This is a genomic window from Clostridium oryzae, assembly GCF_002029235.1.
Taxonomy (GTDB): domain Bacteria; phylum Bacillota; class Clostridia; order Clostridiales; family Clostridiaceae; genus Clostridium_AE; species Clostridium_AE oryzae.
In genome coordinates, this window is the sequence record NZ_MZGV01000024.1 from 1 (window position 1) to 57,671 (window position 57,671).

Annotated in this window: 48 protein-coding genes and 1 pseudogene (1 of these 49 running past the window's edge); 17 read left to right on the plus strand and 32 right to left on the minus strand. The window is 33.6% G+C overall.

Annotation, left to right across the window (positions count from 1 at the left end):
- The 8 genes and pseudogenes from CLORY_RS24225 to CLORY_RS11905 all read left to right on the plus strand — a co-directional run.
- A pseudogene (locus CLORY_RS24225) lies at positions 1 to 154 on the plus strand (transposase); the annotation flags it as partial.
- Positions 155 to 537: 383 nt separating this feature from the next.
- The gene (locus CLORY_RS11875; RefSeq protein ID WP_079424646.1) at positions 538 to 1,041 is read left to right on the plus strand and encodes a GNAT family N-acetyltransferase; all 504 of its coding nucleotides are present in this window, start codon (positions 538 to 540) and stop codon (positions 1,039 to 1,041) included.
- Between the two features lie 36 nt (positions 1,042 to 1,077).
- Positions 1,078 to 1,953, plus strand: a complete 876-nt coding sequence (locus tag CLORY_RS11880) for an NAD-dependent epimerase/dehydratase family protein (RefSeq protein WP_079424648.1) — start codon at positions 1,078 to 1,080, stop codon at positions 1,951 to 1,953.
- Positions 1,954 to 2,087: 134 nt separating this feature from the next.
- Positions 2,088 to 2,876 carry a class I SAM-dependent methyltransferase gene (locus CLORY_RS11885; RefSeq protein ID WP_079424650.1) on the plus strand — a complete coding sequence of 263 codons (789 nt, stop codon included), beginning with the start codon at positions 2,088 to 2,090 and terminating at the stop codon, positions 2,874 to 2,876.
- Positions 2,877 to 2,905: 29 nt separating this feature from the next.
- On the plus strand, positions 2,906 to 3,196 hold the full coding sequence (locus CLORY_RS11890; protein ID WP_079424652.1) for a helix-turn-helix domain-containing protein: 291 nt from the start codon (positions 2,906 to 2,908) through the stop codon (positions 3,194 to 3,196).
- A 75-nt stretch (positions 3,197 to 3,271) separates the two neighbouring features.
- A complete protein-coding gene (locus tag CLORY_RS11895; RefSeq protein WP_079424654.1) occupies positions 3,272 to 4,114 on the plus strand; it encodes an alpha/beta hydrolase in 843 nt (280 codons plus the stop codon).
- A 165-nt stretch (positions 4,115 to 4,279) separates the two neighbouring features.
- On the plus strand, positions 4,280 to 5,284 hold the full coding sequence (locus CLORY_RS11900) for a helix-turn-helix domain-containing protein (protein ID WP_079424656.1): 1,005 nt from the start codon (positions 4,280 to 4,282) through the stop codon (positions 5,282 to 5,284).
- Positions 5,285 to 5,792: 508 nt separating this feature from the next.
- Complete coding sequence (locus tag CLORY_RS11905; protein ID WP_079424658.1) at positions 5,793 to 7,274, plus strand: nicotinate phosphoribosyltransferase; 1,482 nt, start codon at positions 5,793 to 5,795, stop codon at positions 7,272 to 7,274.
- A gap of 149 nt (positions 7,275 to 7,423) precedes the next feature.
- On the opposite strand, the gene ndk is transcribed toward CLORY_RS11905, so the two are convergent.
- From ndk to CLORY_RS11920, 3 genes are all read right to left on the minus strand, one after another.
- Positions 7,424 to 7,837 carry a nucleoside-diphosphate kinase gene (gene ndk / locus CLORY_RS11910; RefSeq protein ID WP_079424660.1) on the minus strand — a complete coding sequence of 138 codons (414 nt, stop codon included), beginning with the start codon at positions 7,835 to 7,837 and terminating at the stop codon, positions 7,424 to 7,426.
- An 87-nt stretch (positions 7,838 to 7,924) separates the two neighbouring features.
- Entirely contained in the window at positions 7,925 to 8,146 is a 222-nt protein-coding gene (locus tag CLORY_RS11915; protein WP_079424662.1) for a hypothetical protein, read from the minus strand.
- 354 nt (positions 8,147 to 8,500) lie between these two features.
- On the minus strand, positions 8,501 to 9,955 hold the full coding sequence (locus CLORY_RS11920; RefSeq protein WP_079424665.1) for an aminoacyl-histidine dipeptidase: 1,455 nt from the start codon (positions 9,953 to 9,955) through the stop codon (positions 8,501 to 8,503).
- 284 nt (positions 9,956 to 10,239) lie between these two features.
- Here CLORY_RS11920 and CLORY_RS11925 point away from each other — a divergent pair, with 284 nt between their 5' ends.
- On the plus strand, positions 10,240 to 11,526 hold the full coding sequence (locus CLORY_RS11925) for a glycoside hydrolase family 18 protein (protein ID WP_079424667.1): 1,287 nt from the start codon (positions 10,240 to 10,242) through the stop codon (positions 11,524 to 11,526).
- Between the two features lie 487 nt (positions 11,527 to 12,013).
- On the opposite strand, the gene CLORY_RS11930 is transcribed toward CLORY_RS11925, so the two are convergent.
- The 8 genes from CLORY_RS11930 to CLORY_RS11960 all read right to left on the minus strand — a co-directional run bounded on the left by CLORY_RS11930 (position 12,014) and on the right by CLORY_RS11960 (position 21,159).
- Positions 12,014 to 12,820, minus strand: a complete 807-nt coding sequence (locus CLORY_RS11930; protein WP_079424669.1) for a C1 family peptidase — start codon at positions 12,818 to 12,820, stop codon at positions 12,014 to 12,016.
- 13 nt (positions 12,821 to 12,833) lie between these two features.
- Positions 12,834 to 13,580, minus strand: a complete 747-nt coding sequence (locus CLORY_RS11935) for an N-acetylmuramoyl-L-alanine amidase (RefSeq protein WP_079424671.1) — start codon at positions 13,578 to 13,580, stop codon at positions 12,834 to 12,836.
- A gap of 303 nt (positions 13,581 to 13,883) precedes the next feature.
- Positions 13,884 to 14,561, minus strand: coding sequence for a manganese catalase family protein (locus CLORY_RS11940; RefSeq protein ID WP_079424673.1), 678 nt, complete (start codon positions 14,559 to 14,561; stop codon positions 13,884 to 13,886).
- A gap of 59 nt (positions 14,562 to 14,620) precedes the next feature.
- On the minus strand, positions 14,621 to 14,764 hold the full coding sequence (locus CLORY_RS23285) for a hypothetical protein (RefSeq protein WP_169911608.1): 144 nt from the start codon (positions 14,762 to 14,764) through the stop codon (positions 14,621 to 14,623).
- A gap of 84 nt (positions 14,765 to 14,848) precedes the next feature.
- Positions 14,849 to 17,239: a glycoside hydrolase family 31 protein gene (locus CLORY_RS11945; RefSeq protein WP_079424675.1), complete on the minus strand. Its 2,391-nt coding sequence runs from the start codon at positions 17,237 to 17,239 to the stop codon at positions 14,849 to 14,851.
- 255 nt (positions 17,240 to 17,494) lie between these two features.
- A complete protein-coding gene (locus CLORY_RS11950; RefSeq protein WP_207652205.1) occupies positions 17,495 to 19,102 on the minus strand; it encodes a type 2 periplasmic-binding domain-containing protein in 1,608 nt (535 codons plus the stop codon).
- Positions 19,103 to 19,290: 188 nt separating this feature from the next.
- Entirely contained in the window at positions 19,291 to 20,199 is a 909-nt protein-coding gene (locus tag CLORY_RS11955; RefSeq protein WP_079424679.1) for a carbohydrate ABC transporter permease, read from the minus strand.
- Positions 20,200 to 20,217: 18 nt separating this feature from the next.
- Positions 20,218 to 21,159: an ABC transporter permease gene (locus CLORY_RS11960; RefSeq protein ID WP_079424683.1), complete on the minus strand. Its 942-nt coding sequence runs from the start codon at positions 21,157 to 21,159 to the stop codon at positions 20,218 to 20,220.
- A 469-nt stretch (positions 21,160 to 21,628) separates the two neighbouring features.
- On the opposite strand from CLORY_RS11960, the gene CLORY_RS11965 reads away from it, so the two are divergent.
- Entirely contained in the window at positions 21,629 to 22,618 is a 990-nt protein-coding gene (locus CLORY_RS11965; RefSeq protein ID WP_079424685.1) for a LacI family DNA-binding transcriptional regulator, read from the plus strand.
- A gap of 104 nt (positions 22,619 to 22,722) precedes the next feature.
- On the opposite strand, the gene CLORY_RS11970 is transcribed toward CLORY_RS11965, so the two are convergent.
- The 13 genes from CLORY_RS11970 to CLORY_RS12030 all read right to left on the minus strand — a co-directional run bounded on the left by CLORY_RS11970 (position 22,723) and on the right by CLORY_RS12030 (position 42,950).
- Positions 22,723 to 24,648 (minus strand): ABC transporter ATP-binding protein, encoded by a 1,926-nt coding sequence (locus CLORY_RS11970; RefSeq protein WP_079424688.1) that lies wholly within the window; start codon positions 24,646 to 24,648, stop codon positions 22,723 to 22,725.
- Positions 24,635 to 26,374 (minus strand): ABC transporter ATP-binding protein, encoded by a 1,740-nt coding sequence (locus CLORY_RS11975; RefSeq protein ID WP_079424689.1) that lies wholly within the window; start codon positions 26,372 to 26,374, stop codon positions 24,635 to 24,637. Before CLORY_RS11975 ends, CLORY_RS11970 begins: the two co-directional genes overlap by 14 nt.
- Before the next feature lie 52 nt (positions 26,375 to 26,426).
- Positions 26,427 to 26,858: a MarR family winged helix-turn-helix transcriptional regulator gene (locus CLORY_RS11980; protein ID WP_079424691.1), complete on the minus strand. Its 432-nt coding sequence runs from the start codon at positions 26,856 to 26,858 to the stop codon at positions 26,427 to 26,429.
- An 823-nt stretch (positions 26,859 to 27,681) separates the two neighbouring features.
- Positions 27,682 to 29,724, minus strand: coding sequence for a hypothetical protein (locus CLORY_RS11985; RefSeq protein WP_079424693.1), 2,043 nt, complete (start codon positions 29,722 to 29,724; stop codon positions 27,682 to 27,684).
- 126 nt (positions 29,725 to 29,850) lie between these two features.
- Positions 29,851 to 31,503 carry a type 2 periplasmic-binding domain-containing protein gene (locus CLORY_RS11990; protein ID WP_079424695.1) on the minus strand — a complete coding sequence of 551 codons (1,653 nt, stop codon included), beginning with the start codon at positions 31,501 to 31,503 and terminating at the stop codon, positions 29,851 to 29,853.
- Between the two features lie 55 nt (positions 31,504 to 31,558).
- Positions 31,559 to 32,428: a carbohydrate ABC transporter permease gene (locus tag CLORY_RS11995; RefSeq protein WP_079424697.1), complete on the minus strand. Its 870-nt coding sequence runs from the start codon at positions 32,426 to 32,428 to the stop codon at positions 31,559 to 31,561.
- A 21-nt stretch (positions 32,429 to 32,449) separates the two neighbouring features.
- Positions 32,450 to 33,400: an ABC transporter permease gene (locus tag CLORY_RS12000; protein WP_079424699.1), complete on the minus strand. Its 951-nt coding sequence runs from the start codon at positions 33,398 to 33,400 to the stop codon at positions 32,450 to 32,452.
- 299 nt (positions 33,401 to 33,699) lie between these two features.
- Positions 33,700 to 34,440, minus strand: coding sequence for a response regulator transcription factor (locus CLORY_RS12005; RefSeq protein ID WP_079424701.1), 741 nt, complete (start codon positions 34,438 to 34,440; stop codon positions 33,700 to 33,702).
- Entirely contained in the window at positions 34,433 to 36,148 is a 1,716-nt protein-coding gene (locus CLORY_RS12010; protein WP_079424703.1) for a sensor histidine kinase, read from the minus strand. The genes CLORY_RS12005 and CLORY_RS12010 overlap by 8 nt, the downstream gene beginning before the upstream one ends.
- 262 nt (positions 36,149 to 36,410) lie before the next feature.
- Positions 36,411 to 37,856, minus strand: a complete 1,446-nt coding sequence (locus CLORY_RS12015) for an MDR family MFS transporter (protein WP_079424705.1) — start codon at positions 37,854 to 37,856, stop codon at positions 36,411 to 36,413.
- Between the two features lie 119 nt (positions 37,857 to 37,975).
- Positions 37,976 to 38,557, minus strand: a complete 582-nt coding sequence (locus CLORY_RS12020) for a TetR/AcrR family transcriptional regulator (protein ID WP_079424707.1) — start codon at positions 38,555 to 38,557, stop codon at positions 37,976 to 37,978.
- 174 nt (positions 38,558 to 38,731) lie between these two features.
- Positions 38,732 to 41,872: an alpha-mannosidase gene (locus CLORY_RS12025; protein ID WP_079424710.1), complete on the minus strand. Its 3,141-nt coding sequence runs from the start codon at positions 41,870 to 41,872 to the stop codon at positions 38,732 to 38,734.
- Between the two features lie 181 nt (positions 41,873 to 42,053).
- Entirely contained in the window at positions 42,054 to 42,950 is an 897-nt protein-coding gene (locus CLORY_RS12030; RefSeq protein WP_079424713.1) for a helix-turn-helix domain-containing protein, read from the minus strand.
- A 323-nt stretch (positions 42,951 to 43,273) separates the two neighbouring features.
- Between CLORY_RS12030 and CLORY_RS12035 the strand changes: the two genes are divergently transcribed.
- From CLORY_RS12035 to CLORY_RS12045, 3 genes are read left to right on the plus strand one after another with little or no spacing between them, the layout of a single operon-like run.
- Positions 43,274 to 44,272, plus strand: a complete 999-nt coding sequence (locus CLORY_RS12035) for an ABC transporter ATP-binding protein (RefSeq protein ID WP_139376026.1) — start codon at positions 43,274 to 43,276, stop codon at positions 44,270 to 44,272.
- A complete protein-coding gene (locus CLORY_RS12040) occupies positions 44,256 to 45,065 on the plus strand; it encodes an ABC transporter permease (protein WP_079424715.1) in 810 nt (269 codons plus the stop codon). The genes CLORY_RS12035 and CLORY_RS12040 overlap by 17 nt, the downstream gene beginning before the upstream one ends.
- Positions 45,066 to 45,069: 4 nt before the next feature.
- Positions 45,070 to 45,882 (plus strand): ABC transporter permease, encoded by an 813-nt coding sequence (locus CLORY_RS12045; protein ID WP_079424717.1) that lies wholly within the window; start codon positions 45,070 to 45,072, stop codon positions 45,880 to 45,882.
- Between the two features lie 102 nt (positions 45,883 to 45,984).
- Here CLORY_RS12045 and CLORY_RS12050 read toward each other — a convergent pair whose 3' ends face one another.
- The 4 genes from CLORY_RS12050 to CLORY_RS12065 all read right to left on the minus strand — a co-directional run bounded on the left by CLORY_RS12050 (position 45,985) and on the right by CLORY_RS12065 (position 50,543).
- The gene (locus CLORY_RS12050) at positions 45,985 to 46,668 is read right to left on the minus strand and encodes a class II aldolase/adducin family protein (RefSeq protein ID WP_079424720.1); all 684 of its coding nucleotides are present in this window, start codon (positions 46,666 to 46,668) and stop codon (positions 45,985 to 45,987) included.
- A gap of 27 nt (positions 46,669 to 46,695) precedes the next feature.
- On the minus strand, positions 46,696 to 47,139 hold the full coding sequence (locus tag CLORY_RS12055; RefSeq protein ID WP_079424722.1) for an RbsD/FucU family protein: 444 nt from the start codon (positions 47,137 to 47,139) through the stop codon (positions 46,696 to 46,698).
- A complete protein-coding gene (locus CLORY_RS12060; protein ID WP_079424724.1) occupies positions 47,133 to 48,608 on the minus strand; it encodes a rhamnulokinase in 1,476 nt (491 codons plus the stop codon). The genes CLORY_RS12055 and CLORY_RS12060 overlap by 7 nt, the downstream gene beginning before the upstream one ends.
- 141 nt (positions 48,609 to 48,749) lie before the next feature.
- Positions 48,750 to 50,543: an L-fucose isomerase gene (locus CLORY_RS12065; RefSeq protein ID WP_079424727.1), complete on the minus strand. Its 1,794-nt coding sequence runs from the start codon at positions 50,541 to 50,543 to the stop codon at positions 48,750 to 48,752.
- Positions 50,544 to 50,708: 165 nt separating this feature from the next.
- Here CLORY_RS12065 and CLORY_RS12070 point away from each other — a divergent pair, with 165 nt between their 5' ends.
- Entirely contained in the window at positions 50,709 to 51,593 is an 885-nt protein-coding gene (locus CLORY_RS12070) for an AraC family transcriptional regulator (protein ID WP_079424730.1), read from the plus strand.
- Positions 51,594 to 51,841: 248 nt separating this feature from the next.
- On the opposite strand, the gene CLORY_RS23290 is transcribed toward CLORY_RS12070, so the two are convergent.
- Positions 51,842 to 51,991: a putative holin-like toxin gene (locus CLORY_RS23290; RefSeq protein ID WP_169911609.1), complete on the minus strand. Its 150-nt coding sequence runs from the start codon at positions 51,989 to 51,991 to the stop codon at positions 51,842 to 51,844.
- Positions 51,992 to 52,410: 419 nt separating this feature from the next.
- Between CLORY_RS23290 and CLORY_RS12075 the strand changes: the two genes are divergently transcribed.
- A complete protein-coding gene (locus CLORY_RS12075; RefSeq protein WP_079424733.1) occupies positions 52,411 to 53,193 on the plus strand; it encodes a helix-turn-helix domain-containing protein in 783 nt (260 codons plus the stop codon).
- 78 nt (positions 53,194 to 53,271) lie between these two features.
- Here the strand turns inward: CLORY_RS12075 and CLORY_RS12080 are convergent, their stop codons facing one another.
- Positions 53,272 to 53,466 carry a helix-turn-helix transcriptional regulator gene (locus CLORY_RS12080; RefSeq protein WP_079424736.1) on the minus strand — a complete coding sequence of 65 codons (195 nt, stop codon included), beginning with the start codon at positions 53,464 to 53,466 and terminating at the stop codon, positions 53,272 to 53,274.
- Between the two features lie 369 nt (positions 53,467 to 53,835).
- Between CLORY_RS12080 and CLORY_RS12085 the strand changes: the two genes are divergently transcribed.
- Positions 53,836 to 54,288, plus strand: a complete 453-nt coding sequence (locus tag CLORY_RS12085; RefSeq protein WP_079424738.1) for a hypothetical protein — start codon at positions 53,836 to 53,838, stop codon at positions 54,286 to 54,288.
- A gap of 11 nt (positions 54,289 to 54,299) precedes the next feature.
- Positions 54,300 to 55,007: a DUF5131 family protein gene (locus CLORY_RS12090; protein WP_079424740.1), complete on the plus strand. Its 708-nt coding sequence runs from the start codon at positions 54,300 to 54,302 to the stop codon at positions 55,005 to 55,007.
- A 140-nt stretch (positions 55,008 to 55,147) separates the two neighbouring features.
- On the opposite strand, the gene CLORY_RS12095 is transcribed toward CLORY_RS12090, so the two are convergent.
- Positions 55,148 to 56,461, minus strand: a complete 1,314-nt coding sequence (locus CLORY_RS12095; protein WP_079424742.1) for a sugar porter family MFS transporter — start codon at positions 56,459 to 56,461, stop codon at positions 55,148 to 55,150.
- A 273-nt stretch (positions 56,462 to 56,734) separates the two neighbouring features.
- Positions 56,735 to 57,671 carry the 3' portion of an LTA synthase family protein gene (locus CLORY_RS12100; RefSeq protein ID WP_079424744.1) on the minus strand. The gene runs 929 nt beyond the window's last position, so only the last 937 of its 1,866 coding nucleotides appear in the window; its start codon lies off the right edge, out of view; the stop codon is at positions 56,735 to 56,737.

The window sequence follows — 57,671 nt, forward strand, 5'->3', positions numbered from 1 at the left end:
GTTTTTGCTACGAATCTTTTTCATTTATCAACTGAAGAAATAGCTTGGCTTTATAAACAAAGATGGAATATCGAAATTTTCTTTAAATGGATAAAGCAAAACCTTAAGATTAAAAAATTTATAGGATATAGTCATAATGCCGTTATGCAACAAATAATCTCAACAATAATTTCGTTTCTATTACTAAAATTAATACAACAAGAAAAACCAGAATATTCACTTACTAATATACATCGAAAAATAAAGCATTGTATAAGCAAGCAAATTGACGACAAATTGTTCTCGTGGAGAACATACTTAGGTAGTTAATGAAAAAATATCCAATATACATTAAAGTGTTTTATTGAACAACTATACTCTTTTCTTATGGCAATATATTGATAAATATATCTAATATTCATGTTTATATAATTTGTGGTTACTGCATTACTTTTTTTAAACAATGTTTTCCATTCTCTGAACACCAGTGTATTAAATTAAAAACTCAAAAAAATACTTGCTCTCTATATGATAAATTGATATTTGTGGAGGAAATTTATGTTAGTTGAAACAGAAAGATTAGTAATTACGGATTTAACGAAAGATATGTGCAATGCATTCCAAAAAAATTCTGTAGACGAAGATAATCGACGTTTTGTACCAGATGAAGTATTTGAAACATTAGAAGATGCACATAGAACTATTGAATGGCTAATCAAGTCATATCAATATGAAAAAGGTCCTTTTCTATATCCAGTACTTTTAAAAGATAAAACTAATATTGGATATGTTCAGGCATGTTCAATCGAAGAAGGATGGGAACTAGGATACCACATAGCAAAAGAATATACTGGTCATGGGTATGCAACAGAAGCAGTTAGCACTTTTTTACCAGTTATTATGCAACAATTGAAAATTAATATTATCTATGGAATCGTGTTAGAAGAAAACATAGCTTCTCATAAAGTATTGGAAAAGTGCAATTTTAAATTGGACTATATCGGGATTGGCAAATACCAAGGAGTGGATAAAGCATTGCGTCGTTATATTCTTAATTCATAACTTGCAAAATTAATTACAAACAATTTGGAGGTAAATATGGACATACTTGTTATTGGCGGAACAAGATACTTTGGAATACACATGGTTAATGACCTACTTAAACAAGGTCATAATGTTACTATTGCTACAAGAGGTAATGCAAAAGATTCATTTGGAGATAAGGTTTCAAGAATAATATTAGAAAGAACAAATCCAGAAAGCATGAAAATGGCTCTAGCTGATAAGAAATATGATATTATAATAGATAAAATTGCTTACTGCTCTAATGATATAAAATATGTGCTAGATGTTGCTGATTGTGATAAATATATTTATATGTCAAGCACATCTGTTTACGAACCAAAACACTGGAATACTATAGAAGATGATTTTAATGCGCTTGACAAGAAATTGGTATGGTGCTCTAGAATGGATTTTCCATATGAAGAAATAAAAAGACAGGCTGAATGTGCTTTATGGCAGGCATATAAAAATGTAAATGCGATAGCGGTAAGATATCCTTTTGCCATCGGAAAAGACGACTATACAAAGCGTTTGCTGTTTTATATTGAACATACTATTAAAGAAAATCCAATGAATATTGATAACGTTGATTGTCAAATGAGTTACATACGTTCTGATGAAGCAGGTAAGTTTATTTCCTTCTTAGTAGATAAGGAATATACTGGGCCACTGAATGGCAGTTCCAACGGAACGATATCTATAAGAGAGATATTAGATTATGTTGAGTTAAAGACAGGCAAGAAAGCTATGATTTCAAAAGATGGAGAAGCTGCACCATATAATAATGAACCTGAATACAGCATCAATACTGACAGAGCTAAGAACTTGGGATTTGAATTTACAAATCTGAAAGATTGGATTTTTGAACTAACAGATTATTATATTAATCTAATAAATTCCAATTTATAAAAAAGGGTAAGAATTGGTTTCCGTCGGCTGAAAAATGCCTCCACTGGGCTTGTAATCAAATGCCTATATTGGGATATATGTGTTAAAATATAATTACTACGATATTTAATATAAAGCTCTGGAGGAAAATATCTATGGATAATAAAGAAAAAGTAATTAACGCATACGCATCTGGTAATGAAATTAACCGTGCAAAAGAAGCTGGTCAATATGGAATGGAGTTTATAAACACAAAGAAGATCTTAAACAAATATATTTCAAAAGATAAGCGCATTCTTGAAATAGGCTGCGGCGGCGGATACTATGGTATGTATTTTGCTGAGTCCTGTCAGGAATATGTAGGCATTGATTTATCATCCGTAAATATTAATATATTTCAAAAACTCATAATTGAGAATGGCTACTCTAATGTTAAGGCTGAAGTTGGAGATGCAACTGATTTGTGCAATGTAGCAGATAATAGCTTTGATGTTGTACTGTGCCTTGGACCAATGTACCACCTAAATCCAGAAGGCCGTACAAAATGCATGGCAGAATGTGCGAGAATTTGCAAACCAGGCGGCATTATTGCAATTGCTTTTATTAATAAAACTGGAGCAATTGCAAAATTTGCCGCTGCATTTGGATGGGAAAATTTATTAACACCAAAGATTGATGAAAATGTGCTGACTAAAGGTATTGATGATGCAAATCCCGATATTTTTTTCTATTCAATGCCGGAAGAGATGATTGCAGAAGCAACTAAAGCAGGATTGACCTATGAACGTTTAGCTGGATTGGATTTTCTGCTTACAGATAATGTAATTGAAGGATTCAGTGAGGAACAACGAAAAGTATGGTTTCATCTTGCAGATTTAATTGTATCCAGTAAGTATTGCGTGGGCTTAACTAACCATGCATTGCTTATTTGTAGAAAGAAATAATAGTTTTATAAAACTATAAAGGAGGAGCTATGAAAAATATTAATTCTTTTTATGCCTATGAGATTCCGAATGTGAATCTAGCAGCTACAGGAAAAAGATTAAAGCAGTTACGCAGGAATGCTAATATTTCTGTTGAACAATTACAAAAGATATTTGGATTTAACAATCTAACTACAATTTACAAATGGGAATCAGGGCGTTGTTTGCCTGATATCAACAATATGTTTGTGTTAACATCACTCTATGAAGTATCGCTAGAAAGCATCTATGTTCTCGGTAAAGAGGACAAGATGCTTTCTCGTTTATATATGCTTAATTAAACTATAGGTTTATTGATTTGAAATAATAGTAAATATAAAATTGAATTGTAATAAATTTCATGGAAGGAGATTAAAATGGCAAAGCAATTATTAAAAAGATTAGCGGTTGAAAATAGAGAATTAGAGTGGTTATATGTTCCTGATGTGGAGTATTGTAAATATGAAAATTGTAAGAGATGTTTGCAATTAATAATACCCTATAAACGGAACTGGAATGAGAATAAAAAATATCCCATCATTTTATTTATACCAGGTTCTGCTTGGCACCGGCAGGAAATGTATAATAGCATACCGGCACGTGCAGAACTAGCAAAAAGAGGCTTTGCAATAGCTGAAGTTCAATATAGAGAATCGGAGTTGGCTGTTTTCCCTGCACAAGTAATTGATGCTAAAAAAGCTATTCGTTTTATTCATTCAATTGCAGAACAATTTCATATTGACACAGATAATATTTTTATAAGTGGAGATTCATCAGGAGGTCATATTGCACTTTTAGCAGGATTAACCGCTACTTATGGTGAACTTGATATTGACATGGAAAATAGTATTCCTTGTAAAGTTAATGGAATTATTAGTTATTGTGCTCCAACTGATATGTCGCTGTCAAATGGAGATGGACCAATAGAGGATTTGCTAGGTACAAATGATGTGACAAATGTCCCAGGACTTGCTAAAAGTGCTAGCTGTGCAACGTATCTTTCAGCTGAACGGAATATTCCTCCAATTTTGATGTTTCACGGCACACAAGATGAACTTGTTTCTGTAGAACATAGCCGCAATTTTTTCGAAAAGTTAAAACAGCTTGACAAAGAGGTAGAATATTATGAATTAGAAAATGAAGGACATTGTTGTCCTACTTTTTGGGGAAATGCTATATTAGATATAGTAGAAAAATTTGTGAGACGGAACTGTAAATAGACATTATTTAATGAATCAGATATGGTCTGATTTGAATGAATATAATTATGTACGCATAAAATTGATACAATCACAACTGAACTGACAAAGTTGATTTTTTGCGGACAGGAATATCAGTCTAATTATAGTTATAATTACAGTACCGATTTTAAGGGGGAATGGACTATGCCAATGGAATCAAAAAATAGTGCTAATACTATTTCTATACAAACGGTACAGAAAATTATTGATTATATTGAAGACAATATTCTTGAAATGTTAACTCCAAATAATATTACAGAACAATTTTATCTGAGTGTGTCTACTCTTAATAACTTATTTAAAATTGTTTGCGGCATAACCATAATGGAATATATCCGAAACAGGCGCCTTTCACTTGCTGGAAAAGAGCTGTTAATTTCTAATATACATATTATAGATCTAGCATTTAAGTATGGATATGAAACACCAGAAGCATTTACCAAGGCCTTTACAAGATTCCATGGATTTCCACCAAGTTTTGTAAGAAGGACATATGCGGAAACTAAGGTATTTAGCCCTCTAAAGATAAAGCTTGAGTTAACCGGCGGCTGGGAAAACACGTCAAATAACAATCAGCTATCTTTACTGACAAAACTAAATTCTTCAGAACAAGAACGAAACCTCTTTTATTGTTATGATAAAACTACCAAATATAAAGGAGGAATAAATATGGAGAATAAAAAATGTGAATATCACATCAACTTAAAAGACATGCAGCAGAAGGATGACTGGAGGATTTTGCTATCGCTTTCAAAAAAATTAGATCAAGAGAAAATTAAATTTAAAGTGGACGGTAAAACAATGATATTTGCACATGGACTGGAATTTAAACTTGAAAAAATCTGTCTAACTTTTAATTGGAATGAAGAGCAGAGAATAAAGGATTTCTTTCATTATCATGGAAAAGTAAAAAGCAGCTTTAATAGGTTCAAATATTTTGATGCAATTTTTCAAGACATGAAAGTTCGATGTATGTTTTACAAAGATAACCTAGGTGATGATACGGATGAACTCCTTTTCCGAAATGCAGAACCTGTGGATATAGATGGACAAATCCTTTATGTGCAGACATTAGAGTTTTATTATGAAAATGCTGAGCCAGACAATGAATATTACAGAATGGTAGAACAATGGCTTAAACGCAAATAATTCTTAGTCCGTATAAAATGGATAAGTTCTATAAGTATTTATTCAAGAAAATAATATTCAAAGCTCCTCTCACTCTCAGAAAAATCTTCAGCTTAAAGGCATAATAAACTTAAAGCTAAAATAACGTAGGATTAGCAACGCTGAACCTACGTTATTTCACTTAAAACCTGAAAATATATTTTTGGGGGATACAAAATATAAATACATTTCTTTACAGGTATCACAAGGAAGACCACTTTTGCTATTGTAATAATAAGTACTTAGTATTAAAATTATAATAATATTTTTAATACTTCATTTATAAAATCTTATTAGATAAACTTAACTTTTAATCTATATAAGTTGCAATAAAGTTCTTACATGGTGGCTTCTAAAATATCACTGCTGAATCGGTTCGACCCTAGGATCTTTTAGAAGTCAGAATGTATTAGAACTTTCACAACTTATCTATATACGCAGTGCTGTTTATCTATAGATTCACTCAATAATTTTCAGAGGAGATTTATATATGACCACTAATTTTTTTGATGTAAAAGACTCTAGAAACCTTACTATGCTTGTTGATTTTTATGAACTTACAATGGGGAATGGCTATTTCTTCAATGATGTCGCAAATAAAACAGCATACTTTGATATGTTTTTCAGAAGAGTTCCAGACGGTGGAGGCTACTGCATAATGTCCGGAGTTCAACAGCTGATTGATTATATGTCAAACCTTAAATTTTCAAAAGAAGATATAGATTATCTTAGAAGTAAGAATATTTTTAACGAAAACTTTTTAAATTATCTTGAAAACTTTAAGTTCTGCTGCGATGTCTGGGCAGTTCCAGAAGGTTATCCTGTATTTCCAAATGAACCTCTCGTAACAGTAAAAGGACCAGTAGTTCAGGCACAGTTTCTTGAGACGATGATACTTCTTACTATTAATCATCAAACACTGATTGCTACAAAGGCTAATAGAATATGTCGTGCTGCAAATGGAAGACCCGTTATGGAATTTGGGTCAAGAAGAGCTCAAGGGTACGACGGTGCAGTGTATGGTGCTAGAGCTGCAGTAATAGGCGGATGTTCATCAACAGCTTGTACGATTGCAGAAGAAATGTTTGATATACCTGTATCAGGTACGATGGCTCATAGCTGGGTTCAGTTGTTTCCAAGCGAATATGAGGCTTTCAAGGCATGGGCTGAAACTTATCCAGATAATTGTACGTTACTTGTAGATACCTATAATGTACAGAAATCTGGTCTTCCAAATGCTATTAAAGTTTTTGACGAAATACTTAAACCTAGAGGCTTAAGACCAAAGGGTATAAGAATTGACAGTGGGGATATAACATATCTTACTAATAAATGCCGTAAAGCTCTAGATGCTGCTGGCTATGAAGATGTTAAGATAATAATCTCTAATTCTCTTGATGAACATATAATTTTAGATGTGTTAAATCAGGGAGCTAAAATAGACGGTTTTGGTGTTGGTGAAAGGCTTATAACTGCAAGATCTGAGCCAGTGTTTGGTGGAGTTTATAAGCTTGCAGCTATAGAAGAAAACGAAGAAATAATACCTAAGATAAAGATAAGCGAAAATGAAGAAAAAATCACAAATCCAGGCTTTAAAAAGATATATAGAATTTTTGATAAAGCTAGCGGCAAAGCTTTAGCTGATCTATTGACTCTAAATGATGAAGTAATAGATGAGAGCAAGCCTTTAGTAATATTTGATCCAATATATACTTGGAAGAAAAAGAAGCTTACAAATTATTTCGTTAAAGATTTGAGAATAAAAATATTCGATAAAGGCAATGTAGTTTATAAAAGTCCTAAGGTTACAGAACTAAGAGACTTGGCTAAAGTTGAAACTGAAAAGTTATGGCCGGAAGTCTTAAGATTTGAAAACCCTCATAATTATTATGTAGATCTTTCACCTAATCTTTGGACCTTAAAACAAAACCTTCTTCAAAAACTATCTGATGATTACGAAGGCAATAACTAAAAAAATCGGCAACCGCCGATTTTTAGAGAAAAGAGTAAAGAGTAGAGAGTAAAGACATGGTATGAATTCAGCTATGCTGAATTCATAAAAATTTATAAAAACTTCGTATAACGAAATTTTGTCCATCATTTTACTCTTTTCTCTTCTTACTATTTACTCTTCTTTTCTGGAAACCATATGCCTATTTCTCGTTCTGCATGTTCTGGACTATCTGATGCATGCACTAAATTTTGTGTAACATCATTACTGAATTGTCCTCTTATGCTAGCCATTTCTGCTTTAACAGGATCTTTATTTCCGTTAACCTTTCTTACCATCTCCACAACATTGACGCCTTCAATGATCATAGCGCAGACTTCTCCGCATAGCAGATACTCTATAAGAGAATCGTAATAATCTTTGCCCTTATGTTCAATATAATGAGCCTCTGCCATTGCTTTTGTAACTTTAACCATTTTAAGTGCAGTAATATTCAGATTTTTTTCTTCATAATGGTTAATTATTTTTCCTATAAGTTTCCGTTTTACTCCATCAGGTTTAATTAATACTAATGTCCTTTCCATAATATATCTCTCCTATTTTTAGACCATTAGTCCTATAGCAGTAACTGATATCGTAATATATTATATTCAGAAAACCAGATTTTTATTCTAATAATAATTCTTTACATATATTCTTTCTATAAACTTCTTGTCCTCCTCCCTACTATAATCTAAATCAAAGGTAATTATTTCCTTTACATTAATATCTTTACTGTTTTTAGCTTTTCTAAAGGGGCAGCACCCACCATCCTTTTCATATTCATGAAAACCGCATTCGTTAAAACAGTTTATCTTTTCATCCTCTGTAGAAAGAAATGGACAATTGCTCATACTATATCACTCCAGTACCTATAAATATAAAATCAATCCTAAAATGTAAATTATTATCATAAGTATATCACTACATTTTATATTGGACAATATAAATTTGTAAACAATTTCATCATTTTTATAAATTTTATACAGTCATAGTATATCTTCACATCCATAAATACAAGAATTTACTACTAAAAATAATAAAAAAACACAAATTAACAATAAAACTTATTTTATATCAAAATTATTGACAAATTAGAAAAAAGGAACCTATTTTGAAGTGTTCCAATTGTTATACAAATAAATTTAACATTTAGAGGTGCACTTCATTTTTAGGCTCCTTTTCCCATAAACTATTAATAGAAAATATTATTTAAGTTCCTCAAGAACTTTCAATACATACTCCCAGGTTCTCTTAGTTGATGATATTCCTAACTTTTCCTTAGGAGTATGAATATCTTTTATATCTGGACCAAGCGATACCATATCAAGTCCGCCGAATTTTTCGTTAAATAGTCCACACTCAACTCCAGCATGTATTGCGACTACCTTTGGTTCCTCGTTATATAGATCTTTATACACTTTTGTAAATAAATCTCTTAATTTAGAATCCTTCTGGTATTCCCACTCAGGGTACTCAGAAGTAACTTCTACTTTTGCTCCAAAAGCTTCCGCAATAATTTCTGTGTGATTTAATATATCATATTTTAAACTTCTAACTGAACTTCTTACAGCACTATCATATACTACTGAATCCTCTTCTGTAGTTAGTATTCCCACATTTGTTGAGCTTTGAACAAGTCCTTTTATATCTGTACTCATTGTGTAAATTCCATTAGGCATAACATGTGTAAGTTTTATAGTCTTCTCTGTTGCTTCCTTTGTGAAAACTTTAAAGGAAACTCCAGCTGCAGAAGAAAGTTCAACTTTTATATCTGCATCAGTATTCTTATATTCATTCTTCAAGATTGAATTCCAATCTTTTATTAATGCTTCTAATTCACTTTTTTTAGATGGATCAAAGCTAATAACAGCTTTTGCTTCTCTAGGTATTGCATTGTTCTTAGCTCCGCCGTTTATCTCAACAAGTCTGAACTCAACATTTTTGTATATATTCACTAAGACCCTTCCTAAGGTAATATTTGCATTGGCTCTTTCCTTATTAATGTCATCGCCAGAATGTCCTCCATTGAGTCCTGATATCTTTATCTCATAGGCTTCACTCACTGTTTTTGAGTCTCTGGTTATAGGAAGTTTCACCTTGCTTCTAAGCCCACCTGCACAGCTTACCAGAAGTTTTCCTTCATCTTCCGAATCTAAATTTATAAGAAGCTTTCCTTTAATTTCATCACCTTTAAGAACAGCTGCTCCAGTCATACCGTTTTCTTCATTAGTAGTAATAAGCACTTCTAGAGGTGGATGTTTTATATCGTCAGAATCCAATATTGCTAGTGCATAAGCCACTGCTATTCCATCATCCCCGCCAAGAGTTGTACCTTTCGCTTTTATATAATCCCCATCTATCTCTAGCTGAAGAGGATCTTTCTCGAAATCTATATCTACATCTGAATTCTTTTCACATACCATATCCATATGTCCTTGAAGTACTACTGTAGGAGAATTCTCATAACCCCTACTGCCAGGTTTTCTAATAACGACATTATTTGCTGAATCTTGAATAACCTCAAGATTTCGCTGTTTAGCAAAGCTTACAAGATAATCACTTATTTGCTTTTCGTTATTTGATCCATGTGGTATCTGTGTTATTTTTTCGAAAAACTGAAAAACTTTTTTAGGTTCTAAATCTTTTAAAACTTCTGCCATTTACCTCATCCTTTCAATATATAAAGTGCATTGCACTAAATTCTGTATTGTTTATACAAAGCCTAGAAAATTTATCTATAAAATAATTTTACCATACTTACCGCATTTATATAACCATAAGCACTCAAATTTTCCAAACCATCCAACATAATTATTCACTGAAAACTTTAACATGGTTTATGCATTAATTATTAAGATACAGAATAAAGTTTGCAATAATTCATCACAAATTTTAAGAAAGATAATATATTATTAATAGTAATAAATTAATAGAGGTAAAAGCATTGAAAATTCATACAGTAGCAAGCGGCCAATCTCCTTGGTCCATAGCAAATACTTATGGCGTTCCTTTAAATAAATTGATTGCAGCAAACGGTCTAGACCAGATACCTCATCTGGTCGTTGGACAATCGCTAGTAATTCCAGGTGTAGCTGCAGTTCATAGTGTAAGACGTGGAGAAAGTCTTTACTCTATAGCAACAAGGTATGGAGTTACTGCTGAAAGCATAGCCGCCGCAAATGATTTATCAGTATCTGAAACAATCTATCCAGGAAGAACACTAATAATTCCTGAAAAACCCAAAAGATATGGAACTATTCAAACCAATGGATTCATAATTCCATCAACTACAGAACGTGAAAATCGAATTATCGATGAAGCTGCACCTTACCTAACGTATATTTCTCCATTTAGTTATCAGGTAAATGCCAATGCAGGTCTAACACCAATACGAGATGAAAATATAATAAGAAGATCTAAAGATTATCGAACGGCACCTCTTCTTTCAGTAACAAATATAAGTGCCTCTGGCGGTTTCGATACTAGACTTATTGATAGAATACTTACCGATGATGCTTTACAAAATACATTGATTAACAATATTTTATCTACAATCCAAAGTAAAGGTTATTATGGTGTAATAATAGATTTCGAAAGAATATCCCCTCAAAATAGAGAAGCTTATAATTCATTTTTAAGAAAAGTAGTAGCTCGTCTTAATCCAAGGTATTTAGTTGCTACTGCGCTGGCTCCTAAAACCTATGATATACGAGAAGGTGCTTGGCATGGAGCACATGACTATAGAGCACATGGTGAAATTGTAAACTTTGTAATAATAATGACGTACGAATGGGGTTGGTCAGGAGGCCCTCCAATGGCTGTAGCTCCTATATCAGAAGTAAGAAAAGTTCTAAATTATGCTCTTTCCGTAATACCGGCTAAAAAAATAATGATGGGCATGCCTCTATACGGTTACGATTGGACTCTGCCTTATACGCCGGGAGGGGAATTTGCTAAAGCAATTGGTTTTCTAGAAGCTGTTCGAATAGCTGCTAACAACGGTGCTGCTATCAGCTATAATACTAAATATGCATCCCCTCATTTTAAATATTATGATAGAGCTCGTAATGAACACGAAGTTTGGTTTGAAGATGCTCGAAGCCTGTTCCAAAAATATCTGCTAGTTAATGAGTTAGGTCTTCGCGGCGTTAGCTACTGGTCTCTAGGAAATCCTGCGCCAATGAATTGGTATATCGTAGATAGCATGTTTAATATAGAAAAGATAGTATAAAAAATGGTTACACCCTATGTCGGCTAATTCCGCTGCGTTAAGCAATTTCACCGCATCTTTTAGTCAAATTTCCTAATGGCTCATAACTCGGCTGCGCCTCAAACAATTCGCCATCTTAACGGAAATTTGCCTAAAAGACACGGATAATTGCTAAACTCACTCCAAATGCCTCCGTCGGATGTAACCATTTTTAATGCCCTAACTCTTAATATTAACAAGATGCTTTTATTATACTGCTTTTGTTGCCTTCTTATCTTAATTCATTAACTTCAAAAAATATTACTGTCTCTTTTTAACTTCTTCGTAAACATGCTGTACCGTTTTTTTATTTAGCAACCACCTTTTCTACTATTTAGTGGTGTATCTTAATATTAATTAAAAGTTATCCATAATCATCAAAAATGGCGGGAAGTGATTTCCATCGGCTGGAAAATGCCTCCTCTAATCACTTCCTACCCTATGCCAACTCTATATACCTACTTGTAAACTATTCTACAACCCAGAAATCATATGCGAACCCTTCCTCAACAAACTCATAAGGAAGATAAAAATAACCTTTGTCCCCCCATTCAGATCCCCAGCTATTACGACATATCAAATAGCCTTTAGATTTTGCCGTATTGGCTTTTTTCGAAAATCTCATTATCCACTTTCTAAATAAACATTTATCCATCGAATTATTAGTTTCATCTTTATATCCAACTACATATATCGCATGTCCACCAAGATATTGTTCACTTATGATATCTGGAACAGGAACTTTTCCAGTTGCAGCTACATCATCTGATTCAAAAGATTCATATACAGAAATACCCATCAGTACTCCCTGCTCATTACTAGCAATATATCTCTTTATCTCATTTAAACTAACCAGCCTTTTATATGCTGCTATTTTATAGTTAACTGCATTACTAAGAGCCTGTTCCGAAGGCATATCAGTGAATTTATCTATATTATAGGGCATAAAGTTCTCTTCACATACTCCGTATTTATTGAGCGCTTTACAAATATCACGCATGGATGCTCCAGAATCCTCTGATACTGTTCCTTCAAGTTCCCTTTCTTTATAATATAAAAATAACCTTGATAACACTGTATCAATATCATTTAATACCATTCTTGCTGCTACACCTGCATTAGCCGTACAACTTCCAAGTTCACCTTGATCAAAAATCTCAGGCAGCTTACTTCTTAAATCCATATTAGTTGATATCTTAACAGCTTTTTCAAAAGAAACTTTATAATCCCTATCATCTTTTTTATCTCTTTCAAGGTTATAATAATGTCTAGACATATTGATCTTCCTTTCACTTAAATAAGGCCTTCCATGTAGCCTTACCAACTACTCCGTCAGTTTTTAAACCATTTTTCTTCTGAAATTTCTTTATTGCCCTTTTTGTGCCTATACCAAATTTACTATTGATTTTCATTCCTTTATACCCAAGTTCCATTAGCCTCTGCTTAATAAGGTTCACATTTTTATCTTTCTTTCTAGGATCATACATTATCAAATACCCTGGGTATTCAGGTATAATTTTTTCACCATTTATTGCTTCGGCAATGACCTTTCCAAGTTTATCTACTCCTATTTTCTTATACAACTTTACATCCAATTTTGAATCTATAAATAAAGGCTCTATAATTATAGCTGGCATTTGCGTATGATTTAATTCATATAATCCTCTGACATCTTGTTTTGCTCCTCTATTATTAAAACCTAACTCTGCAATTTCATCAGATACCTTAGATGCATACCTATTGCCTTTTTCAGAGCCCGTATAATACAAAACTTCACAGCCTTTTCCTCCACCTGAATTAAGATGGCAGGATACAAATAAATCCGCTCCCCAATCATTAGCTCTGGAAACTCCATAGCTTAAATCTTGTGAAGACGTATCCGTCCTATCTGGCGTAACATCGAGCACCTCATGTCCTGCATCCCTAAGATATTTCATAACTGCTTTATAATATTTTCTATCTTCCTTAACCTCATCAAGAATCCCGGTTGCACCCGGAACAGCATAATTGTGTCCCCCGCGTATAGCTATTTTCATATTGATTTCCTCCTCATCTATTAAAAAATTAGCAATATACAAGTCAATTAACTTATCATTATGAGGACAAAAATACCCTCATTTGCTATGTAATTAACAAACGAGGGCAGGTATAACAGGAAAAATGCTATAGGAACAAATCGCATAACTTTTCCGATATTATTATATTCAGTATGTTCTATATATGTACATAAAAAATGGCTGCAACCTATAACGGCTCCACCCATTTTTTACACTCTGGCTTCTAATATTTATTAATTTTTTTATTTCACTATTGCTGCTTTTTCTCTTAATTCGCAAACTTCATCTTCTTGGACTTGAAAAACTCGGTTCCTTTGGATTCGGTGCATCAAAATACTTTCCTGGTGTTGACAAATCAAAATATAATTTTGAATCCTCTGTAACACCGAAATCTTGATTTGATCCCGTATCTTTAACTTTGTTTAGTGCTTCTCTGAACAGTGCATTATGTGCTTCTTCACGATTTAGCAGAAAATCTATTGTTCTCCTTACTTCCTTATCAGTAATCTGGCGATATAAGTATTCATATACCACCTTTGCTCTTTGTTCTGAAGCTATATTAGAAAGCAAATCTGCTACGAGGTCCCCTGTAACAGTAACATAATTTGCAGTCCAGGGCTCTCCTGATGAATTTATAAGTACTGGTGCCAGACCAGACAATACATGAGTCTCAATTTCTCCGCTCACTACCGAATCATATTTTACTTCATGTCCATTAAGCAGATTTATAGTTTCTGCTACTATCTCCATATGACTTAATTCTTCTGTTCCGATATCAAGGAACAAATCTTTTATGGCTTGATCCTTTATTCTAAAACTTTGAGATAAATACTGCAAAGCTGCTTTAAGTTCACCATTTGCTCCGCCTAATTGTTCCTGCATAAGCACAGCATACTGTGGGTTGGGTCTTTCTACCTTTACTTGTATCCCATTTAGCAATGGTTTTTCATGTTTAAACATTACTTTCACCTCCGTAAATAAATATAAGTTTATTTTTTACTTTGTGAAGGTAATTATTCTTAAATATTTTTATTTCTCTTCTCGCTGCTTTTCATCTCTATATATTTTTCATAACAATACTTTGTTACCTTTTCTTTTGCAGCATCAAGAGCTTCTGGATTGAGAACAACTATCTGTATTGGTTCTTTATCCTGTTTTTTCATATACTAACCTCTAAAAAATACTTATTAATAGTAGATATGTTTTATTCTTCCTTCTTATTCATATATGCAGAAACATAAATGCCATTAATATGCCAGTATAATTTCACACAAAGCACCGAACAAATCTTCGTCTAATTCCATTGCCTGCAGTCTTCCCACTATTCTGGCTTGAGTCTTATCTGACTTAACTATGTTATAAATTCTATCTTTGAGTTCAAATTCTATTTGAGCTTGATTTAAGAAATCAAATATTCGTTTATTGATGTCATTGCTGCTCAATTGTGTACTGCCATTAAATTCTACAGTTAATCCGCTCTTTGTATTTATACTATTAACTCTTATAGTAATCATATTCATATAACTGTCATATTCTTTTTCATAAGCCACATCTTTATTGTCCGATTTAACTGTTACAGCTTTGCAATCAGTAAATCCGATATATTTAAGAACATAGTTTCTTTCTTCAGGGATAACTGAACTATCTCCAGCTGCAGGTTTTATTTCAAATTTAACAGCTTTATTCCAATATAAATTCATTTCAGTTTCTACATATTTTCCATTCAAATATTGAAGACTGTCCCCATCATCCTCGTACATTGTAAAGGAACCATTGTCACCTGCAAAAATTCTTACTTCCATATCCTCTGGATTATTTAGCTCATTATAGCAGTGCTCCATATCTGCCATTGGTATTATTGCACCTGCTTTAGCAAGTATCGGTATATGATTAATATCTCTGTATAGATTAATATTTCTGCCTCCATCGTAAATCATACCATTAAACATATCTATATATGTTCCCTTTGGTAACCACGCCTTCACCTTCGCTCTTTCAATTCTGCTGTTAATAGGACGTGTTATCGGACAAGCAATTAACTCTGTACCAAAATAATACTCATTCGGTACTTCATAAGCTTCTCTTATCTCCGAATTATGATAGTACATAGGCTGAATTAAAGGCACTCCATCCACATTAAATATTCTGTTCATTGTATAAATATATGGTATTAAGCTGTGACGCAGTCGCAAAAATCTATTCATTGTTTCATGTATTTCCGGTTTATATCTCCAAGGTTCTTTTCCGTTAAATAAACTTGCAGAGCTATGCAATCTCATTATAGGAGAAAACACTCCAAACTGAAGCCATCTTGCTGCCATTTCATCATCTTTTACTCCAAGCATATGTCCACCGATGTCATGACTCCACCATCCATAGCCTGCATTTGATGCATTAGCTGTAAAATAAGGCTCAAAGTCCAATGTTTCCCATGTTATAAAGCTGTCTCCTGAAAATCCTATTGGATATCTATGGCTGCCTATACCTGCATATCTTGAAAATGTCATTGGTCTCTTCCCATTACGTTTACTATCCAAAAAATGATAGTGATTTAGCATCCATAATGGGTCAAGTCCTTCAATTTTTGAGTTATTTCCCTGCTGCCAATCAACCCACCAGAAATCAACTCCATTTTCTTCATTTGGATGGTGTGCATATTTAAAATATGCCTCTAAAAATGCAGGATCTGAAATATTGAATTGTATATCTTCTTCACTTGCGTAATCAACCTTCAACGCCTTTGCCATCTCTAAATACATTTCTTCATGCGCCCTTATTCCATCTGCTGGATGCACGTTTAATGTGACTTTAAGCCCTTTTTGATGAAGCCATCCCATAAATTCTTTTGGATCAGGGAATAGCTCCTTATTCCACGTGTAGCCTGTCCACCCACTGCCATACTTAGGATCAATATCCACCAGGTGCCAATCCATGTCAATTACCGCAACAGTAAAGGGTATTTTCTCTTTTTGAAATCTTTCTATTAATTCTTTATATTCTTCTTCAGTATATCTATAATATCTGCTCCACCAATTTCCTAATGCATATTTTGGCAGAAGCGGCGTATTTCCACACAATTTGAAAAAATCTTTTAAACAATGAAGATATTCTCTTCCATAACCAAGAAAATAAATATCTGTTACACTTTTTTTTCTCGGTTCAACCCAGCCATCTTCAGTCAATACTAATGACTGACTATCGTCTATAACGGAATATCCATTTACAGAAAGTAATCCTCTTTCTAGTGGAATAGCTCCATTAGCTCCATCAAGTGTTCTTGCTGTTCCTTTTAAGTCATGAATCTCTTCTCCGAAATGCCAAATGCTTTGATAATTGCTTGTATTTCCTCTAACTTTAAGTATTAATCCATTTTTTGAAAATCTCTTTTTATCATATATCAAATGGACATGACCTGTTATTATTTCCAAATTATTTTCTTCATCTATGACTTTAAACTTTTGTACATCAAAGTCACGATTAATTACTTTTTGTGTTGCTCTATCCTCAAATAATCCATCATCACTATATTCCATTCTTATCATTTCAGGCGTCAATACAGTAAACCTATAGTTATCACCCTGTACTATATTTTCTTTATTGCATAGAGGATTTGTCTCTATCTTATATATATCATTCATTGCTTGCACCCTTCCGTATTTTATTTTCAGATTTATCATTTCCATATTGATGTAATTAAGGCATCTATTAGATTAGTACACATCTAAAAATCTTTTTTATTAATATAATATAAGAATTAATATCGAAAAATACTGCCTATTGACTTCTCTGAAATATTATCTAGGCGATTTATAAAATCAATTCTCTTTATTACTAAAAGGGCAAACGTAATAAGTATATTATATTTGCCCTTTTTATTGCCACTAATCCAAGTATTACTTTACTTTCTGATATCTGTTGTACGCATCTGTACGAATCTTAGTTAATTTATCGAGTCCCATGTCTTTTAATTTCTTTACATATGCATCCCATTGCTGGTCTATATTACCTTTTGTAACCCATTGAGCACGAGTTATCTGAACATACTTACCTATATCTGTAGTCAAGGTAGTAAGATCTTCGCTCTCCTCAGAAGTATACATTACATTAGGGAAAGGTTTAGTTATATACGGATCACTCAGTTTGCTAAGTTCGACCTTTAAACCATCACCGCTCTTTGAGGACAGCTTAATCTTAGATTGAAAATCCTTGCTTACATATTTAGGTCCAAAATCACGAAGGCTTTGATCCCAATACCATGCATCTGCACTAGTACCCTTTGGCGGATCATTTAGAGTATAAGTACCATCATTTCCTTTATTTATAACAGTTCCGATTGCGCCCCAGAAATTTTGTATACTAGCCTCACCAGTATAGAACTGATCTAACCATCGTGCAGCAACTTCAGGATGTTTGCATGAGGATGTTATTTCAGCTTCATTTCTTTGTATGCTGTACACTCCGTTAGGATCTCCAGGTGCATACTGCTTTCCGTCAGGTCCTTTAATCGGAGCAATGGCTTCATACTGATCGGACCATTTTCCAAAGACTGCATCAGGAGTCCACTGATATGTGAAGCCAACTCTAGCTCCCTTTGGATCTTGACATTTTCCATTGTACATTGTATCATCTTGGGTAAAGATTTCTTTATCAATGATACCCGCTGCATAAAGCTTATGCAGCCATTTAATACCTTCTTTATATTCATTAGATGTTGGATAGTATACCAGACTTCCATCATCCTTTACCATCATATTACTGGAGTTAAGATCGGTTATACCAAAAGGATTTAATAAATTTAACTGAATATCTTTAGCTCCGGTAATTGGAATTTCATCAGCTTTTCCATTTCCGTTTGGATCTTTTGTCTTAAAAGCTAATAAAACATTATAAAGTTCATCCAAATTTGTAGGTGTTTTCATCCCTAACTTATCAAGCCACTTCTTATTAATTACAGGTTGGGCTTCACTCTTAGGTCTGCTAGGCAGATTTTTACCTAATGAATACATCTTTCCATCAGGAAATGTCACTGCCTTTTTTAATTCAGGCATTTCTTCCAAAGCTTTCGCATAGTTTGGCATGTATTTATTAACTAGATCATCTACTGCTATAAACATGCTCTGATTCTGCAAAATGTCTGTGTCGCCAAAGGTCTGATTTCCGATAGCAATATCAGGAAGATCACCGCCTGCTAACATAATAGACTTCTTTTCACCCCAATCGTTTAATGATTTCACTTCCCACTTGATCTTCACATTAGTTTTAGTTTCCAAATCTTGAAGCCACTTATTCTTAGTAAAACTATCGCCCATGCTTCCCCAACGAGTTGTTAAGACCTTCAACTTAATAGGTTTCTTTACAATAGGAAGTCCTTTTGAATTGAAACTAGCATTATTTTTGCTACTTTCACTGCTGTTATGTTTACTGCTGCAGCCTACTGCAGTTCCAGTAATCATACCAGCAATCAACATAAGATTGATTGCCTTTTTTACATTTTTTTTCATTCTTTTCATTCCCCCTAATCTAAGTATTTATTATCGAAACCATAAATAAACTAATTATTAGCGGTTCCGACATATTTATTTGCAGAAGTTTCATTATCAATTGCATAATGCTTGTTTAATAAACAAGATGTATGCAAAAGCAATTAAACTTCATTGCAAGCTGAAATTTAGTTAATTAACACTGTTTGTTAGCCTTTAACAGCACCAATCATTACACCTTTATTGAAGTACTTTTGTACGAAAGGATAAAAACACATAATTGGAACTGTAGAAATAATTATGACTGAATAACGCATTAAATTAGCACGCCTTAATGCGATTTGTGCAGCTTCACCAGTTCCCAATGCACTTTGATCAGCATTAGTAATTAAAATATCACGCAAAATTATCTGCAGTGGGTATCGTAAACTATCTTTAAGATAGATTAATGCATTAAAATATGAATTCCAAAGTCCAACTGCTATCCATAAGGCTAAAACAGCGCAAATAGATTTTGATAGCGGTAACACAACCTTTATAAAATACCTTAAGTTTCCACATCCATCAATCTGAGCTGCGTCCCATAAATCATCTGGAATACTGCTTTGAAAAAATGTACGTGCTACAATAATATTGTAAACTGATACTGAGAACGGAAGCACCATTACTGCAAATGTATCATATAAATGAAATTCCTTTATAGTAAGAAAAGTTGGAATAAGTCCACCGTTAAAAAACATCGTAAATACATATAGCATCATTAGAAAGTTTCTGCCGACTAAATCCTTTCTTGACAATGCATACGCTGCCGTAATATTTACAAGAAGACCAACTAGAGTACCTACAACTGTATATAAAATTGTATTGCCATATCCTCTCCATATCTCAGGATGTTTTAATAACTCGGTGTAACCATCAAGTGTAAATCCTTTTGGAACAAACCATATCTGTCCACTGGATACCGCAGATGGATCGCTGAAAGATGCAATAATAACAAAATATAAAGGATATATTACTATTACTAAAATAAATGCTGCCAAACCATAAATGATAGTACTGAAAATGACATCCTGCCTGGAGCGCCTAACTTTATTTCCCTTTGACAATGTATTTTCCATATGATTTTCCTCCTATATCTACCACAAACTGCTATCACTGAATTTTTTAGAAATTCTATTTACCGTGACTAGTAGAATGAAATTAATGATTGTGCTAAATAGATTTATTGCAGCAGAGTAACTATACTGAGCACTTAACAAACCAATTTTATAAACATAAGTTGATATGACTTCACTGCTTAACAGGTTCAAATTGTTCTGCATCAAATAAACTTTTTCAAAACCCAGTCCCATAAGTCCGCCTACTCTCAAGATTAATAGGATAACAATCGTAGGTACTAGCATCGGAATATCTATATATCTAATCTTGTGCCAGATGTTAGCTCCATCTATCGTAGCTGCTTCATAAAGGCTTGGATCAATGGCTGAAAGTGCTGCTATATAAATGATGCTGTCCCAGCCAGTATGCTGCCAAACCTCTGACCATACATAAATATGGCTGAAGGCATTTGCTTGTCCCATTAGATTAGGAGCCTGTACACCAATTAATCTGCATATATTTCCAAGAACTCCGCTTCCAGGAGAAAGAATGAGTGTTATTAATCCAACCATAACTACTGTGGAAATAAAATGAGGCATATAGGTAATTGTCTGAAAAACCTTTTTAAATCTCTCTGCCCTCATTTGATTGATTGCTAAAGCAAGTATTACAGGGAATGGGAATGTTACAATCAAGCTGTATATATTTATAATCAGAGTATTTTTAATTGTAGTAACAAACTGATACGAATGAAAATACTTTGTGAAATATTTGTACCACGGATCAGCCCAGTGACTTCCCAGTATCCCCTCCACCGGTTGATAATCTTTAAATGCAATTATAACGCCATACATAGGTTTATATGTAAAGCAGATAAGCAGTACCAGAGAAGGCAATAATAAAAGATATAAGCCCCAGTTGCGCTTAATTTTCTTAAAAGTAGCTTTACTTCTACTCGAATTTGCAGTTAACATATTCATAAAAATCCCCCATTCATAACAATAAATTAATTTTCAGTTGAATTTATATTCGTTTATCAACAATTAATCGATTACAAAATGTTGACGATAACACATGCATAATAGTGGATAACTCGTTATATTCTAATGTATTTATAGATATTTAATTTATATAACGTTGTTCTTATATGTTAGTTTTATGTTACCGATAACCCTATAAAGATATTAACATCGGTTTCATAAAATGTCAATATTGTTTCGTTAGATTATTTATAACATTTTGTAGTTATATTAGCAGCCCCAAATAGAACATTTTACTAAAACGTGTCTATTAAAGGGTTTATATGAATTATTACTTATTTCTATTTTTGATTAAAAGAGAATATTTTATTGCAATTATGCTAAATATAAACTATAATTAGAAGAATAGAATAGTTATTATCAGAATTAGAATGTTATCCGTTAACCTAAATAAAAAGAGGAGTAAGCTATGATTACATTAAAAGATATTGCTCGGGAAGCCGGTGTTAGTGTTATGACCGTTTCCCGAGTTATTAATGGAAACCAATCTAAAGTGTCAGAAGAAACCACTCAAAAGGTTTTGGCGATAATAAAAAAAAGCGGTTATGTTCCAAATTCATCTGCACGCAGTCTATCATCAAAGAATTCTCGTATTGTTTCAATAATAATGCGCGGAGAGGGTTCTTCATTGAAAGATTCATATAATTCTATTATGCTTGGAAATATTACACAATATGCGCAGCAGCACGGCTATTACGTTATGCTTCACTTTATAGATGATTATCACGATATCACGCGGCGTTTAAATACCTGGAATGTCGACGGTGCTATCTTTCTTGGAACCTTTGATAATGATATGCTTCAAATTCAAGAGACTAATCAGATCCCTCTGGTTTTTATTGATAGCTATAGTCCTGTTCGCCAAGTGATAAATGTCGGTATTGACGATTACAAAGGCGGCGTCCTAGCTGCTAAATATTTTATAGAACACGGCCACAGAGATCTTGCATTTCTTAGTTTCAATATTAAATCCAGCGGTGTTTGTAAACACCGTCTAGAAGGATTTAAGGATACTATCGAAAATGCTGGTTTAACTTTAAAACCTGAACATATACTTGAAACTGATGATAATACCCATTTAGCAGAGAAGATTCTTAATTTCAAAGAACCCGTAACTGCAATATTCACGACTTCAGATATGCTGGCAATCAGATTAATCAATGAAATGACGGATAGAAATATAAAAGTTCCTGAAGATTACTCAGTAATTGGTTTTGATGATCTTCCTTTCTGTCGATATATCACACCGAAACTTACAACTATCTCACAAGATATTGACCGCAAAGCTGAACTTGCAAGTAATATTCTATTCCGTCACATTAATAATCATGACCTTCCAACAGAAAGCACTGTTTTGGATGTTCAGCTTGTAGAACGTAATTCTGTTAAATCTATTTAATATAAAATGTCAAGTGCCTGGCACTTGACATTTTGTTAAAGGATAAGATTGGAAGGAACTCAGCGCAGCTGAATTCCTTCCTAAACTCTACTCTTTTCTCTTCTTTATGATAACTCAAACGCTCCCGTATACAGCTGATAATACTTTCCTCTTTGATTTATTAATTCATCATGATTTCCTCTTTCAATAATTCTGCCCTGTTCAAGCACCATAATCACATCAGAATTTTTAACTGTAGAAAGCCTATGAGCTATTACAAACACTGTTCTTCCCTTCATCAGTTTATCCATTCCTTCCTGAACAATAGCCTCCGTTCTTGTATCTATGCTTGAAGTAGCTTCATCCAGTATAAGTACGGGAGGATCTGCAATTGCGGCTCTGGCAATTGTAAGCAGCTGTCTCTGTCCCTGTGAAAGGTTCCCGCCATCCCCTGTAAGCATTGTATCATATCCCTTCGGAAGATGCTTAATAAACTGATGTGCATTAGCGAGCTTTGCAGCAGCTATTACTTCCTCTTCAGTTGCATCAAGCTTGCCATATCGAATATTGTCAGCAACAGTTCCTGTAAACAAATGTGCATCTTGAAGTACTATGCCTAAAGACTTTCTCAAATCCTCTTTCTTTATCTTGTTTATATTTATGCTATCATATCTGATTTTTCCATCCTGTATATCGTAGAAACGGTTAATCAGATTGGTTATAGTAGTTTTTCCTGCTCCAGTTGCTCCAACAAAAGCAACCTTCTGTCCAGGCTTAGCATAAAGCTTAATATTATGAAGGATAACTTTTTCCTCGTTGTAACCAAAATCAACATCATCAAATACTACTTCACCAAGCAATTTTGTATAAGTTACAGTACCATCGCCATGTGGATGCTTCCAGGCCCATATTCCAGTACGCTCCTTAGCTTCTTCTAACTCACCTTTTTCATTTTCCCGAGCATTTATAAGAGTAACATAACCCTCGTCCATTTCTTTTTGTTCATCAATAAGCTTAAAGATACGTTCAGCTCCGGCTAATGCCATAATAACAAAATTAAACTGCTGTGCCATCTGATTTACAGTCTGGCTGAAATTTCTTGTAAGCTGTAAAAATGCAGCAAGGCCTCCAAGAGTAAAACCTGCAAAATCGGCAATTGCTAATAAAGAACCCATTATAGCAACAGCTACATAGTTTATATATCCAATGTTACCCATTATAGGCATAAGGATATTAGCATATTTATTTGCATTATTAGCGCTATCGTAAAGCTGATCATTTAACTTGTCAAAATTGATTTTTGCTTCTTCCTCATGGCAGAACACTTTTACGACCTTCTGTCCTTCCATCATCTCTTCTATATAACCATTTAATGCTCCAATATCTTTCTGCTGCAAGCCGAAATATTTTCCGCTTTTTGCACCAATACTCTTAGTTACCTTGACCATCAGTAATATAATTAGCACTTCAATAAGTGCTAAAGGCACACTCAAGTAGATCATAGATATAAATACACTGACTACAGTTATAAACGCAGTTAACAATTGAGGAATACCTTGACTTATCATCTGTCTTAATGAATCTGTATCATTGGTATATAAGCTCATTATATCCCCATGTGCATGTGTATCGAAAAAGCCTATAGGTAAAGTTTCCATGTGTCCAAACATATCATCTCTTATCCTCTTAAGTGAGCCCTGAGACACATTAATCATTAACCTGCTGTATACATATGAGGATATAACTCCCACATAGTATATAACTGCCATTGTAATTATCATTTTAAGCAGTGGAGCAAAGTCTTTAGTCGAGCTTTTTAGAAGAGGTGTTATATAGTCATCAATAAGATTTCTAAGTAATAGTGTTCCAACAACATTTGCAAGCGAACTTATAAGAATCATTACTACTACACCCGCAAACAAAAGCTTATACTCTTTAAATACATAAGACAGCAGTCTCTTTAATGTCTTTAAGGAATTTTTATCGGCTTTTGCGTATCCGACCCTTCGTCTACCAACTTGTCTTGGCGCACCAGCTTTATTTTGACTCATCGCTGTCAGCTCCTTTCACTTGAGATTCATATACTTCACGGTATATATCATTTGTCTTAAGCAACTCTTCATGATTTCCATACCCATCTATTCTTCCATCATTTAAGACAATAATCTTATCTGCATCCTGAACGGAAGAAATACGCTGGGCAATAATAATCTTTGTAGTATCAGGAATTGATTCCCTGAAAGCCTTTCTGATAAGTGCATCAGTCTTAGTATCAACGGCACTTGTAGAATCATCCAGAATAAGTATCTTAGGCTTCTTAAGCAGTGCTCTTGCAATACATAACCTTTGCTTCTGACCCCCAGATACATTTGTTCCGCCTTGTTCTATATAGGTATCATATTTATCAGGAAGGTTTAAAATAAACTCTTCTGCCTGAGCTTGTCTACATGCTGTTATTAACTCTTCATCAGTTGCTTCTTTATTACCCCATCTTAGATTTTCCTTTATTGTACCTGAGAATAACACATTTTTCTGTAACACCATTGAAACCTCATTTCTTAAAGTTTCAATATCATACTCTCTTACATCTCTTCCTCCAACCTCTATGCTCCCTTCTGTAGCATCATATAGCCTTGGAATAAGCTGAACCAAAGAGGATTTTGCACTTCCAGTTCCTCCGATGATACCAATTGTTTCTCCAGATTTTATCTTAAGATTTATCTTCTCAAGGTTTAGATTATTCTTATCCTTGCTATAACTAAAATCCACATCATTAAAGCTTATACTTCCATCCTTAACTTCAACTACAGGCTTCTGCGGATTAGCTAAGTCGCTTTTTTCATCAAGAACTTCAACTATTCTTTCAGCTGAAGATCTTGACATAATCAGCATAACAAATATCATGGATAACATCATAAGACTCATCATTATGTTAGTAGTGTAGGTAAATAGACTCATAAGTTCACCAGTAGTCATAGTTTTAGCAACTATCATCTTCGCTCCCAGCCAGGATAACAGCAAAATACAGGTGTAAACAGTAAATTGCATGATAGGACCATTAAGAATTATTATTTTCTCAGCCTTTATAAAATTATCATATAGATTTTTTGAAGCCTTAAAAAATTTATTCGTTTCAAAATCTTCTCTTACATAAGCCTTTACTGTTCTTATATTTGTAAGATTCTCCTGTACGCTGGCATTCAAGTCATCATATTTCTTGAATACAGCCATAAAGTATGGATGAGCTTTTGTCATAATGATATACAATAAAATTCCAAGAAAAAAAATAGCCGCTAAAAATATTAGTGCTAGTCTTGCATTGATATAAAAACTCATTGCCATTGCACAGATAAGCATAAGCGGTGCTCTAACCAAAATTCTAATTATCATCTGGAAAGAGTTTTGAACATTTGTAACATCTGTAGTCAGTCTTGTGATAAGACCTGCCGTAGAATACTTATCAATATTCGAAAAGGAATAAGTCTGTATATTATAATACATACCTTTTCTTAAGTTTCTTGCAAAACCGGCAGATGCACTTGCTGCATATTTACCGCCTAGGACTCCGAAGGTAAGTGATAAAAATGCTACAATTAACATTACTATTCCAGTTATACAGACATATTTCACATCACCTTTACCAAGCCCCCTGTCTATAATCCAAGACATAAGCAATGGAATTATTGTTTCCATTGCTACTTCTAAAGCAGCAAATATAGGGGTTAATACTGAATCTTTCTTAAATTCCGCTACATAACTTGCTAATTTTTTTATCATAATTTGCCTCCTTTTGTTAGGTTTCTAACTAATAGTCTAAAAAAAATTGCATTCAGTCAGCAATTTTTTTTGATAATCTATTTAAAATATTTATAAACATGTTGAGTTCATCGTCGCTTAGCTCATCTCTTAAGGATTTCTCAAAACCAAGTATAAAATCAAATACGTTTTTTTGAATTTCTAAACCCTTTTCCGTAAGTACTATCTTCTTAAGTCTTGCATCATCAGACACACTTACTCTTTGTATATATCCGTTTTTCTCCATTAATTGCAGAACACTTGTCACAGAAGAACGCCTTATATCAAGTTCTTCTTCTATATCTTTCTGGAATATGTCTTTCTTACGGGACGCATGATATATAAAGCCTATGATTCTGCTTTGCACACCTGTTAGGCCATACTTAGCAGCTTCTTTGCTTATTGCTCTGTGAATTCTATGCGAAAAAATATTTATTTCTTTTCCAATATGCACTTCGCCATCCATTTATGTACCTCTTTAATTTGTTAGATTTCTAACTAATTATAATTCTGATCATGCTATTTGTCAATAATATAAAAAATGGTTACACCCTATGTCGGCCGGTTACGTTCATTAAGCAATTACACCACATCTTTTAGGCAAATTTCCTAATGGCTCATAACTCGGATACGCCTCAAACACTACCCAAATCTTAACGAAAATTTGCATAAAATTTGCTGACAATTGCTAAATTCACTCTATATCTCCGTTGGTTAAAGGCCTAAATGGCCTTTAACGGGTTATCTGCGAATGATAATGAGCGTGCTTAGATAACCCCGACTGTAAACATTTCCTATGCCCTGACTCTTAATATTCACAGAATACTCTTATTATACTGCTTCTATTACCTTTCTATCTTAATTCACTAACTTCAGAATATTTTACTGTTTCTTTTTAATCTCTTCGTAAACACGCTGTACCGTTTTTTTATTTAATGCCCATCTTTCTTACTCTTTAGGGGTACAGCCTGATTCTAATGAAAAGTTATCCACAACTGACTAAACACATAAATTTTCAAAAAAGGCGGGAAGTACCTTCCGCCAGCTGTAAAATGTCTTGAAACAAATCGTAATTTTCTATATAATCAGTTCAACAATTTCTATTAGCCTAAAAATAAGTAAGATTCAATAACCAAAAGAACAATACACGAAATAAAGAAAACTCTTAATTTCATCTCTTTTATAATAAGCATTTAGAACTTCCCTTTCCATAAATAGTTACCATACTAAATCATATACCATATATTTACTATACTACTACTTAATTAGACTTAAGAAAAGTTTTATTTTTAGCAGAATACCGCTGGAATCTCCTTGGGCGGCTGATCAAATATGCCTTTGCTTCCCTTACATACCTTATATATTCCTTTATTACATTCTGAAATAATTTCTGTCATTTCGCTGTATTCCTGCATGCAAATATCCAAAAAACCAATCTGATAGTTTTCTCCATCAAACCTCCCAATACAGCTTTGATCATTGAGCATAAAATAATGTGCCCCAAGAAAGTACGGGGACTTTATACCTTGCTCCATGTAATACCTATAGGCTATCCCTCTCTCCTTCTGATTTATAACTCCTTTGATTCCGGTAGCTGTAAGGCCTTTATCAAGCGATCCAAAGTGAAACTCACCAATCATCACCGGCATTTTAAGTGTATTTGTAACCTCTGAAATATCTTTAATAGGACTGGTTTTATAGCAATTAATCGAAAATACATCAAAATTTTCGTATCCGCTTAACATTACAGGGTCTGTAATATAAGCATACCGCATTCCTAAGTTCAAATGATTAGGATCAACCTTCTTACAGGCTTTCGCTGGTATCTCTACATAGCGGGTGATCATCTTCCTAGAAAAAGAAATCAGATCATTTTTAGCTTCTTCAGACAACTGACAAGCATACCTTATAGGCTTGTATAAGTCCTCAAAAGAATTTAACTTAACCCTCCAATTATCGTTAAATACATTTATATTTCTATATTTATTTTCCATTTCCTTAATAAATACTTCTCTTGATGCACTCCTTATTGGTGACGCTATCATCTCCTCTGCAATATTGAGATTATAAACAAATCCCCAATTAGGCTCATTTCTCATAAAATATCCTATTAAATAGGAATCATCTTTAATACCTTTTAACGCATCAGCAAACAGCTCAGCACTTTTGACATATTCTTCTGAATATACATCAGGAAAATCACGGAATATCTTTACCTCAGTGTCAGGAAAAGAATTTTTACTGTAAGCATCCAGTGGTAAAACATATGGCATCTTTGCCTTCATTGCAAAATCTAAAGAAGACCAATTTCCTATAGTATTAACATGCCATTTATATAAATACATTTTTAAAATTTTTGCCCAGCAATCCCACCAGTTATCACTTCCAAAAGCATCTATTAAATTAACAATCCCATAATTAATCATTGCTGCATTTTTTTCACTGCCCCTGCTGTATATAGAAGCTTCATACTTTCCATCACTATCCGGCACCCATTTGCAGAAGTTTTGCATTACCTTAACATTGGCCTCACTGCCTGGATTCACACAATCAATTCCAATTGAAAAGAAAGCATTTCCTTCAGGGTCAACCAGCCACCATCGTTTTTGCTTTTCATCGTATTCTGTATGAAACCAGCCAGTTTTAGTCATGTTTTTTTCCTTCCAGCCGCCATACTTATCCCATTCTGTATTTTGATAACTATAGTCAAAATCCTCTGCCTCGCTGAGCAGCTTTTTCAGGAGTTTATTACACTGAGCCTTATCCTTTACCTTTTTATCCCACTGCTTTGGTACCCATTGTCCCATTTCATCCATCAAAGGCTTGTTTTCAAGATTACATTCCGGCATACTGTCAGATAAATAGCACTTATGTATTACTATATGCTGTTCTTTATGACAAGGAGCCGTAGTAAGTTTTACTTGAAAAATATCCTCTGGTAAAAGCGGCTTGCCATCTATCTTCATCTTTAATCTTCCAGATGTTCTAGGTGGAAATAATATCTGACTATCCAGCAGCTGCATAGAAATCGGAACTGTTACTTTTGTATGAGGTAATATACTGAAAACAATCCTCATATCGTATTCCTTTGAATGCTCCTTATACAAGTCAATTTGAAAAACTAACGAGGGTTCTTCCAGGCATTCGATTTCAAAATTCAAGTAATTTGCCTTACTAAGCTCTGTTCCGCAGATAAGTTTACCACCATCACCTGCCATTACAAGTTCCAATCCTTCTTCAGGGCAGCTTACATACAAACCATCTTCAGAATTTGAATTAATTTTTCCATGAATACATTTAAATTTCCTAACGTTTACACTTTGAGTATGCATTAACTTCACTTCCTTTGAAAATTAAGGGCACATTACCCTTGGTATTAAAAATTCTATCAATCTAGAATTAAAATATGTACAAGAACAATGTGCCCTTAATTATTATAATATAAATTATATTAATAATTATTTACTTTTTACCGATTTATACCAATCATTAACTTCCTTAGTAATTTGATCTCCGCCTTTTTGTTTCCATTCCTTCACAAAGACATCAAAGGCGGAAATGTCTTTTTTGCCATATACTATCTTATTAAAGGTTTCTACTTCCAACGTCTTTAGCTGTTCCCAATTCTTTTGCATTGTCTTTGTAGGGGCGCCAGTAAACTCGTCCATTGAATTATACTTTCTATCTTCGTAAGCTAAAGCTCCTGCTTTTAATACAATAGCATCAGAAGCAGCAACTCTTGCCTGTCTTCCTCTTGCTGGTGTTGCTCCTTTATATATTTCATAATAATCCTTACCAGCATCAGTAATATCAGGAGAATTTTTTAACACTGACATTTTTCCAACGCCTTGAACTTCTTTAAGTGGTGGATCGAACTTAGTTGGATCATACGTAACTTTTCCGTTTACAACATCATAATCATAATCCTTAAAGAACCCATCTTTAAAATCTCCTGTAGAGAATGCATAGTCGTACAAAGCGTTATAATAATCAAAGAAAGCTTCCATATTGTTAAATTTAGAGTTAAACATCAAGACTCCATCATATAGTTGAACTGATTGCCCAGATTGGCCGTTTAATCCTTTAGGGAATTTATAAACAGCAACTTTAGCCTTAGGATTATTGGTTTCAACATCTTTAACTGAATCATATACCCAGTTTCTGCCGAATAAAATTCCTGCTTTTCCTTGAATAAATGGAGTTATAGCATCCCATGCTCCCTGAACTGCTAACTCTCTATTTAAATAGCCAGCCTTATACCATTTTTGCAATTTGGCTAAAGCCTGCTTGTTCCCAGCAACCGTTGAGCCATATACAAGATTTCCGGATGTATCTTTATTCCACTGTCCAGGTATATTCTTACCAGAGAATGCTCCAAAAATAAATACAGGATCGCTTATCCAGCCAGTGCTATATCCATCCTTTCCAGATAGAGCCCATCCATAGGTATCTTTCTTTCCATTACCATCTGGATCCTTATTAGTAAATGCATCCAAAACTTTTTCAAATTCATCTACAGTAGTTGGAGCTTTCAAGCCCAACTTATCTAACCAGTCCTGTCTTATAAGCATCGTTTGTCCAATTCCTTCTGACGGTGTAATTGCTAGTCCATAAACTTTACCATCTTTAGTTACAGGATTAAAGGAATCAGGATATTTATCATAAATTTCTTTTAACCTTTGAGGCATGTACTTTTTTATATCTCCATCAATTGCCTTAACTCTTCCAGACTCAATCAGGTCACTCATAAGCTGCTTGTCATATACCGGGAAAACATCTGGAAGATCATCACTTCCAGTTAATGCAAGACGCAGCTTAGTATTATAGTTGCCTGCATCTCCTCCTAATAAAGTGGTTTTAATTTTAATTCCTAATTTCTTCTCTCCCCACTTGGTTAATACATTATTATTAAGAGTTTCACCTTTTTTATACTTACCAGCCATCTCCTCTAATTGTTTAGCAATCTTAATTGTAATTTCAGGACTATACTTTCCTGATGAATCCTTCTTTGATGTACTGCCAGCTTGTTTAGAAGTACCTCCTGCACTGCAGCCTGATAGTACCATCATTAAACTCAATGAAACAATAAGCAGTTTTTTAACTCTTTTCATTCTATCTCCCCCTAATTTATTAATTTAATTTCTTAAAAAGAAATTAGATTCAACTTTATTCTTTTACTGCTCCCATTACTATTCCCTTAACAAAATACTTTTGCAGGAACGGGTAAACAACAAGTATTGGTAGTGCACCAATAAAAATTTCAGCAGCTTTTATCGTCCTTTCAGACATAGCTTTTGCAGTTTCAGAATTCATAGCTAGATCCTGTAAATTGCTTTGAACTACTACAGTTTGCAAAAACGACGCTAAAGGATATTTTGATGTATCAGACATGTACAAAATCCCATCAAACCAGGAATTCCAATGTCCTACCATTATAAATAAACCAATAGTAGCTAATCCAGGTAAGGATAAAGGTAAATATATTTTTGCAAAAACTGTAAAAAAGCTGGCACCATCTATTAATGCGGCTTCTTCAAGCGAAATTGGAATCGTTTTAAAGAAGTTCATTATTAATATTAAATTGTACACTCCAAAGGCCCCAGGCAAAATCAATGCTCCTAGCTGATTTTTCAGCTTCAATGCTGTAATTAAAATGTAGCTAGGTATTAATCCGCCGCTAAAAAGCATTGTGAACACGAAAAACCACATATAAGCATTACGGCCTTTAAAATTCTTTGATAGTGCGTACCCTGCTGTTGTAATCAAAGCCATACTGAGCAAAGTTCCTAATACAGTACGAACTACTGAAATCCAAACTGAATGAAGAAAATTAACATTCTCAAAAGTTTTTACATATGCTGTTACATTAAAATCCACCGGCCAAAAATATACTAAATTTGCTGTAGCAGCAGCTTTTCCACTAAATGAAATTGCTAAAAGATTAAGCAGCGGCAGCAGACATGATAAAGAAACAATAGCTAATATTATATAATTAAAGACACTGAATATTCTATAACCTTTTGATTTATAATACATGTGTTTTCACCCCCATTAAGATTAGAAAATTTTATAGTCTCCATATTTATAGGCCAATCTATATGATATAACAATGAGAATTAAGCTAACCGCTGATTTAAATAGACCGACCGCTGTACCAAAACTATATTGTCCACTTAATAGTGACGCACGATACACATAAGTATCAATTATGTCTCCTGTACTATAAACTAACGGATTATACAAATTAAATATCTGATCGAAACCTGCATTTAAAACATTTCCTAATTGTAATGTTGCTATTACTATTATCATTGGCAGCATACATGGAATAGTGACATATATGGTTTGTTTAAATCTATTGGCTCCATCCATTTCTGCTGCTTCATAATAGCTTGGATCAATTCCAGCAATAGTTGCTAAATATACAATCATACCAAAACCAAAACTCTTCCAAATGTCACTAATTACGACTACTGGTCTAAACAAGCTTGGTTCACCTAGAAAGAATACAGAATGCATACCAAGCGAATTCAACATTTTGTTTACAATTCCGTCTAAGGACAGGATATCTATCATCATCCCTGCAACAGTTACCCAGGATAAAAAATGCGGCAGATAAACCAATGTCTGCATAGTTCTCTTTATTCCAATTTTTCTAACTTCGTTAAGCAGCAAAGCCATAATTATTGGCACTATCAATCCAAAAATAATCTTTAATGTGGCAATGATCAGTGTATTTATAATCGCCTGCCTGGACTCCTGAAATTGAAATATTGCATAAAAATGCTCTAAGCCAACCCATTTCGATTTAAAAATACCAAGCCAAGGTTTATAATCCTGAAATGCAATAACAATACCTCCCATTGGGATATAAGCAAAAATAATCGTAAAAATAATTCCTGGCAAAAGGAGTACATGAAGCCTCCAATTTTTCAATAAATCTTTCTTCCAACTATCTCCTGCTTTCTTTTTCTTAGTCAATGAACCTTTAATAACAACCTGGCTCATCTTACTCCCCCTTTCTTGTATCTATCTATATATTACAGAAAACATTTACATTGGTACATGCCTCGTATTAAACATTTATATCCCCAATTTAAACTTTTTTAATATGCTTGTCTCAAAACACTGCTGCAGCTTTAGTTAACCTCGTGCATTTTAGACAAAAAACTTTTTCGAATACGGATTTTCCACAAATTCATACTCAAAAAAGTTTTTGAATTACTAAAACTATGAAGTTTAATTTTAAAACAGTAAAAATAAATTTTCTATTACGCTGCTTGCATAATAGCGCGGAGTTTCATAAACTATATATTTATTTCCTTTGAATTTCTATACTGCTGCGGAGTTTCTCCAGAATAATGTTTAAACAATGTAATAAAATACTGCACTTTCTGATATCCTACCTGTTCTGCTATATCTTTTATTCTCAAATTTGTATCTAAGAGTAGAGAAGCCGCCTTTTTCATCTTTTCCTCCTGAATAAAATGAGAAATTGAATGTCCAGTTTCGTTTTTGTATAGGCGAGATAAGTAACTTGGATGAAGGAATACTTTTTCCCCTAATTTAGTTAGCGACAAATCCTCATCAAGATGCTTTCTAATATATTGATTTAACTGGCATATAACATGAGAACTATTTTCTACACTATTTTCAGAAACGTTTTCATTTCCATCCTCGCTATCACTTATTAGCAAATTCAACGATTCTTCCATATCTTCTTTCAGTATCGGTTTTAATAAATAATCCGTTGCTCCTAATCTGATTGCTTCTTGCACATAGCAAAAGTCTGAATATCCCGTCAGCAATATAACCTTTGTGGACAGCTTTTTTTCATGAATATCCTTAAGCAGATCCAAGCCAGATATTTCAGGCATTCGAATATCTGTAATCAATAGATAATAATCATTACTCTGCAGCAATTTTAATGCTTGCTTGGAATCCGTCGACGTATCCACCTGTGAATAACCAAACTGTTCCCAATCTACAATTTCCCTTAAATATTCTAAAATAAACGGTTCATCATCTACAAACAATGCTTTATTCAATTGTTAGTCTCTCCCTTCTAAATGAAAATGAAACTTTCAACCCTCCAAGTTCGCTTGTGGTAATAATCAACCCAGCTTCCTCACCAAATAGATTCTTCAGCCTTTGATGTATATTCCAAAGTCCTACTGATTTTACACCGTTTGCTGGATGGCTTTCATTTAATCTTATCCTTAGCTTTTTTTGCTCTTCACTTGACATACCTGCTCCATCATCCTCAATAGATATATAATACCAACCTTTTTCACGTATTTCTCCTTTTATCCTGATAAAAGATGCATTCTGCTTTACCTCTATTCCATGTACAACAGCATTTTCTACAATAGGTTGTATTAAAAGCGGAGAAATATTTACTTCCCGCATCTCATCTGGCATATCAATGCTAAATGATAGCTTCTTTTTTCTTATTGACATAATAGCTAAATAATGCTCAGCCAATTCTAATTCACTGGATACTGTTATTTCCGCATTATTTCTAGTTGTTGCATAGCGGTAATACTTTGCTAAGTGATTAGCCATCTGAATAACAGCTTCACTGGATTTATTAGCCATACTTATTATATAAAACAAACTATTATAAAGAAAATGAGGATTTATCTGTGATTGCAGCTGCATGTATTCTGCATCTCTTCGTAAAACGTTTTCTAACTTTAGCCTCTTAGTTAGCTGTCCAATCTGAAACACCATCTGATTAAAACGCTTGAACAAAAAACCAAACTCATCATTTTTACTTTGTTTTATCTGAACTGTATAATTTCCTTTAGCTACTTTATTGAAACTATCCACAAGTGTATATATTTGTCTCACATATTTTAGATAAAAAATAACTATCAAGGACATTCCAAATATCAATACTATTATCAGCGCTAATGAAAATAATCTATTAAGATTCATCATTGGCTCAAGGAAGGAGTTTGTCCTAGTATAAGAAATTAAATAAGCGTCTAGGAAGTTAATATACATATCCTGAAAGATATAATTCCGGTTATCTATATCTATTTTGTTGAAATGAACTTTATTACTTTCATCCTTTTGTAATATTCCCTTCTGCTTTATTTTTTCTATGACCTTCTTATTATTAGAATTGTTAGATAAAATTTGATTATTATTAAAATAGAATAGGGAAGTGCTGTTTTCAGCAACTATGACACCTTCTAAAAGTTCCTTAAGAAAACTATGATTAATAGTGACATCAACCAAAAAACCAGACTCCATATATTCGCTTTTATTAAAATATGGATATGTAATAATATAATGCAGTTCCTGATTATAATAAATCCATCGGTTTTTGGAATGTTTTGTTAATAAATGTTTGTCAAATACACTATTGTCCGTTGATATAGTTTCATTAGCTCCTGGCCAATAAACACACAAGGAGGCTACAAAATTACTGGTTGCTATTTGATTATTCAAGCTTTTTCTTATACTTTCTCTGCTTAACAATTGATTTAAATAATCCATTTGTTTCTTATTTGATTGGTAATTTAATATTTGATTGCTTGTTGTTAAATTCATACCTAATATCTCAAGTTCTCTTGTCGTTGTTCTCAGTCTATCTGTAGTGTATTTTATCTGATTCTCTGCGGTTTTAGAAAGAGAGTTCTTAATAATCTCTGAACTAATTTCTCGTATATATGAAAACATTATCAACGTTAGCAATAAAAAAAATGCTAAAAAAAGCACTACATTTCTTAATATACTTCTTTTCATATTATCACCTTTTAATAATTACTGCTTATCACTATTTATTATAATTCATGCTTTATAGTATTTCAATTCAAAGCTACTTTGAATGTTAATGGATTATTCATAGCAACTATTTGCCTGAAAGACACGGATAATTGCTAAACTCACTCCAAATGCCTCCAAAGGATTATCTTTCTTGCTTTATATAAAAGTATCTTAGCATTAGCCAAAAAAAATTGATTCATAGGAATTCAGCATAGCTGAATTCCTGCCTTCACTTTTCTCTTTACTCTTTTCTCTTTTCTCTTTTTTTACATCTTGATGAAAGTATTAAAGATAGAATAAAACCAATTGCAATTAGTATAGCAGCAACTGTTATAGAATGTCTAAATCCTGAAAATATAGCTTTCACTTGATTCTGTGAAGAAGCTTTATCACTTACTTGGCTTAAAAACCTATTTTGATATGCAGTCATAATACCTACATAAATAGCTGAACCTAAAGCACCGGCAAGCTGCATTGCAGTATTGACTATTGCAACACCATCAGCTTGATTCTTACCTGGAAGCTGACTGAGTGCTGCCGTTTGACTGGTTGACATTGCCATGGATACACCTACCATTATAAAGCAATATATAAGAGTAATTGCTATTACAGAAGTAGCTGGCGTAACGTGGGATAAAACAAAAGTAAACAGGCATATCACCAAAAAGCCGCTGGGTATTAATACTCTTCCCCCAGCTTTATCATAAATTTTACCTACAAATGGAGCTAAAATGGCAGCAATAACTATAGCCGGTAATAGGCTCAGCGCCGACACAAAAGAAGAAGTATTAAGCCCATCCTGCAGCAAAAGAGGTAAAATCATATTCGCTGAAAATTGAAACATCTGAATAAGTACAAATAATATAACTCCGATTGTAAATATAGGATGTTTAAATGCTCTTAGTTCCAGCATTGGTTCAGACAAACTAAACTGTCGTCTACTCCAAAGCATTAATGAAATCAATCCGATCACAAATATTATGACAGTGACAAGTGCTTTTGCGGTACCAACTGAGCTTATTGAATATGTGACTCCTGCAAAACCTATACTTGATAATAAAATCGATAGATAATCTATTTTAGGTTTAGTTATTTCCGAAGTATTCACCAAAAACATACATCCAAAGGCTATACATATAAGCAAAAACGGAACTAACAATATAAACAACGAATGCCAATTAAAAAATTGAAGCATTAATCCTGACACTGTCGGGCCAAGTGCAGGCCCTAATGAAATTACAGCAACACAAAGTCCCATCACTGATCCATGCTTCTCCTTCGGAGTAACAACTAAAGCTGAATTCATCATAATAGGTATCAGCATGCCCGTCCCTAATGCTTGAATAAGCCTTGAAACTAATAAGGCTACAAAGGACGATGAAAATATTGCACATATAGTACCTAATAAAAACAAAATCATCGCACTTAAATACAATTGTTTAGTGGTAAAGGTATGAATTAAAAATGCTGTAACTGGTACAAGAATTCCAACAACTAATACATATCCTGTTGTTAGCCATTGAACTGTATTTGCGTTAACCTTCATTTGCTCCATTAATTGAGGAAATGCAACATTCAGTATGGTTTCATTAAATAATGAAATGAAGCTTCCTAGTAATAAAGTAAACATGATTGCTTTTACATTAAATTGTGTTTTAGTCTCTTTTTTGTAAATTCTTTCTTCCATTATTAAATTTGTCTCCTTCTATTATTTAGACCAGTCTATATAACAAAAACATAAAAATCAGATGCTAAACTGTTGAATTAGGCATCTGTTCTACTAAATATATTTTAATTTATCTCATGCTACCTATGAATGTACGCCGTTAATAGGTTGGTAAGCTGTCTATTAACAGCTAAAAGGGCTGCAGGCTTCCTTTCGGTAACCGCTAAAGTTATAGCACCTTCTATGGAAATTTGAATGAACGCTCCTAAATCTTCAGCAGTAGCGTGTGGCATGCCGCTTTCAATCAATTTATCAGCATAAAGCTTTTGCAGACTGCTGAATGCTTCTTGGCAGGCATTTCTTAACGATTCATTTGACAAATATGTCTCTAACGCAATTAGACTTAGGGATATGTCCTGAAGCTTGTTATCTCTTTGCAAATCATCAGTTATATTATTAATTATAGCTTGTACAGCATCAATAGGATTAGAATGCTCTCTAAATACATTTTTCAATCTATTCTCGATAGTCTCACTAGCTAATTTTATAGCAGCTAAAGCTAGTTCTTCCTTTCCATTAGGAAAATAGTAATACAAAGACCCCTTTGGAGCTTTGCTTTCTTGCAGAATTTCATTTAACCCTGTACCATTGTAGCCTTTTACCTGAAAAAGTTTAGATGCTGCAACTAATATCTTTTCTCTGGAATCAGTTTTGCTGTTCATTTATATGGATTCCTTTCAAATTAAATTATAGTGACTGGTCTACATATTTTAACATTATAGCGGTAATTTTCCTTAGTGTCAAATCTTTATTATTCCCTATTTATAATTATTACTAAAGTAAATAGGTGTAATCACCGCAATATATATTATCTGCTAGCGATTACACCTCTCCTATTAACTTAATCTAAGTTTAAATGTTTTAATTTCATATGGCTTAATTTCAAAGGAAAAGCTGTTTCTATTGAATTTAAGGTTCTCAATTTCATTTTCTAAAAGGTCACATTCTTCTACTGAGACTATGTCTTTCATAACTGAACAATTTACTTTCACTCTTCTGTTGTAACATTCATAAACTCTTATAATTATATCATCTGAGCTTTCTGCTTTTTTAACTACTTCTATAATAACATTTTCTTTATCAAGCTTAACAAATGAATTTTCTGATTGAAGCACACCGTCATGAGGTTTTTCAATTACTGCATATAACGGACAATTTAAGTCATATGCCATCTGAACAACTTTGCCATCTTTAAAGCTTCCTGCATGAGGATACAAAGAATAAGTAAATTCATGCACTTCTCTATCTGCATTTTCGTTAGGTTCAACAGCTGATTTAAGCATAGTTAATCTCATAACAGAATCTTTTATGTCATGACCATATTTACAATCATTAAGCAAACTAACACCATATCCATCTTCAGAAATATCAGCCCATTTATGTGCACACACTTCAAAGCGGGCATAATCCCAGCTTGTATTCCAATGAGTAGGTCTTTCAACATTACCATATTGAATTTCATAAGTAGCTTTATTAGCTAATACATCCACAGGGAAAGCTGCTTTTACAAGTATCTGTTTCTCTTTCCAGTCAATCCAGTTTGAGAAATCTATACGCGGGATATTATTATAGACATAAATTGTTTGAATAAGCTTTGAATCAAGAAATTTTCTTGTAATTTGCAATCCTTGTCTTACCGGCCCATTTTCAACAACTTTTATATCAGTCACATCATCTATTTCCCACATTTTTTCTGAATAATATATATTGATATCCCAAGCATCATAATTGTGAGGCTTATCTTCAAAAGCTTGAATAACGTTAGCTCTCTGACCTTCTTTAAGAACCTGCCTGTTATTTACTTTATCAAATATGGATACTATATTTGCTTTATTATCTAATTCTATATCGAAATATTGATTAATAATCCTTGATTCACTAATCTCTCCAGTTGAAATATATTCATCACAACCATTAGCCTCACATATTTCAAATGCCTTATATCCCTTTGAAGGAACATTCTCTGCGAAAAATATTATCTCACCTTTAGCTGTGATTTGTACTGGAAGCTCTCTGCCGTTATCAAATATCTTAGCACCTTTCCAGTCATCAGGAAGTGCTACTATCACTATATCATCTCTATCATATCCCAATTGATTAAATACAACTACAGATGCTTTATCTAACTTCATTTTGGCTGCAAGAGTCGAGGTAGCTGATTGAATAATCTCTTTGCCAAGGCCTTGGATTCGCTCATAATCCTTTTTAGAATCCTCATAAACCTGTCTGATAGAAGACCCTGGGATTATGTCATGAAATTGATTTAACAAAGCTGTCTCCCAGCACTTTTTCAAAGTTTTGTCTGGATACAAATAATTATTGTCGAACACCTTATTTATGGTAGAAAACAACTCTGCATCTATATTCATAAACTCTGTTTTTCTGTTAAATTTTTTGTTGCGTGCATTAGAAGTATAGGTTCCTCTATGATATTCTAAGTAAAGTTCCCCAACCCATTTTGGCATATGTTTGTGGTTAGCAACTCTTTCTTCTAGGCGTGTAAAATAATCCAGAGCCGTTCCCAGCTTCACCTTAGGTGCTCCTGGAATGCCCTTTTCAAGTCTCTCTATATTTTCGAGCATTTCTCTAGTTGCTCCACCGCCGCCATCGCCATATCCGAAACAGTTTAGGACCTCGTTATTCATATCTTTATGCTGATACCTCTGCCAGCACCCCATTACTGAACTAGGATTCGTGTTGCCGTTATAAGTAGTTCCTGTTTTGACTTCGCCGCTTTTCTCATAATCGCGGGTTGTTATAAAATGTGTAAATACCTCAGTCCCATCAATACCTCTCCATAAGAAAGTGTCATAAGGCATCATATTATATTCATTCCAACTTATTTTAGTTGTCATAAAATATTTTACACCGCTCTTTTTTAGAATTTGAGGTAAAGCCGCACTATATCCAAAAACGTCAGGAAGCCAAAGGATTTTGCTGTCCACACCAAACTCTTCTTTGAAAAAACGTTTTCCGTAAACTATCTGTCTAACAAGTGATTCTCCCGATGTAAGATTACAGTCCGCTTCAAGCCACATTGCGCCTTCTGTTTCCCATCTTCCTTCTTTAACTCTAGCTTTTACCTGCTCATATACATCTGGATGGTCCTCCTTAAGAAACTGATAAAGCTGGGGTTGGCTTGACATGAATATATAATTAGGATACTGCTTCATCAAACTAAGTACAGTTGAAAAACTTCTTGCTGTTTTCTCTCGTGTCTGTGCTATTGTCCATAGCCACGCTACATCTATATGTGTGTGTCCAACGCAAGTTTCATAAATTCCTTCATCATGACAATATTCATTATAGAATTCTCTGTCCAGATATTCCGTTGCTTCGTGTATACTGCTATAATAGGTCTCTGACATTGATTGTCTTAAATCTATAAGATTAACAGCCTGCGTTAAGTAATTTAGTATATCAAATCTCCTTTTATCCTGATCCTGTAACAATTCCGCAACTTCAAGCGGTACCTTAATATGATAGTAAAGCTTCTCCACATCTTTATGATAAATAGAAATAGCTGGATTAAACTCTATCTTTTTTTCTCCCATACCTGAATAGCTGTAACTGGCTAATTCATATATCTCTCCTGCCGCAGCTTTTTCATTCAACATGATCTCTCTGTGATTTACGTCAAGGCCCTGAATCACTTTTCCATCATAATAGATTAAAAACTGAGGATTTACAGCATCCCAGCCTTGTTCTGCACCTGTGCTAATTTCAAACGTAACAGCTTTGCCATCAAATTCTTCCGGAATTTCTGCCTTCAGTTTAAACCAGCAATGCTTATCTTTTCCTCCCCACCTATCTCCTGCATTGTGTCTCTCCCATGTTGAACTATCTTCATTTAGTAGTTCATACTGTCCATAGTTACACTCTTTTCTTCTTACATCAAGGATTGGTAATTTATTTGTATATATTCCATCCTTCAATTCTCTAAGAATCCTTTTAATTCTTTCAATTTCAAAATACATAGTTTTCCTCCTTTTCTTTTGATAACAGGCACTAATAAAAATAGACATTGTACACTTAAATAATTAAAAAAATATAAAAAGCAGATTATAATAACAACCTGCTTTTATCCACTAACTTCTTTTATTATATATTTGCCAAGATTAAAATAAAATATAAAAAGAGGACTAGCTTTTAAGATTTTTAGACATTTCTAGTATTTAATCTAAAGTTTCCAGGAGTATCCCCTTCTCGATTTTTAAAGAATTGATTAAAGTAATATTCGCTGCTAAACCCTAATAAATTAGCAATTTCCTTCTGATTTAAATCCGTCACCTTGAGTAATTCTTTTGCTTTATTAAATTTAATGCTATTTATAAGTTCCTTAGTTGATGTACCTGTTTTGTTTTTAACTATTCTGCAAATCTGTTTATCACTTAAGTGCATATACTTGGAAATATCTATAGTTGAAATTGGACTTTCTACATTATCCTCTATGAATTTGCTAATCAGCCTATACCTTGCATCGTCCTTAGTAATCTTTTTAGGAACATCTAATAGGAGGAAAGGTTTATTCCAGCTAACTGCTCTTGCAGTCTTTGTAAGGATAATTATAACCAGACTTTTTATGTAATTATAGGCACCTGGTCTTTCATAAAATGCCTCTTTAAGCGCTTCACTAAATGTATCTATAATTCCATCGCAATCCTTATATACTCTGCACCGAGTTTCAAGAAATGCATATAATATATACTCTATCTCTGTCTTAGTATCTTGTTTCTGCGAATTCGGCTTTATATCACAATTTAAGCTGTATTCTATGTAGCCTTCTTCTCCTAATGCTATCTGTTCATGATAAACTCCTGGCACTGCAATATAAAACTCTCCTTCTTGAGCGATAAATTCGTCATCATCTAATATCACTCTGCATTTACCAGCTTGCACATAATGAAACTCAAAAGAAGAATGTGTATGCCTGCTGATATGCCACTCTTTCTTTTGAATCATCACCCTGAACCATAAAATATCTATATAATAATTATCAAATCCAAATTTCAAATCCAACCGTGACAGTTTTTCAGAAGCTTTAAAAATATCCATCCTGTACTATCCTTTCAGTTATTTTATGTATATATTATATTAACTCATACGCTAACTAAAATCACCAACAATATTTACAATCAAAAAAACTCTAGCATTTTTGCTAATCCATTATCAAAAGTACCGGCAATCAATGATAGACGGAACGTAATATACTAGAGTTCGCTAATGAGTATACTATAGCAGTGACACAATATTAATATAATCATATATTACTTAATATTATTAGATTGCATATAGGATACGCTGTATTATAATAATTAATATATTAATATTAGTTTCCGGAATCTAATAATTATTATATATAAAAGGAGGGAACTTGCTTGTCAATAATAGAAGTTAACGATCTTTCAAAAATGTTTATTTATCACACAAAAGAAGAAGGTTTCAAAAACTCGATTAAAAACCTTTTTCATCGTAAAAAGCTTGAAAAAAATGCAGTAAATCAAATTTCCTTTAAAATCAATGAAGGTGAAATAGTTGGGTTTCTTGGTGCAAATGGAGCTGGAAAAACAACCACACTAAAAATGCTTTCCGGTATAATGTATCCTACCTCTGGCTCTGCTAAAGTACTGAATTATATACCCTGGGAAAGAAAAGAGAAATTTAAGCGACAAATTTCAATAGTAATGGGACAAAAAAATCAGTTATGGTGGGACTTGCCTGCTAGCGAATCTCTATACTTAAATAAATGTATATATGAGCTTAAAGATGACTATTACCGAACTACACTGGATTACTTTACAAATTTGTTAGGCGTGAAGCAGCTGCTCAACGTACAGGTAAGACGTCTTTCACTCGGCGAACGTATGAAATTTGAGCTCATTGCCGCACTTATTCATAAGCCCAAAGTGTTATTTCTGGATGAACCAACCATTGGTCTTGATATATTGTCTCAAAAGAGCATAAGAGATTTTCTTAAGCTTTATAACAAAGAGTCAAATACAACAATTCTTCTTACAAGTCATTACATGAATGACATAGAAGACTTATGTAAGCGCACAATAGTTATAAGTAGCGGTAATCTAGTATATGATGGTAATTTAGCTAATATTGATGAAAAAATAGGTAATCGAAAATTGCTGAAAATACAATTCGAAAATAATGTATCTATAGACGATATAAATAAAATTGGTTATCTGAGAGAATTCAATAACAATCTTGCAACTATTGAAGTTAACAAAAGTGAAATAAAAGAAATATCTCAGTTGATTTTCAAAGCTTATAATATTATTGATTTCAATATTGAAAATATACCATTGGAAGAAAGTATATCACTGCTTTATAAAAAAGGTGGGAATAATTATGCGACGGTTCAATAAGTATTTAAAAACTCTTTCTCTTGGAATCCAGACTGCCATCGAGTATAGATTTAATTTTCTTTTAGGCATAGTTAGTATAGTATTTCCATTAACCATTCAATACTTTTTATGGACAGCAATATATTCAAGTTCTTCTGGCAACAACGTATATGGTTATACTTTCTCACAAATGATAACCTATTCCATACTAGCAATACTGGTTTCAAAATTAGTAAGCAGTGATTTTCAATGGGAGGTTCTTGATGACATAAAAAATGGCGGTTTTAATAAGTTTATTATAAGACCTATAAATTATTTGCTATATAGACTGTTTAACTTTGTTGGTCAGAAATTATTTAATTTTCTTATGATGTTTATGATAATATCTGTAATACTAACGTTTTTAACAATTAATTTAAATTTAGGTATCTCATTGACAACAGTGTTTCTATTTATATTATCCATTTTTTTAGCTTTTTTTATTAACTTCTTTATATATTATGCAGTTTCTGCAATGACTTTCTGGATAAGTGATGCCTCTGGGCTATTCGCAGTTATAAGCATTGTCGGTAACATTGTCAGCGGTGGAATTTTTCCGCTTGATATATTCAGCAGCACGGTAAAAAATATATTTAGTATGCTTCCATTTCAATACACCATCTTTTTCCCTGTAAACATCATAAATGGGAAATTTACATTGAATCAAATAGCTTTTGGACTTTTAATGCAATGCTTATGGATAATTATTTTGTTGATTTCCTCAAAGGCACTATGGTTCTTAGGAATGAAAAAATATACTGCTATAGGGGGTTAATAATGTGATAAAATTATTTTCAACTTTAAAAAAATATATAAAAATTTATTTTGTATTTATAAAAAACAGCCTTATGGCACAAATGGAATTTAGAACTAATTTTATAATATCAATATGTACTGAATGTGCTTTTCTCTTTGCAAAACTATTATATGTAATTGTAATATTTCATGCTGGTACAAAAATAAATGGATTTTCTCCATATGCAATGCTTATGTTTATAGGTTCCTATACAGTAATCACAGGAGTAATGGATGCCATTTATTTTCCAAATCTCTCTAAGATATCAGATTACGTTCGTAATGGTGATCTAGATATGATGATTATAAAGCCCATATCCACTCAATTTCTTGTTACAATGAGGTACATAGATTTCGGGCTGGCTGTTCCAAATCTCATTGCTGGTATAGCTATGGTTGTAATATCCTGGGTAAAGATAGCCGTTACCTTTAATATAATTAATATAATCGGATTTGTTGCCTTTACTATAATCGGAATAATTATTAGTTATCCTATATTACTATTTCCTTTTCTATTATCATTCTGGGTGGTTAAAATTCAAGCAATAAGCGATATTACTTGGGCTTTATGGGATTTCAATAATGCACCGATGACCATATATGGTAAATGGCTTCAGCGCATAGGCATATTTATAATTCCTATATTTGTTATAACAAATTTCGCGCCTATGTTTGTTATGAACATTTTAAGCAAAGGTCTTATATTCTGGGCAATAACAGCTCCAATTATTTTCTTTATACTTGTAAACAAATTCTGGAATTATGCCATAAAAAATTATTCCAGTGCTAGCAGCTAAACCAAAGTATGGTCGTCTTTGACGCACTCCATAATAAAATCCAGCCGATGGCTGGATTTTATATCTCTTTTCCTAATTTCTCATTCACAATTCATAATTATATTATTCTTTCCTATAGCGCTTAAATCCAGGATGTCTTCCTGTAACCTTATAGTCTTTTCTCATGCTGACTAGTCTATCTATGTTCTCTCTTGAAATTTCTTTTTCTCCACCAAGTAAATGTGCTGTTAAACTTATCTTTGCATACAGCTCCAATGTTTCCATTCTGTAATACGCAGTAATTAAATCAGCTCCTACAGTAAGTGCACCATGATTTGCCAAAAGCAGTGCATCATGTTCCTGAAGATACGGTGCTATAGCATCAGGTACTTCATAAGTAGATGGAGTTCCATAGGGTGTTACAGGTACTGAACCAATAGCTATAACAGTTTCAATCATTGTATATCTGTCCATATCAACATGTGCTACTGCATAACCTGTGGCTGTAGGCGGATGTGCATGTACAACTGCTCCTACATCATCTCTCTCCTTATAACAGCGAAGGTGCATCTTAATCTCCGAAGATGGTCTATACCCTTCCAATCCGTCTAAAACTTTGCCATTTTCATCAATATGAATCAGTTTTTCTGGGGTAATAAAACTTTTACTGATTCCTGTTGGTGTTGCTAAAAATGTCCCATCTTCAAGCTTTACTGATACATTACCATCATTTGCTGCAACCCAGCCTAACTGCCACATTTTATGACAGACATCACATATCTGTTCCCTTATTTCCATATATTCCATATCTTAATTTCTCCTTATTAATTGTATTTATTCATCTACTACGACGCCTTTTTGAAGCATAATGTTTGCATATAGCGCTTTTTCACTGGTTGCGATAATTGCATAAGCCGTTTTTGCCTCATCGTAAAAAGCGAAACGTTCAATATTGCCAATAACAGCTTTGCCTCTCCCATCGTGTTTTGTCACAATTTCCTCATAGGTTTTCCAAATGGGAGTTTCTACTTTATCTCCCAGCATAACCTGCATTAAGTTAACCGGTTTCTCCACATAAGTATCCAATGGAAAAACCTTGAGTATAGCATCCAGCAATTCTGGTACTCCATGACCATCGCACCTGATTACAATGGTATTCCTGCCCATGCTCTCCGCTGGAAAATTTCCATCCGAAATAACTAACCTATCACTGTGACCCATTTCACATAATACCTTTAGTAACTGCGGCGATAAAATTTTAGGTATCCCTTTTAACACGCTACTACCTCCTTAAATCTGTCATATGCTTTATTCCAAAGTAATGTATCTTTAGGTTCATAATGTATAATATCTGATGACTTGGCAATAACTTTTCTTGCTTCCCTTATGCTGTTAATTACACCTGACGCTATCAGCTGCAGTATTATGTTTCCTAATACTGTAGCTTCTACAGGACCTGCAGTAACCTTTAGATTGCAGGCACTTGATGTCATTTGACAAAGTAATCTGCTTTGAGTACCTCCGCCTACCATATAAATATTTTTATATTCCTTTTTAGTACAATCTTTTATATTCTCTAATTCGTATTTAAACTTCAAAGCAAGACTTTCATTGATACATCTAACGATTTCTCCCTCAGTTTCAGGAGGTTTTTGTCCCGTACGTATGCAAAATTCACGAATTAGCTTAGGGGTATTTCCAGTCTGCATAAATTCCTCACTGTCAGGATCTATAAAACATTTAAAAGGTTCAGACGATGCTGCCATCTTCTCAAGTTCGCCAAATTCATACTGCTTTCCTTTCTTAATCCATTGTCTTCGGCTTTCCTGAATCAGCCAAAGGCCTGTTATATTCTTTAAAAATGATGATTTCCCTCCGTACCCGCCTTCATTTGTCATGTTATATTTACTGGATTTTTCATTTATCAGAGGTTTCTCCAATTCAGTTCCAAACAAAGACCATGTACCGCAGCTGATAAATATAAAATCTTCTTCAGTGGCAGGTACTACGGCAAGAGCGCTCTGCGTATCATGACCAGCCACTGCAATTACATCCTTCTTTCCTATTTCCAGCTCTTTACATAGTTCATCTGATACTTGTCCAATTTTTGTACCTGACGGAATGATATCTGGTAATAATCTTCTCGGGATACCAAGTGCATCAATAACTCTGTCAGACCAGATTCTTTTTCTAGCATTCAATAGCTGAGTAGTTGATGCAATTGAATACTCTGCTCTTTTTACACCAGTAAGCATATAGTTTAACAAGTCAGGGGTAAGCAGAATTTTATCTGCTTTTTCTAGTATATACGGTCTTTTTTCTATTAAAGAAAGTAATTGGAACGCTGTATTTATCTCCATAAATTGATTTCCAGTAATATTGTAGAATTCTTCCTTAGGAATCTTCTCAAAGCTTCTTTCCAGCATTCCTTTGGTTCTAAAATCCCTATAATGAACAGGATTCTCCACTAAATCTCCACGCTCATCAACAATTCCAAAATCTACGCCCCAGGTATCAATACCTATACTGTCAAAATCCCCGTAATTCTTAGCTTTTATCAAACCCTGCTTAATCTCATGAAAGAGCCTCAATATATCCCAATACATCGTTCCATTCACGATTACTGGATCATTAGAAAACCTGTGAACCTCCTCAAGCTTAATATTGGTACCATCATATATTCCTAACATGGCTCTTCCACTGGAAGCTCCAAAATCAAAGGCTAATACTCTCTTCTCTTTCAACATATTTCACCTGCTTTATATATTACTAACTAAATGCTCAGGACGGAGTAGTAAATAAAAAGTGTTTTAAATAGTTATAAAAATGTTTCAACAGTATTTTCAACTGATCCTTCTCTTTACTCTTTACTCTTTTCTCTTTAACTCTTACTTATACATTGGTCCATAAGCAGCACATGCTCTATAATCTTGTCCTTCTTTATCCTGTCCAAAAGCATTCCAGGCTGCTGGTCTGAATATTTTTTCCTCTGGAACATTATGAAGGCTGACCGGTATTCTCAATATAGATGCCAAAGTTATCAAATCTGCACCTATGTGACCATAACTTATCGCTCCATGGTTAGCTCCCCAATTATTCATAACATCATAGGCTGATTTGCAGGCTCCACTTTCCGTTGCTCTTGGTGCAAACCAAGTACAAGGCCAAGTATAATCTGTTCTCTTCCAGAGAACTTCATTAACCTCCTCAGGCAATGCTACTGTCCAACCTTCAACTAACTGAAGAACTGGTCCTAATCCCTTAACAATATTAAGTCTAGCCATAGTACAAGGCATAACATCCTTTGTCAAAAATCTTGATGAGTAGCCACCACCCCTGAAATATCCTTGATCAGCTGGATTCCACGTAGTAGCTTCAAGTATTCTGTTTTGATCTTCTTCTATTATTTCCCAGAATGGCTTCATAACAGCATTGCCTTCAGCATCCTTCGCTCCGCCGTTTGCATCCAAACATGCCGCACCTGAATTAATTAAATGTATAAAACCGCCTGCTTCTTTAGCAGCTCCCTCAATATCATATCCAGTTGCTTTCTTTACAGCCTCTGCACTCCAATAAGTACGAACATCTGCAAATATCTGTGCTCTATTTGTTAACAGCTTATTTAGAAGCATAGTTGCACCATTTAATGTATCATTTTCTGTAGCTAATACATAAGTTTCTCTAGGTCCATTCCAATCGAAGGATGTATTTAAAAGAGCTTCAGCAAAATCACAGTTAGGATAGAAATCTGTCCACTGCCTTTGTCCCTGGAAGCCTGCTGCAATTGCATTGTGTCCTACTTTTTCTTCTTCGCAGCCCTTTGGAAGTTTTTCATTCCCGTTCATCAAATCTTTTATAATACACATCATCTTAACGACAAACTCCCAGTCTGCATCTTTTTGCTCTCTAGTCTTCTGCGCTTCCTTAGGATTCTTGTCGAAACCTTCCTTACAGTGTTCTTTAGTCCATGCCAGGGCCTTTTTAAACTCAGCTTCGTCATATATTCCCTCTGTCATCCTTCTGATGATTTCAACCTCATCCACAGATTCTACTCTCATACCAAGATATTCTTCAAAAAACTCTGGGCTTATTATTGATCCGCCAATTCCCATACATATAGATCCAATCTGCAGATAGGATTTTCCCCTCATAGTAGCTGCTGCTACTGCTGCTCTTCCGAACCTTAACAGTTTCTCTTTAACATCTGCTGGTATTTCTGTATCATCAGCATTTTGAACATCTTGTCCATATATCCCAAAGGCAGGTAACCCTTTTTGCGCATGTGTTGCAAGTACTGATGCTAAATATACAGCACCTGGTCTTTCTGTACCGTTGAAGCCCCAGACTCCTTTTATTGTCATTGGGTCCATGTCCATTGTTTCTGCTCCATAACACCAGCATGGAGTAACTGTAAGTGTTATATCAACGCCTTCCTTTTTGAACTTTGAAGCACAAGCTGCTGATTCTGCCACTCTTCCAATGGTAGTATCAGCAATGACAACCTTTACAGGTTCGCCATTTGTATATCTAAGGTTTGAGGTAAAAAGTTCAGCTGCAGCTTTAGCCATAGTCATAGTCTGTTCTTCCAGCGAACCTCTGACATCCAGCATTCCTCTTCTTCCATCAATTGTAGGCCTAATACCTATTACTGGGTAATCTCCTATTAGTCTGTTTTTTTGCATTTTAATTTCCTCCCTTTAATTACCATCAATATATTTTGAGTAACTCCAATGTAGGTGTTTTCTTTCTTGTTAATGATTACATTATATAATTGGAATTTTCTAAATACTTGTGATATAATAGCAAAAAATATAACAATATTCAGATTTTTTGAGGAGACTTATTTGATGAGATATTCAGATTATAATGAAATTAAGCAGAGAGGTACCTTTAATTTTCCTATAGAATTTCACTATGTTGATAAGCTGCATCCTAGATATATGATGTCCTATCATTGGCATATAGAGTATGAGATTATTCGAATTTTAAAAGGAGAACTTGTTGTAGAGTTGAATCAAAAACAGTTTGTAGCAAAAGAAGGCGATGTAATCTTTATACGTGACGGCATCTTGCACGCCGGAATACCCAAAGATTGTGTTTATGAATGTATTGTGTTTAACGTTAATATGTTACTAAAAGAAAATTATAGCGGCATAAAATACATTCAAGATATAATCGATCACAATATACTCGTTAATGATTACTTCCCTAATGTGAATTCTGAGCTACATAATACCATACATAAATTATTCGAGGCCATGGAAGCAAAAAGAGAGGGCTATGAATTGATAACCTTAGGAACGTTGTATCAAGTACTTGGCCTTATATATGAAGCTAAATTATACACTGTCAGCGATTTGCAGCCTCAAAAAGACAGCAAAAAAATTCTCCAGCTCAAAAAAGTCTTAAAGGTAATTGAAGCCTCCTATTCTTCACAACTTGCCTTGGAAGATCTCTCAAGAGTTGTTGGAATGTCAAGAAAATACTTTTGCAATTTTTTTTATGAAATGACTCATCGTACTCCTATAGACTATGTGAATTATTATAGAATAGAATGTGCCTCCATCCAGCTTGTATCAACCAGCCTGTCCATTACCGAGATTGCTTATAATTGCGGTTTTAATGACCTTAGCTACTTTATACGGGCTTTCAAAAAATATAAGGGAATTACGCCCAGCAGATATTCAAAACAGAATAGAAATGGTGCCACCCTCATGACAAGTGACAAGTAGGGTGATAATGAATATGCTTACTGCATTGGAAAAAATTATACCTCGGAGGTGTTGGCGAGACTTGGTGAGCCTGCTACCAATTTATCCATTAGTTAAAAAGTTTTATATAGAGAAAGTATATAGTTTTATTTTTTATAAAAATTTGATATAATATAAATAAGAAATACAGTTAATAAAAAAGTAGAGTGCGTCAACACTCTACTGATATACAATTCTAGTGATACCAGTTGCCTAGGCAACTGGTATCACTAGAATTTATTTACAAAAATAGTAGCTAACCATTTGCGTACGGGGCTACTATTTTTTGATATCTTATCTATAAGTAACACTATAAATGTTAACAGTGCAACTAAGAATAATCCACCAGTAAATAGCAACATTATAACGTCGTTACTCATATGCATCACCTCCCTTCTCAGGGATGAATGACACCAGTAGCCCACATTCAACTAATAAATTGTACTCAAAAATTATATCATATGATTTAGTATAATTCTATAAATGAAAATACATAAATGAAATTAAGATATATAAAAAATGTGGAAAATAGAGTGTTTCAGCTATATAAAGGCAGTGAATCCTCTGTAATTATATAGGCCCATTCTTTTGATTTATTCACTATTGATAAATTACTAGCTTGGTTAGTATTATAAAGTAAAGAATGTTTATATGCTCAGAAGAATATAGTAATTTGAAATGAGGATTATGTATAATCTCACTTTAGTTGTTCTTTACTCAACAAATACGTAATGGTAATTCCAAGCTGTTTGTAATATTGTTATTACAGAAGCTTCTAAAAAATAAAGGAGTAATAATTATGCAAATCAAAATTGGTGAAAATCTTCGAAAACTTCGAATTAAAAACGAACTTACGCAGGAAAAGCTAGCAGAGGTGTTCGGTGTATCTCCTCAAGCAATTAGCCGTTGGGAGAATAACTCCACTTATCCAGATGTCACCATGCTTCCAGGCATTGCAAATTACTATAATGTATCAATTGATGAATTGATGGGAATGGATGAAATCCGCAATATCGAAAAGATTAACAGCACTTTTTCTATTGTCCATGAATATGAGTCAAAAGGAATGATTAACGAAGCTATTCAAACACTTAGAGAGGCTATAAAATTATATCCAAATAATTATGGATTGTTGTCTGAACTTGCATTAGCATTAACGTTGAAAACTAATACTGATATAGAATATGATTTATTTAATGAAGCTATTGCGCTATCTGAACGTGTACTTTTGAATAGTACAAATGAAAAAATCAGAAGTACAACTAAAACAAATCTTTGCTTTCTATATTTGAAAGTTAATGAAGATGAAAAAGCAATAAAATTAGCTAAAACACTACCTCACATTTGGGAGTGCCGAGAGATTGTATTACCAGAAATGTTTATGGGCGATGATTATTTTATTGAATTGAAAAAAGGGATACTCACTGTTATATCTATAATTTGTGAGAAAATTGAAAATTCTAAAAAACATAAGCATTCAAGTATTGATAAAATAATCGCTATTGGATCGAATAAAAATTCGGATGATGAATTAAAAGGAAAAATAGAATTGATAACGCAATTTCTTGATGTAGTTTCTTAATTAACTTGATGAATGATAAGGGAGCATATTCAGATTTGCTTACACAAGTATGAGTACGCTCTCATTTTAAATTAACTATTATTCATTGAGTATAAAGACCTCTTCGACAGTAGAGTCTAGTAATATGGCTAATCTCATTGCAAGTTCTAATGTAGGATTGTATTTATTATTTTCTATTGCATTTATGGTTTGTCTCGTAACATGTAAGCTTGATGCTAAATCCTCCTGTCTCATCTTTTTCAATTTTCTCAATTCCTTGATTTTATTTACCATAATTCAATCACCTACTAATAAAGAAAAATGGAATAGCGATTGCTGCTAATAGAATTACCATAAATACGGATATAAATGAAGATAGGTTTATATTTAAAAAAACTGGTAGAGATAAATTGGTGCCCTATGATATAATTGTAAATATTATAGCGAAAAGCAATTGAAATTAGTTGGTACGCTTAAGTAGATAATTGCGTAATAAAGATTATTTAATTAACCTCTCTTTATTGTGCAGAAAAAGAGAGGTAGGATTATCTAAAATAGAGTATTTTAGTGTTAAGAGATAGATATTTCACTAAAGTATAGATATGATTGACCGATAGCATTTCCTCCTATCAGTTTCAAAATAACAATAAAAGGAGAACTAGTATGGTACATTTGGTATATTGTGATGCTAAAGAAAAGGTATTAGAAAAAATATTAGACGGTTCTAAAACAATGATTATCAGAGCGGCAGCAGGAAGAAAGATTCCTCATAGTAGAGTATTTGAAGGTGAGAAACTTTACTTTATGAAAAAAGGTACAGGAAAAATTTCAGCAACTGCAACTGTTAAATCAGTTCAAAATCACGTTAAATTGTCGGAAGATGAAATAGTAAAGGTACTTGCTGATAATCAAGAAAAATTGAATTTATCTAAAAAGCAGCAAGAACGCTGGCATAAAAAATGTATGTGCTTAATAGAGTTTGGGAATGTGAGTGAAATAAAACCTCTTGACTTCGAACATCAGGGTAATATGGATGATTGGCTTATTATTGAAAAGATTGAAGATGTAGTTGTCGGTACAAGCATTCCATATAACTATGACAAGTCGAGATTTTAGGTGGTGTTGTTATGGCAATGTGGAATCCGTGGCGCGGCTGCAATAAATATAGTGAAGGGTGTAAATACTGCTATATTCATAAAGGTGATGCCAAAAGAGGAATAGACACAAGTATTATTGTAAAAACAGATAATTTTTATGCACCTGCTGCAAAGAATAAAAAAGGTGAATATAAAATCAAATCAGGTCAAACTGTATACGTGTGCTTTTCTACAGACTTTCTTATTAAAGAAGCTGATGAATGGAGAAAAGAATGCTGGAAAATGATAAGAGAACGCTCAGACTTGAATTTCATTTTTCTTACAAAGAGAATCGAAAGGTTTTTAGACTGTATTCCAAATGATTGGAACGATGGATATGATAATGTGACTGTTGGCTGCACTGTTGAAAATCAAGATAGAGCAGACTTTAGACTTTCTATGTTTGCAAGCCTTCCAATAAAGCATAAGAATGTGATTTGCCAGCCGCTTATTGAAGAAATAAATATAGAGAAATATCTAAACAATGTTGAATTGGTGGTAGTTGGTGGCGAATCTGATATAAATGCAAGACCACTGAATTACAATTGGGTTTTATCCATTCGAGAACAGTGCATAACAAAAGGAGTTCGTTTTCAATTTAGACAATGTGGAACTCACTTTATTAAAGACGGCAAGGAATATACACTTAATGTCAGAGATTTATGCAGTCAAGCAAAAAAAGCAAATATTGACTGTTAATTATTCTTTTAAGAAAAAATACAGGATATAAGCGTAATAAAAGAAGAATCCTCTGTTGATGAGAATTCTTCTTTCCTATCTAATTATTGATATTTTGCCAAAGTTCTATCAACTAAATTTCAGACAATTCTTAGTTGCTTCTAAACTGCTTCAACTTCAGCCTTCTCAAGACTCTTTCCTTTAGTTTCCGGTACCTTGTAATACACGAATACAAGAGCTGCTAAAGATAAAAATCCAAATACATAAAATGTATTAAAAGAAATAGCATTAAAAATACTTGGAAATATTGCTGTAAGTATGAAATTCATTGTATATTGACAAAATGTTATTATCCCGCAGCCTGCAGCTCTTACATGAAGCGGGAAAGCCTCTGGAACGTAAAGTCCATATACAGGTCCAAGCCCAACACTAAAAGCAAATATGTACACAAACACACATATAACATCTAAAACTCCATTAGTTGGAAACATACCTATAAGCACCAACGGAAATGTCTGCATAAGAAAGCTCGTCATAAGTAAAAATCTTCTTCCCTTTCTATCCACCAAAAATAAAGAGCAGAACGTTCCAATAACCAAGGCTATTCCAACTGAGATATCTGCAATAATAGATACATTATGCATATTTAAGTTCTTAAATACTATAGGAACATAGAATATTACCGCATTTATACCTGTAAATACCTGAAAGAATGCCAGAACAAATACAATAGACACTTTAGATTTATAATATTTAAGTAAAACTGCGACGCCTGCATCTTTAGCCGAAAGACTTTTTTGCACTTCTAAAATTTCATTTTTCACTTCAGCTTCATTGCTCCTAATCTTTCTTAGGATACTTTTGGCCTTATCTATCTGTTTATCTCTTATAAGCCATCTTGGACTTGCAGGGCTCATTGCCATTCCTATTACGAATATGGCTGCTGGAACAGCACCTATTAATATTATGGCCTTCCAGTTACCAGTTTTAGTAAAATAGGCACCTGCAATGTATGAAATAAATATTCCTACGTTAACACACAGTTGATACATAGAACCAGCTATTCCTCTTATATTTGCTGGAGCCAGTTCTACAATATATATAAGTGAGTACATGTTGGCAACTCCAACTCCCAGCCCCAGTACAAATCTAAAAAATAAAAATACATTTGCTGATGGTGCCAGTGCACCGCCTATAGTACTTATGATAAATATAATTCCAGCTATAACTAATAGTTTCTTTCTTTCAATCTTCTTTTCCAATATTGTTGAACCAATAATTGCAGGAAGTGCTCCAAGCATTACAAAACTACCAGCAAACCCTTGAAGTGTTGAACTCATCGCGAAGTCTTTTGTCATTGGAGGAAGTGCTAATGATATGCTCCCTACGGCATATCCATATAGAATTCCTGCTAAACTTCCGAAAAACAGAAAAATATAAATACTTTTTGATAAATTGTTACTACGACTACTCATGTTGTCCCCCTTAATAAATTACTACGAATAATATTGCAATGGTAGGAAGTGATTTCCGTCGGCTGGAAAATGCCTCCTCCAACCACTTCCTACCCTATGCCCTGACTCTTAATATTCACAAAGTGCTCTTATTATACTGCTTCTGTTGCCTTCTTATCTTAATTCACTAACTTCAAAATATTTTACTGTTTCTTTTTAACTTCTTCGTAAACACGCTGTATCGTTTATTATTTAATTCCCATCTTTCTTACTCTTTAGAGGTATAGCCTGATTTTAATGAAGATTAATATGATAAAAGTAATCTGTCCTAATTATTTTATCCGCTACATCAAATGATTGCTTTATATGCTCTATATCCTTTTTACTCAGTTTGTCTGCTCCTAATATAGTACCATTAGCCAGCAATGCAAAACTCTTTTTCGTATTTAATAAATTTCTGCCCATAGTAGTGTTTTCATATTCTTTAGAATCAATTCCAAAAGTGTAGCAAAGTGTAGGCATTATATCTATCTGTCCGCCAATAGTTTTTACTTGTTCAGGCTTCATACCTTTACTATATAATATAAGCGGTATTCTGTATCCATTATCCCACCACTTTTTATAGGGTCTCATCTTTGTTATTTCATCACCATAGTATTTATGTAAGCTTGTATGATCTCCATATATAGCAACTACAGTATTCTTCAGGAGTCCATTTTTATTCAATATATTGATAAAATTTCCTATCTGTGCATCTGCATAATGAAAGCTCTGATAATACCTCCCCATATAAGTCTTACCAAAATCTGCAGGTATCTTCATTGTTTTCATGTCCTTTCGCATCTTAAACGGCATATGTGAAGTTGTCGTAACCTGAAAGCTGTAAAAGGGCTGAGGGGTCTTCATAACCATACCAGCAGTCTGAGTGAGAAACGATTTATCTGTAAGTCCCATCATATAAACATCCTTTTTGGGATATGTCTCCATGCCCCTAAATTTATCGAAGCCAAAATTGGTCAATGCATTTTCTACGTTCCAATAATAGCCATAGTCTGCATGAAACGCTCTAGTTGTATAATTCTCCTTTTTAAATAGACGAGCCAATGTATTATATTTATTATTAGGGAACCTGAAAAATGTGCTTCCCCTTCTTATAGGATATACAGAAGCATTAGTCATCAGATCAGAATCAGAACTGGTTCCATCATATACCTGTTCATTATAATTAGAA

Excerpts from the sequence above, each read along its gene's own strand:
- CLORY_RS11875 (WP_079424646.1), top strand. The coding sequence starts at position 538 with ATGTTAGTTGAAACAGAAAGATTAGTAATTACGGATTTAACGAAAGAT.
- CLORY_RS11880 (WP_079424648.1), top strand. The coding sequence starts at position 1,078 with ATGGACATACTTGTTATTGGCGGAACAAGATACTTTGGAATACACATG.
- CLORY_RS11885 (WP_079424650.1), top strand. The coding sequence starts at position 2,088 with ATGGATAATAAAGAAAAAGTAATTAACGCATACGCATCTGGTAATGAA.
- CLORY_RS11890 (WP_079424652.1), top strand. The coding sequence starts at position 2,906 with ATGAAAAATATTAATTCTTTTTATGCCTATGAGATTCCGAATGTGAAT.
- CLORY_RS11895 (WP_079424654.1), top strand. The coding sequence starts at position 3,272 with ATGGCAAAGCAATTATTAAAAAGATTAGCGGTTGAAAATAGAGAATTA.
- CLORY_RS11900 (WP_079424656.1), top strand. The coding sequence starts at position 4,280 with ATGCCAATGGAATCAAAAAATAGTGCTAATACTATTTCTATACAAACG.
- CLORY_RS11905 (WP_079424658.1), top strand. The coding sequence starts at position 5,793 with ATGACCACTAATTTTTTTGATGTAAAAGACTCTAGAAACCTTACTATG.
- ndk (WP_079424660.1), bottom strand. The coding sequence starts at position 7,837 with ATGGAAAGGACATTAGTATTAATTAAACCTGATGGAGTAAAACGGAAA.
- CLORY_RS11915 (WP_079424662.1), bottom strand. The coding sequence starts at position 8,146 with ATGAGCAATTGTCCATTTCTTTCTACAGAGGATGAAAAGATAAACTGT.
- CLORY_RS11920 (WP_079424665.1), bottom strand. The coding sequence starts at position 9,955 with ATGGCAGAAGTTTTAAAAGATTTAGAACCTAAAAAAGTTTTTCAGTTT.
- CLORY_RS11930 (WP_079424669.1), bottom strand. The coding sequence starts at position 12,820 with ATGTCTAGACATTATTATAACCTTGAAAGAGATAAAAAAGATGATAGG.
- CLORY_RS11935 (WP_079424671.1), bottom strand. The coding sequence starts at position 13,580 with ATGAAAATAGCTATACGCGGGGGACACAATTATGCTGTTCCGGGTGCA.
- CLORY_RS11940 (WP_079424673.1), bottom strand. The coding sequence starts at position 14,561 with ATGTTTAAACATGAAAAACCATTGCTAAATGGGATACAAGTAAAGGTA.
- CLORY_RS23285 (WP_169911608.1), bottom strand. The coding sequence starts at position 14,764 with ATGAAAAAACAGGATAAAGAACCAATACAGATAGTTGTTCTCAATCCA.
- CLORY_RS11945 (WP_079424675.1), bottom strand. The coding sequence starts at position 17,239 with ATGAATGATATATATAAGATAGAGACAAATCCTCTATGCAATAAAGAA.
- CLORY_RS11950 (WP_207652205.1), bottom strand. The coding sequence starts at position 19,102 with ATGAAAAAAAATGTAAAAAAGGCAATCAATCTTATGTTGATTGCTGGT.
- CLORY_RS11955 (WP_079424679.1), bottom strand. The coding sequence starts at position 20,199 with ATGGAAAATACATTGTCAAAGGGAAATAAAGTTAGGCGCTCCAGGCAG.
- CLORY_RS11960 (WP_079424683.1), bottom strand. The coding sequence starts at position 21,159 with ATGAATATGTTAACTGCAAATTCGAGTAGAAGTAAAGCTACTTTTAAG.
- CLORY_RS11965 (WP_079424685.1), top strand. The coding sequence starts at position 21,629 with ATGATTACATTAAAAGATATTGCTCGGGAAGCCGGTGTTAGTGTTATG.
- CLORY_RS11970 (WP_079424688.1), bottom strand. The coding sequence starts at position 24,648 with ATGAGTCAAAATAAAGCTGGTGCGCCAAGACAAGTTGGTAGACGAAGG.
- CLORY_RS11975 (WP_079424689.1), bottom strand. The coding sequence starts at position 26,374 with ATGATAAAAAAATTAGCAAGTTATGTAGCGGAATTTAAGAAAGATTCA.
- CLORY_RS11980 (WP_079424691.1), bottom strand. The coding sequence starts at position 26,858 with ATGGATGGCGAAGTGCATATTGGAAAAGAAATAAATATTTTTTCGCAT.
- CLORY_RS11985 (WP_079424693.1), bottom strand. The coding sequence starts at position 29,724 with ATGCATACTCAAAGTGTAAACGTTAGGAAATTTAAATGTATTCATGGA.
- CLORY_RS11990 (WP_079424695.1), bottom strand. The coding sequence starts at position 31,503 with ATGAAAAGAGTTAAAAAACTGCTTATTGTTTCATTGAGTTTAATGATG.
- CLORY_RS11995 (WP_079424697.1), bottom strand. The coding sequence starts at position 32,428 with ATGTATTATAAATCAAAAGGTTATAGAATATTCAGTGTCTTTAATTAT.
- CLORY_RS12000 (WP_079424699.1), bottom strand. The coding sequence starts at position 33,400 with ATGAGCCAGGTTGTTATTAAAGGTTCATTGACTAAGAAAAAGAAAGCA.
- CLORY_RS12010 (WP_079424703.1), bottom strand. The coding sequence starts at position 36,148 with ATGAAAAGAAGTATATTAAGAAATGTAGTGCTTTTTTTAGCATTTTTT.
- CLORY_RS12015 (WP_079424705.1), bottom strand. The coding sequence starts at position 37,856 with ATGGAAGAAAGAATTTACAAAAAAGAGACTAAAACACAATTTAATGTA.
- CLORY_RS12020 (WP_079424707.1), bottom strand. The coding sequence starts at position 38,557 with ATGAACAGCAAAACTGATTCCAGAGAAAAGATATTAGTTGCAGCATCT.
- CLORY_RS12025 (WP_079424710.1), bottom strand. The coding sequence starts at position 41,872 with ATGTATTTTGAAATTGAAAGAATTAAAAGGATTCTTAGAGAATTGAAG.
- CLORY_RS12030 (WP_079424713.1), bottom strand. The coding sequence starts at position 42,950 with ATGGATATTTTTAAAGCTTCTGAAAAACTGTCACGGTTGGATTTGAAA.
- CLORY_RS12040 (WP_079424715.1), top strand. The coding sequence starts at position 44,256 with ATGCGACGGTTCAATAAGTATTTAAAAACTCTTTCTCTTGGAATCCAG.
- CLORY_RS12050 (WP_079424720.1), bottom strand. The coding sequence starts at position 46,668 with ATGGAATATATGGAAATAAGGGAACAGATATGTGATGTCTGTCATAAA.
- CLORY_RS12060 (WP_079424724.1), bottom strand. The coding sequence starts at position 48,608 with ATGTTGAAAGAGAAGAGAGTATTAGCCTTTGATTTTGGAGCTTCCAGT.
- CLORY_RS12065 (WP_079424727.1), bottom strand. The coding sequence starts at position 50,543 with ATGCAAAAAAACAGACTAATAGGAGATTACCCAGTAATAGGTATTAGG.
- CLORY_RS12070 (WP_079424730.1), top strand. The coding sequence starts at position 50,709 with ATGAGATATTCAGATTATAATGAAATTAAGCAGAGAGGTACCTTTAAT.
- CLORY_RS23290 (WP_169911609.1), bottom strand. The coding sequence starts at position 51,991 with ATGAGTAACGACGTTATAATGTTGCTATTTACTGGTGGATTATTCTTA.
- CLORY_RS12075 (WP_079424733.1), top strand. The coding sequence starts at position 52,411 with ATGCAAATCAAAATTGGTGAAAATCTTCGAAAACTTCGAATTAAAAAC.
- CLORY_RS12080 (WP_079424736.1), bottom strand. The coding sequence starts at position 53,466 with ATGGTAAATAAAATCAAGGAATTGAGAAAATTGAAAAAGATGAGACAG.
- CLORY_RS12085 (WP_079424738.1), top strand. The coding sequence starts at position 53,836 with ATGGTACATTTGGTATATTGTGATGCTAAAGAAAAGGTATTAGAAAAA.
- CLORY_RS12090 (WP_079424740.1), top strand. The coding sequence starts at position 54,300 with ATGGCAATGTGGAATCCGTGGCGCGGCTGCAATAAATATAGTGAAGGG.
- CLORY_RS12095 (WP_079424742.1), bottom strand. The coding sequence starts at position 56,461 with ATGAGTAGTCGTAGTAACAATTTATCAAAAAGTATTTATATTTTTCTG.